Origin of the sequence: Leptolyngbya sp. AS-A5, assembly GCF_039962495.1 — a bacterium.
Classification (GTDB): Bacteria; Cyanobacteriota; Cyanobacteriia; order Leptolyngbyales; family Leptolyngbyaceae; genus Leptolyngbya.
Genome location: NZ_JAMPLL010000005.1, coordinates 173,015 through 229,496, shown reverse-complemented (window position 1 = coordinate 229,496; position 56,482 = coordinate 173,015). Strand labels below are relative to the sequence as shown.

Sequence of the window (56,482 nt, the reverse complement as noted above, 5' to 3'; positions counted from 1 at the left end):
CGATCTCACCGGATCTAAAAAGCCAATTTCAACCCATTTCTGAGCGCGATCGTTGTATTTAATCGCATTGCTGATCAAGTTCGTAAACACTTCCCCCATCTGAACCTGATCGCACAGGACTATTGGCAACGATCGAGGAATCCGAATATCAACATCAGTTTGCTCTAAACTAATCCGCAGCACATCTAGAACCGTATGTACCAGTTCGTTTAAGTCCGTTTGCTTCAGCTCAAGCCCAACTCGTCCCAGACGCGAGAAATGCAGCAAGGAATTGATTAAATCTTCCATTCGCTGCGTCAATCTGACCAGTGTGTGCAGCTTTGAGACTCCATCTTCATTCAAGACATCTCCATAGTCTTCGATCAGAAAGCTGGAATAGTTGTGAATTCCCCGGAGTGGCTCTTTTAAGTCGTGTGAGGCAATGTAAGCAAACGAGTCGAGTTCACTGTTGCTGCGCTCTAGCTCAATGTTAATTTTGGCAAGTTCGTCTGCTTGGCGTAGAACAATGCCGACGATCGCGCTTCTGAGGTCTAATACCGCTTCAATTTCGCAGGATTTCCAAGGCAAAGACTGTCCGCGCACCGTTTCCTGCCATAGCGCAAAAGACTGACGCGGAGACAAGCGCACTTCTCCACTCTCAGAGATTTCCACGGGTTTATTAGGGTTTCCGCCCCAGTTTACGGTTTGCACCACTTCAGATCGAAACCATAAGATGTAGTTGCGATTGACGCGAGAAATGGCTAACGCTAACAGCCCTGAAGCAATATCTCGAAAGGCTTCAGCGGCTGGATAGACTTTAGAGAGTGCTGCTGTGGAAAATACATTGCTTTCAAACTGCGTTTCTATCCGAGTCAACAAATCTCTGAGCTGATCTGAGGAGGGAGTCTGACCGATCGAATAAAATTGCTCATTCCAGCAAATCACTACACTCTGAGCATTAACGAGTTCTAAAAGATTCGATTCATTGCTCACCAAACCATCTAGCATATTCTTATGCTGCGGAATGACTTCGACAAAGTTCGACTGAATCTCCTTGAGCTTCATTTTGTAATCCAAGTCTTCATTCTCTTCTTTCGCTATCAGTTCTAGCGACATCACTTGCCCCAAAAACTCACAGGCAGTCCGCACTTCATAGGTGAGATAGTTCGCAGAGGCATGATGACAGGCAATCAATCCCCATAGTTTTTTGTTCTTGATCAGCGAAATGGACATCGAAGCACCAACGCTCATGTTCTGCAAATATTCGATGTGCAGAGGTGAAACACTCCTCAACACAGATAGACTTAAATCTGTCACTTGATGGGTGATCGGATTGATAGTTGGAATCAATGCTGCGGGCTGATAACTAACATCTGGAATGATTCGCAACCTGTTAAGCGTATAAAGTTGCTTGGCTTGCTTGGGGATATCACTAGGAGGATAGTGCAATCCTAGATAAGGGGTAAGCGCATCGCGTTTGTCTTCAGCAATGACTTGTCCTGCGCCCTCCTCATTAAACCGATAGACCATCACACGATCGAAGTCGGTCAACTGCCGCACTTCCTTGACGATCAAATTGCACATTTCACTCAGGCTATGAGCATTTTGCAGCTTGTGAATCGTGCCTTTGACGAGATGATAAAACCCGAAAAAGTCGGCTCTTTTTTCACTGCGCGAGGGTTCTAGCTCCAAAATTAGCAATTCTGCCCTGCGATGAATGATGCCATCAAAAGCAAGAGTTTCTTGTGGAGTTGTGATCAACAGATGCAGCGGATTCACGCTCTCAAAATCTTCGTTCAAGCAGTCTGAAATGAATTGAATCTGCTTGGAATCGAGTAAGCAACTTAAAGGCTGATTCAGTAATTCTTCTGGAGATCGTTTCAATAAAGACGTACTGTTGCTGACTTGTATGATCGTTAAGTCTGGCTCACTCAAAACTAACAACACACCGTGCGGCTGAATTTTGCCGGGGATATGGATTGGTTCGCGATCGCAGTTTGTGAGATTGATTTCTTCAGGGGCAATGTTTTCAGCTTGATTCGGTTGCCGCTCACTTGATTGGGACGCAGAACTAACACGATGAGCTGGCAATTGCATTGAGGATCGGGGGCAGAACGTCCTTTGTATTCTACCGAGTTCTCTTATCTACAGCCGAGCTAATTCTAGTAATTAGGCTGCTTCTCAGCAATATGTTTGCCTGAAAACCCGTCTTCGGGTAGATGCAATTCATAAAATCTTCTAAATCAGGTCATATAATCTGATTTTAGTCTACTAAACAATATCAGCCTTTGAATCTAAAGCGAGTGTTAGCCAATGGGAGAACAGAGTGCCATCCTGTTAGTTGTGGAAGATAGTGATGAAGATTTTGAAGCACTGCAACGAACAATTCGCCAAACTTCGATCGCCTGTCAGATTCAACGCTGTTCCGAGGGAGACGAAGCGTTAACTTTTCTCTTTTCTAGAGACTCACGGGAAACACTGTTTCCCCTGTCTGCTTTTCCGCCCTCGCTGATTCTGCTGGATCTGAACCTGCCCGGTATGGATGGACGAGATATCTTAGCGCGGTTAAAGCAAGATGAGGTTCTAAAGATGATTCCTGTGGTGGTACTATCTACCTCCAATAATCCTAAAGATATTCGAGGGTGCTACAGTCTTGGCGCAAACGCTTACCTAATTAAGCCGATCGATGCGGTTAAATTTAAGCGAACAGTCCAACTATTTGTGGAGCATTGGTTTGAAGCTGTTACCCTGCCGAACGCGGTCGATCGTGCCTGAGTACCTTGTTTTTCTTGTCGTAGACAGGAATCCTTGTCCACATCAACACCTTAATAATTTCTTAATGCTGCCTATACCTAAAGAGCGATTTGTCAGGAAATTCTAACGTCCTAAGCTATGAGTAGCACCGGCAATTAGGGCGATTTATCTCATTATGGACGCTTCAAATCATTGCTTTATCTGTTCACATACATTGCTTTTACATATCCAACATCAAGAGAAATATTGGTACTGTAGCCATTGCCGTGAAAAGTTTTCAACTGATTTTCAACAGCGCACAAAGATTACAAATAGTGGATGGGTTTCTCCTAGTCAGCCTGAACGCCTAAGACCTCGCCCAATTCCTCATTTTGGTAGAACAACGACCCTCCCTCAGATGGAGAAGAGCGATCGTTATGCAGCGATATCAAGCTATGTATAAATCTGCTGCTTGAACGATAATCTGCTGTTTAAAGAAACACAGCTTTAGTATGCTCCAAACTGTTTTACGCAGAAGGCAATGGAAGCAACCCATTTCAAGAGAGATAAGCTGATTCATCACCGCTGCTTAAAAGGATTGCTTTGATCGTGATGGAAGCATCACGATCAAAGCAGTAACTTTATGTTTGTTGTTCTTCAAGCTGTGTTCCTTGCAAGTTAGCTCCTTCCAACAGAGCATCTGTTAAGTCAGCATTGGCAAAATTTGCGTCTGTCAGATCAGTGTGATCGAGTTCTGCATTGCTCAGATTTGCTGCTTGAAAGTTGACCGAATCCAATTCAGCGCGGCTTAAGTCTGCTGATTGTAAATTCGCTTCACTCAAATCTGCATCACTTAAATCCGCATCTTCTAGATCTGCTTTGATCAAACTTGCTGCAATCAGATCTGCTTCTTCTAAGATAGCGGCTTCTAGATTTGCGCCTTCTAAATTCGCGTGATTGAGCATGGCATCGCGTAGATCTGCACCTGTTAAATCCGCTCCACTTAAGTCTGCATAGTTCAGTGCAGCTCCGCTGAGATCTGTTCGGCTTAGGTTTGCTCCACGCAAGTTTGCTCCATCCAAGATGGCACCATGCAGTATGCTTTCATGCAGATCAATGCCTTCTAGTGATGCTTCTCGCAAATCTGCCACGCTGAAATCTCTTTCTCCTGCGGCATAACGCTCTAGTAGTTCTTGCTTATCCATTGCTGGCTCCGTTCTAGGCTGAATCACTATGCTTGATGATAGAAAAGTTACGCAAGCTCTTACGCCTTCCTATTGGTACACCTCTAGTAAAGAACGAAGAAGCAATGCTTTCTCGATTCGATGAACTAGAAAGCGTAGCGAATCTTGCAGTAAGGCAGACGATCGCTCAATAACTCAGTCAAACCTTCGATCAATGTTCCTTTGAAGCCGCGTCGATACCGCACATTCTTACCGCCTGTCTGAGAATATTTAGTCTCCTGAATGTCCGGTCGCCATAGAAGTGCTTCTCCCTGCGGAAGCCAACCGAGATTCACTTCATGCAGCTTGTCATTGTGCGTGAGGAAGATAATTTCAGCTTGAAGCTGTGCTTTGGTTCGATCGCTCAGCACATTATCTAATTGCTCAAATAGCTCAGAATAGTCTTCAAGCCAATGATCGTCGTAAATCACAGGAGCAAAGTTCACATGCACCTCATAGCCTGCATCCACAAAGTCATTGATGGCAGCAATGCGATCGGCGATCGGAGATGTGCGAATATCTACAATCTGTGCTTTCGCCTGTGGCATCAAACTAAAGCGAATCCGGGTCTTGCCTTGCGGGTCGTAATTCAATAATTCGCGATTGACTCGCTTCGTGGCAAAGGTTGCCTTAGCATTCAGCAGCGTGCGGAACAATGCAATCAAATCCTTAACATTGTCGCAAACGGCAGCATCGACCGAACAGTCGCTATTCTCACCAATCTCATACACCCAATACTGTGGATCAACCTGATTCGACTCTAGCTTCATGCCTTGCTTGGTACTGTGGCGCTTGAGATATTGCTGAATGCGATCGATGTTCACAAATGTCGTAATCGGATTCGCAAAACCTTTGCGACGAGCCACATAGCAATACGAGCAAGCCATCGCGCAACCATTGGCATGAGAAGGCGCGACAAAATCAGAGCTACGACAATTCGGACGGGCAGAAAGCGACTTCTTCACACCCAGAACTAAGACTGATCGCTTAATCCGATTCCACTCTCCCACAGAATCCTCGTTTCCGTGGAGGTCTGGAATCTGCCAGTGAGACTCAACCTCGGTGCGATCGGCATTGGGATACTGTGCAAATATCTCGTGAGCGCGGGGATAGTCGAGAACAGCAGGTTCAAAATAAATCTGTTGAATGTTGAGAAGCCGAGTAATATCTTCGCTCAATGCGGTGGAATGCTGAAGTGATGAAGTCAAAAGACAGATCTCATACTCGTCAATTTCACTGTAGCGTTGCGGCGTAAATGGCTCAGTGAGGTGATCCGATGCGGAGTGTAGGGATCTTTCCCGTCTAAAGAGTGAGGGCATTGAGAGGTGCTTTGATCACGATTAAGCGATCGTTTCTTCAAGTAAATTGCTATGGCAGTTAGTTCTGATCCATTAGTCGATAAGGTTGTCCCTACCGAGTACCCGATCGAATCCATTCTCCAAAATCGTTGGAGTCCGCTTGCTTTTGCCGATTGTCCTGTTGAACCGGAAAAGCTTGCTAGTGTTCTCGAAGCGGCGCGATGGGCAGCCTCTTCCTTCAATGAGCAACCCTGGAGTTTTATTGTTGCAGCGAAAGACAACCCAGCGGAATTCGAGCGATTGCTTGGCTGTTTAGCAGAAGGAAATCAGGAATGGGCAAAGAGCGCTCCGATACTGATGATTTCAGTGGCTAAGCTCAATTTTGAAAAGAATGGCAATGAAAATCGTCATGCCTTTCATGATGTGGGAGCAGCAGAAGCAAATCTAGCCGCTCAAGCGACCGCGTTAGGTCTTCATGTTCACCAAATGGCGGGCTTTGATGTTGCCAAGGCAAAAGAATTGTATGGCATTCCTCAAGGGTATGAACCTGTTGATGCGATCGCGCTAGGGTATCTCGGTGATCCTCATCAGTTATCGGAGCGATTGCAGCAAAGGCTATCGGCTCCACGATCGCGTAAACCGATTCAGGATTTTGTCTTTACCGGACGCTGGCAGCAATCCTCAAACTTGATTTAATGGCTTTGGTGCGAACACGCAAAGTGGACTCGCACCTAACTGCACTTCTGAATAAAATCAATCACTTCGTGCATAAATCCCGGTTTGGTCACCATCAGGACCGTAGAATCTGGTGCTAAAATCGTGCTGCCGTTGGGAATCTCCAGATCCATCTGGGAGTGAGGTTGATAGCCAATAATCAAAGAGCCACGCGGAAATCGAGGATCTTGCGCCACCTCTGCCACACTGCGACCGACTACGTTGCAATTCGGCGAAATCGACAGCTTAAACACTTCAATCTGACCCTGCTCAAAGTGCATCATCGATTCCACTTCCGGGTACTCGATCAAATTCACCATTGTCGAAACCGCAAGCTCGATCGCATTGATCACATGAGTTGCCCCGGCAAATCGATACGGCTCAGCAAAATCCTTGTGCCGCATTCTGACCATAATCATCGGCACACCATAATGCTTTGCCAGCGTCACCATTGCTAAATTCAAAGCATCATCCCGCAGCACCGCCGCGATCGCATCTGCCTTACGAATTCCAGCTTCGATCAGCACTTCGGTACTTACCGCACTGCCCTCGAATGCCATCACCCCTAACTGTTCCCGCGCATACCGACAAGCCGCAGGATTCACATCAATCACTGCAACCGTATGCCCCAGAGCAATGAGACGCTGAGCCAGATTTAGACCGATCAGACCCGCGCCTCCAATTAAAACGTACATAGACCTTCTGACTCACGATGATGCTTCTAGCCTAAAGCATGAGCAATCAAAAACCGGATCTCTTAGTCAAGCTTGAGCGAATTAACCGGAACTTCGTCCCAAGATTTAACGAGACGCATCCGGGCAACCCAACCTTCTGCTTTTTGTTTGTCGGTGAGATTTGCTTCAAAGGATTCGTGGCATTCTTGCGCTTGAGATTCGTTGCAGCAGGCGATACACGCGTACATCAGCCCCGATGGATCAACTTGTTCGTTTACCCAAATTGCCATAATTGTGTCCTCCAAGACCCTACAGAGAATTTTGCCATATTTACGAGGAGCTTGTTGCCATGTGCGTTAGTGCTTCTCCCGTCACTCGACAGATTCGCCAGTCTGGAAGCACCGTTGCCCCCATGCGTTTGTAAAATCCGATCGCGCTTTCGTTCCAGTCCAAGACGCTCCACTCTAAACGCCCACAGCCGCGAGCTACTGCGATCCCAGCCAATTCTGTTAGCAGTGCTTTACCGATCCCCCATCCTCGATAGTCGGGTAGAACAAAGAGGTCTTCTAGGTATATTCCCGGCTTTGTCAAAAAAGTTGAATAGTTGTGTAGAAATAGTGCAAAGCCGATCGCTTTATTTTCAACAGTGGCGACAAGTGCCTCTACGTAAGGCTTTTCGCCAAAAAGGTGATTGTGGAGATGATCGATCGATCCCGTAACTTGATGGGACAATTTTTCATATTCCGCGAGTGCCTGAATCAAGGCGAAAATCTCAGGCGCATCAGCAGGAGTCGCAGGACGAATTTCAAACATAAAATTATGAGTTTCAAGTTGCAGCAACTCAAAACTCATAACTCATATTTCCGGGATTGACTAGCCTAACCAGCCCTTTAACCGCTCTGCAATTTGAGGTCTTCTCAATTTCCGCATCGCTTTACTTTGAATTTGGCGCACCCGTTCTCGCGATAGGTTGAACATTCCGCCCACTTCTTCAAGCGTACAAGGCTTGCTGGTGGTCAGACCATAGCGCAATGAGATAATGTCTTTCTCACGCTCGGTCAGAACATTGCCCAACACATCCCAAATCTCTTGGCGCAACATAGTTTCACTCATTTGGGACTCTGGCGATTGTGTATCTCCATCTTCGAGCAAATCCATCAGTTCTGTATCTTCACCTTTACCGACTCGGTGATTTAACGAAAGCGATTGACGGCGAACCTGTTGAAGATGCTGTAATTGCTCTACGGTTAATTCGAGCGATTGAGCCATTTCTGCTTCAGTTGGATTGCGTCCCAGTTCGCGCTTGAGTTCGCGATGCGCTTTTTTCAGTTTGTTGAGCTTCTCAACAATATGAATGGGTAAGCGAATTGTACGAGCATCATTCGCGATCGTTCGCGTGATCCCCTGCCGAATCCACCAGTACGCATAGGTTGAAAACTTATAGCCTTTGTCGGGATCAAACTTTTCGGTTGCCCGATTTAATCCTAAAGCCCCTTCTTGAATTAAATCTAAGAATGGAACACCGCGATTGAGATATCGTTTCGCAATCGAGACGACTAAGCGGAGATTCGATCGAATCATCTTCCGCTTTGCCACACGACTACGGTGTAATCGGTGTTCTAATTGCCTTTCGGTCAAGCCCATACGTTCTGCCAACTCGGCTTTGGTGGGCATATGACCTAATTCGCTATAAAGCTTACGTTGTACCTCATCCACTTCTACAAGATACTGTACTCGCCGAGCTAATTCGACTTCTTCATCGGCTTTAAGGAGCGGGTAACGCGCCATTTCTTTAAAGAATGCGCCAACCGCATCATCCGCAACGGTTTTGTTATATCCAGACGATCGAGCCGATGCCATCTGATCAATTTCAGATTCACCGGAATCGGTTGAGTCTTCTAAATCAGCGGCAACCGAAGTCAGTTCGAGTAAATCAGGTTCAATTTCGATCGGAGTGCTGTCTGCGAAATCGGCTTCTAATTGCAAAGAGTCCACTGAATCTAACTCAGCAACGTCCATTGCAAAGTCCAAATCACTAGAGAGGGCTTCTGTGTGAGAACTGTTGCTTTGTTCGTTCATAGTGATGTGATATTGAGGTAGTTTTACGCGATCAAGTTAATGAGAGAGTTACCAGTTAAGTGATCAATTTAGGCTGAAGATTTAAGCCAGTATTGAGTCGTTTTATCTTGAATGTTTTCTAATTAAATTTGAATCATGTAGCCTTAGAACTCCTCCTGAACCTATGACGAATTTGTAAGTCTGGTGAGAAACTTTTTGGAAACGTTTAGTTTATGAGCAGGATAGAAAGTCTGCTCGGAACCGCCGTCTCTGAATCGGGAGGAATCCTGGAGATGCGTTTTCAGCTTCGGCACGTTTCCGATTCGCTGGAGTAGCGAATTGCACTTGAATCGAGTTAGAAATTTTGCCCATAAGACAAGATCTCGAACCGTCCGGTTGCTATAACAGACTCTCATACCCGTTCCGATTTTCATCTCTACCAATGGTTGGAAAAGCCAAAGCCAGGGGTTTCAATCTATCTTTAGACAAGTCCTCAGCCATTGGGGCGATCGATCCGGTACACTCAGTCTCACGTTAAAATTAATCAATAGTTCATCCGCACTGCATTACTTTCGATTTCTTGGTAATTTCATACCGTAGTTTTTCTTCCTTACAGGACTTCTTAAGTTTTTCTCTTCATTTGCTGATATGTCTGAGTTGCAATCTGTGGCGGAATCGAGGGCAGAGTATTTGACTGCGCCAATGTGGGTTGAGGTATTAGTGGATTGTCCGGGGGCGCAGGGAGTGTTCACCTATTCTGTGCCGTCTGGATTGCGGGTGCAGCCTGGGGACATTCTCAGTGTTCCGTTTGGGGCACAGCAAGTAGGGGGAATTGCAGTTCGGGTACTGAATGATCTGCCGAAGTTAGAGCAGATTCGATCGATTGATTCGATTGTGAGTGCAGGCTTTTTCCCAGCATCGTATTGGGCATTGCTCGATCGCGTGGCACGTTATTATCAGACTTCGCTGATGCAGGTGGTGCGAGTGGCTTTACCGCCGGGATTGTTAGCGCGATCGCAAAGACGCATTCGATTGATTAATCCCGAAACGAATGAAGTCTTTCTCAATCCTGCCGCGCAACAAATTCTCAAGCTGCTAAAAGCGAGTAAAACTAAAGGCTATTCCTGGCAATTCATTCAGCGACAGGTCAAAGGGGCGTATCGGGGACTTCAGGACTTACTGAAGCTCAATTATGTCGAAAGCTATCTAGAGCCGCCTGCAACGATTCGACCGCAACTGCGACAAGCTGTGATCCTGGTTTCGATGCAGGCAGAGTTGCGAGAACGTCAGCGCGAGATTTTAGAAGTTCTGAAGCGCAACGGAGGTGAGATGTGGTTGACTGACTTGCTGCAGCATTGCCGCACGACTTCTGCGACGGTGAAGCGGCTGCAAGAGCAAGGCTGTGTGATTCTTCAAGGTCGGGAAGTTCTGCGGAGTGAACACAGTCCACAAGTTAATCATGATGCTGCTAAATCACTCACCCCGGATCAAGCTCAAGCACTAGAGCGAATTCAAGCGGTAACGGGATTTGAACAGATCTTGCTGCATGGTGTGACCGGATCAGGAAAGACTGAAGTTTACTTGCAAGCGATCGCCCCAATTCTAGAGCGCGGTCAATCTGCCTTAGTGTTAGTGCCTGAGATTGGATTAACGCCACAGTTAACCGATCGCTTTCGGGCGAGATTTGGTGATCAAGTCTGTGTGTATCACAGTGCGCTCTCTGATGGCGAACGCTTTGATACTTGGAGACAGATGCTCACAGGTTCGCCACAAGTTGCGATCGGGACACGATCGGCAATTTTCGCGCCGCTCCCCAATCTAGGATTAATTGTGCTAGATGAGGAGCATGATTCAAGCTTTAAGCAGGATCAGCCTGCTCCTTGTTATCATGCGCGATCGGTGGCGCAATGGCGTGCTGAACTAGAAGATTGTCCATTAATTCTCGGATCTGCAACGCCTTCGCTAGAGTCTTGGTTAACGGCGCAATCTTCCCTCTATGTATCGTTACCGAAGCGTATCTTAGATCGACCTTTACCGCAGATTGATGTGATTGATATGCGGCGGGAACTGCACGATCGCAATAGCTCGATTTTGAGTCGATCGTTGCAATCTAAACTGAAGAAACTCAAAGAAAACAATCAAAAAGGACTGTTATTCATTCATCGTCGCGGACACAGTACCTTTGTGTCTTGTCGCAGTTGTGGCTATGTGATGGACTGTCCGAACTGTGATGTTTCGCTCTCCTATCATCATGTTCACGAAAATGCTCAACCGCTTTTAAGATGCCACTACTGTAATCACACTCAGAGTCAACCAGAGCGCTGTCCCGCTTGTGGTTCATCGTATTTCAAAAACTTTGGCAGCGGCACTCAACGAGTCGTTCAAGAACTCGCTAAGCTATTTCCTGACTTAACAACAATTCGATTCGACAGTGATACGACTCGTGCTAAAGGAGCGCATCGAGCATTGTTAAGCCAATTTGCTCACGGTGACGCAGATTTATTAGTGGGAACACAAATGCTTACCAAGGGGATTGATCTCCCTCAAGTCACCCTAGTCGGAATCATCTCAGCCGATGGCTTACTCAACTTGGCAGACTTTCGAGCGAGTGAAAGAGCCTTTCAAACGTTGGTACAAGTGGCAGGACGCGCCGGACGAGGCACTGAACCGGGACGAGTGATTCTACAAACCTATGCTCCCGAAAATCCGGTGATCCAAGCGGTCAAACGCCAGCAGTATGAACCTTTTGTCGCCAGCGAACTCGAACAACGATCGCTGCTCAACTATCCCCCTTACGGACGCTTAGTGTTGCTGCGATTTAGCGGTCTCAATGCCAGCACTGTTCAGTCCACCGCAGAAACGATCGCTGACCTCTTACTTAAATCCAACGAAGATTATCAAGTTTTAGGTCCTGCACCCGCAACCATTGTCAGAATCGCTCAGCGCTACCGATGGCAAATCTTACTCAAGCTGACTGACGATCGCATTCCTGATGTGATGGAACTGCGATCGCACTGTCCCTCGACGGTGAGTTTAACGATCGATGTTGATCCGATGAACCTAATGTAATCGCGCTTCCGGCAGAATTAGCATCGCATCACCAAAAGAATAGAACCGATATTTGTTCTCGATCGCATCCTGGTACAGCTTTAACAACCGCTCACGTCCAATCAAGGCGCTGACTAACATCAATAAACTGGACTTTGGTAAGTGAAAATTTGTAATCAAACCGTTAACGGTGCGCCACTCATAGCCCGGATAGATAAATAAATTTGTCTTGCCGCAGTAAGGTTTAATCTGACCCGACTGCGATGCCCCTTCGAGCGATCGCACTACAGTTGTCCCCACCGCAAACACTCGTCCCCCTCTCGCTTGCGTTTCTCGAATCTTCTCCACCGCTTTCGGAGAAACCTCGATCCATTCTCCGTGCATCTGATGTTGCGTGATATCTTCAACTTCGACCGGACGAAACGTCCCTACCCCAACGTGCAGCGTAATAAAAGTCTTTTCGATGCCCTTTTGCTCTAAACGTTCTAGAAGCTCGGGCGTGAAGTGGAGTCCTGCGGTCGGTGCGGCAACCGCTCCCCTGCGATCGGCGTACACAGTTTGATACCGATTGGGTTCTGCTTCAGTTTCGTGGATATATGGGGGTAGAGGCACTTCGCCGAACTGGTCAATCACTTCAAGCAGCGATCGACCGTCTGAAGCCTGAAATTGCAGGATCCGCCCGCGTGTCTCTGGATCACTCGCTAAAATCGATGCCGTCAACTCAACCTCGGTCTCCGTCTGCGGCTTAAACACAATTTGATTTCCAGGCTTCAAACGCCTTCCGGGTTTGACCAATGCTAACCACTGATTTTGCTGATGTTCTTCGAGCAGCAGAATCTCCACTTCAGTCCCCGTCGTTTTGTGCCCGTGCAGTCGCGCCGGAATGACCTGCGTGTTATTCAACACCAGCAAATCCCCAGGACGCAGAATCTCATCTAGCTCCCGAAAAATCCGATGACAGTGCTGAGTTTGACTTTCAATCACGAGCAACCGCGCACTATCCCTTGGAGTGGCGGGATTCTGAGCAATACGCTCTTCAGGTAAATGATAGTCATAAGCCGAAAGGAGTTGGTCAGCTTCCACGGTCATAATTAGGGGCGATCGTTACAGGTGAGTGGTTAGTATTTTCGGATAATTTTGATCCGGATCACTCAATAATTTACAAAATGGGTGAGATTCCCCAGGCGATATCGGGGGCTTCTCCCCTATTGCAATCGTGGGTGCTACCGCACAATAGAAATGTAAGCCGCATTTGCTAGGTGTCAATTCTATGGAGTACCTCTACTACCTCGCGAATGCCAGTCTAACCCTGAGAATTGTGGAACACTTGCATCACTCGAAGCAACTCCCGCTCAGCTTCTTGACTGTCATTCACCAAATCGATGGTTGGGTTGTCAGGGTTAAGCTATCTCAGGCGATCGATGCCCAGACCGAAGGCGATTTTAGAGCGTTTCTAAATGAGTTAGGCATTCCTTATTGTCCAAACATTCGCATTCAAATGGTATTGTGGGGACTCGAAACAGGACAATCCCCGATCGATGTGATGCAGCGCTATCAAGTGGCAGTGGTTTCGCATGGTAGCCCCGAACGCGAGGAAATCGAAGAGTTCCGCAAGCAGTTTGTTCAAGGGTTGGGATATTGCCCCGAAACGCTGGCTTAACTAAATGGTTTAACTAAACGCATCGCGGATATAGTTTTGTATTGAGAATTGATTTTTGGTGAGGTGGGGGGAAGTCGCTGCAGAAGGCTGATTTCCCCTTTTTCGTGTCTGAGCTTGATATCGGACGAGGGCAACATCAAAGCGACAAGGGAATTCTGACAGGTGTGGATGCGTGAGCAAAAAGAACTTTGCTGTGGTGAGGAGTTTTGTTTGCTTGGCTGGCGTGATTGATAGAACCCCATCGCTGTCCCAATTGCCTCGACTGCGGGTTTTGACTTCGACAAAGGCAACGATGCTCGCACCGCGCTCCGCGATCGCATCGCTGGTTTTGACCACCAGATCGAGTTCACCCGATCGACAAGTCCATTGGCGCGCCAAGATTAGCGCTCCCTGTGACTGAAGCCAGTCCGCAACGAAGTTTTCGCCGGAGGTTCCGAGATTAGATGTCGAATTCGGCTGATCCACAGGTAGGATTTTTAAAGTGTTCTGCTTAAAACATTCCCTAATTTTGCCAATGCGTTCTAATTGCTTAAAAAGTTTCGTTTGCGCGGTCGTGGCTCTATTCGCGTCTTGGATGCTCTTCGCTGCACCCGTTTTTGCGCTGGACTACACCAAAGAAATCCTAATCGGGGCTGATTTTTCAGGGCAGGATTTAACCGATTCGGAGTTTACCAAAGCGAATTTGCGCGACGGTAATTTGAGCCATACGAACTTGAAAGGCGTGAGGTTTTTTGCGACGAACCTAGACCGAGCGAACTTAGAAGGGGCAGATTTGCGCGACTGTGTGCTGGATTCAGCCCGATTAACCCGCGCCAACTTGACCAATGCCAATTTAGAAGGCGCATTTGCCGCAAATGCAAAATTTGAGGGCGCGATCATCGATGGAGCCGACTTTACCGATGTTCTGCTCAGACCCGATGCCCAAAAGATTCTGTGCTCTGTGGCAAAGGGAACGAATCCGACAACCGGACGCGACACCCGCGAAACGCTTTACTGTGACTGATTTTCTTTCGCTTGTCTCGCGGCAAGCCGCACTTGCCAAGCTCGAATTGCCATCGCTGTTCTCATCATTGGCGAGACGAATTCGTGATTTGCTGCGGTAGGTTCAGTCTGAGAGAGCGGATGATGGCTTAAACAAGGGCGCAAACTATCTAAATGCGCTTCGAGTTCTAGCGCCCGAAATACCTCATCGGCGGACTTGAAGCGATCGCACGTCGAGGCTTGCAGCATTTTGTCGAGAATACGCCCAAAATAATCGCTGACTCTCACCAGTTTTCGCCACTGCAATTCCCCCGTATAAGCATCGTAGTCTTGTTCGGTGGGAACCCGTCCCCCCAACAGATACAAGCAGGTAATTCCGAGCGCATAAATATCACTCGAATATACCGGACGCATGGCAACTTGTTCGGGCGGTGCAAATCCGATCGTCCCTACAAATCGGGTGACAAGCGATCGAGAAGTCGGCTCAGATAATGAGATGCGCTCTTTTACCGCTCCAAAATCGATCAGCGCCCAACGTCCATCTTCTCGACAGCGCACGATATTTGAGGGCTTGATATCTCGGTGAATCACCCGCTGAGCGTGAACGTACTGCAACAACGGCAGAAACTCTTTCAGAAACTGTTTGACGGCTGCTTCTGTCCATACACCGAATTTCTGCACATCTTGAGCGAGCGTCCGTCCCCGAATGAATTCTTGAGCGAGATAAAAGATGCCCTCGATCTCGAAATAATCCAGCAGTTGTGGAATTTGTGAATGGCTCCCCAACCGCGCTAGCGTTTTCGCCTCTTGTTCAAATCGCTGACGGGCTTTTTTCAGAGCGGCGGGGTCGCGGACTTTGGGGCAAAGCTGCTTGATCACACAGTGAGGATGTCCCGGCAAGCGGGTATCCCGCGCCAGGTACGTTACACCAAAGCCACCTCGACCCAGCATCCGATCGATCAAATACCGATCGCGTAATAACCGATCGGACTGACTCAAATCGATCCGCTGCTGTGAAGAATCCGCGCCAAAGCTCATGTCGCACTACACCATCATGCAAACGCACAACTTGTTCCAGTTTAGAAGCGCTATTTTGTATCCAATAAAATCTTCACACTAAAAATCGGTTATCGGTTTTATCCTGCCAAAAATCGGTGACATCATATCCAAGCGCTGACAGCATTTGACACAATAAAGGCAGACTTAAGCCGATGACGTTGGTATGACAGCCCTCGATTTTTTCTACAAACAGCCCACCGCGACCCTCTAGCGCAAAACACCCTGCACAACTGAGCGGCTCTTTCGTCTCGACATAAGCCTCGATTTGCCGATCGCTAATGTCAGCAAAATACACCCGCGTCATCTGGGTTCGTACCAAGGGCGGATAAGGCATCAACGCGCCCTGAACGGTTGTGTAAGGCTGCAAAAACGCATGACCTGTAAACAGCCCACCCACATTGCCGCGCATCTTTTTCCATCGAGCGATCGCTTCGTCTGGATCTTTGGGCTTGCCGTGAATCTCGCCATCGATCGCCAAAATCGAATCACAGCCGAGAATGAGTCCGGGTGTGGTTGAAAAAAATCCAGACGGCAGTTCAGACTGCCTGGAAAAGAGCGACTGCATCGTCGATCGGGCTTTCCCTTCGGCAAGAACCTGCACCAATTTAGCCGGATCAGTAATCTGAATCTGTGACTCGTCAAAGTCACTTGGGTACACCATCACAGAAATTCCTGCCATCGCCAAGAGCCGACGACGAGCCGGAGATGCCGAAGCTAACACGAAGGGAACCACCATCGATCTAATCCACCATAAACGACTTCACAGACTTCGTGAGAATCGGAGCCATCTTCTCCCAGCGCTCCTCTGAGGTCGAAGCATTCAGCGTGTACAACTTGCTGCGATAGACGATCGCGTTGGCTAAGTTATGCCGCTTCTCCTGATTTGGCAAGGTGACTAGATATTCCAGCAGGTAATAGGTTCGATCGGCAATCTCGCGCGACTCGGCACTGATTAGCTCCGCTGTGCGACCGGAATCGGGGGGCGCGATCGCGCTTTTACCCAACTGATACCCCACCTCGCTTGGTGTTCCCAATTCCGCTAGCTTTTTCTTACCCGGAACCGGATTAATCACCATACTGATATTTTCGGTTTGCACGATGATGTCATGAAACACCACATCTGGCCCGTTTGTCACTTTCACAGGTAGCCAGCCATTTGGATATAAAAATCGATAGCCATCGGTACTATCAATAAAGCTTTTCAGTCCACCCACGCCAGACACACAACCTTGTAGCCCTAGCGCCAGAACAACGAGCATCACCGCAATGATTCGTTTGAGCATCAAACCACTTCTCCACAAAACGTCTTACTCTGTCAAACCACGCACAAACGACGCGCTATCGGGCAGACAACATTTCTTATTCTCCCATTTTCGGGAGCGCGATCGTGCCGAGAAATTCAGAGGGAGTTGGAGAGAGTGAAGAAAACGCACCACCCCTCTTCCCCTACTCCCCCTCCCCCCTCCAACTCCCGATCAAATTTGGCAGAATGAATCAGCATCCAAAATGTCCGCTAAACTGTAAAACTGTTTGGGCAGAGCGTCTCTAGAATTGCAACTTCCCGCAAGTCTACGGAGGCACGAATTTAACTTCGGCTTCACAATTTGCTTGGCTCAGCAGATCATCCACAGATTTGTCGTGAGATTTCGGTAAAATGCTGGAACTTCGTAATTTGGGATACGCAATTCGTAGTGAGTGAAAGGAACTGTATATCAGTCGGAAGCGATCAAATTTAGAGGATTTCCACCTTCAGTCAGGTTGCTTCAATCAAACCCCCATTACGAATAAATTAATAAGGAATGAGTGCCTCCGTGAATGTAATGCAGTTGAATAGCCCACCTGCTCCGCTACCGCCCCCCACGCCGATTATTCTCGATAGTCTGCCCGATCCGCCTGTTGCCGAGGGTGTATGTCCGCGTCGCACCCGGATGCAGATCGATTTGCTGCTGTTGGCGATCGAAGCGCTGGATTTAGCAGGATCAGAAGCAATTTTGGCGGTTGCCTCGGAGTTTGAACTGCGCGGAGTGCTGAAAAATCGGGTTACTCTGTGGCGGATGCGATCGACGAACCCATTCCGCCGCTACGCCCAACGCCGACCCTTGACGCTAGTGGAAGCGAAAGCATTAGTGGTGGTGACGTGCTACTTAGCCCGCCGCTTAACGGTGCTAATTCGGCAATTATTGCTGGCGTATCAGCAACTCAGCGAAAAGAATTTATCGATCGATCATCATTTTCGCTTATCAGAATATTTAGAGAGATTTCGCGCTCACTACCGCAGCCGCATGAATCCTCGACGCGCAGGCGTAATGGCTTACAGTTCCGATGAGAAGCTAAACGAACTGGCGCTGGATTTGTTAGAGCAGCTTTTATTCTGTACGGGGACTTCTGGAGTCCAACGATTGTGGATTAGTTTGTTTGACGGAGAAGTGCAATGACGAACGCGATGACGCTGCAACGCCAGTACAGTTTGCCAAATTGCACATTAATTTTAGAAGGCTTGTCGGATACAACCGGATTTGCACAACCGGAAATTCGCCCGGTGATGTCGCTGCTGATTAATGCAGAATGTCATTTACCCGGACAAGACAAGCCACTTGTCGGCGGGCGCGAATTTTTTGAAAGTCTGGTGACTGCTGTGAGTTTGTACGCTCAAGAATTTTTGAGCGGTGTTCATTTACCCCGGCATACTTATAGCGATCGTCCCTCATTTATTCGCTTGGAGCGGATCGATCGTGCTCATCATCGCTTGATTGTCGAAAAAGATCCGAACAATCCCAACAGTGAAGAACGAGCGGTCGATTTAACGACCGTGCAGTTGTTTGATTTGGTTGAGGCGATCGATCAATTCGTCGCCGATACTCAAACGTTGCCGTATTGGTCGCTGAATCTTTCGCCCGTTCCGAAGCGGTATGCGCGATCGGGTGAACCGCTCGCTAAACAAGTCGTTCCCGCCTCGATCGGCGTATCGGGGCTGGCATTGGCGGCAATCGCGTTCTTCTCGTTGCCCACGATGCGGGTGAAAACGCCAGAATGCTTAACTCCTGGGGCATCCGATTGTCCGGGTGTCGTTGCAAATCCCCAAAGTCCGGGCGCAAGCCCGATCCCTAGCCCCGTTGCTTCTCCGACTGCTGCGGCATCTCCTAGCCCAACGGCATCTCCTAGCGCTGTGACAGCTCCGAGCCCAACAGCTTCTCCGGATCTAGCACAACTTGAAACTGCGCTGAATGCGGCTCCTCCGATCACCGATTCTCAGGAATTAAGATCGCTGAGCGATCGCTTGTCGGCTCAAATTCGGGACAGATGGAAAACGCAATCGGCTGTAACCGAGGAGTTAGCTTATCGCGTTGGCGTGGCTCGCACCGGAGATGTCGTTGGGTTTAAAGCCGAAAGCCCTGCAGCATTAGATAATGCCCGACGTACGCCGCTGCTCGATTTGCTGTATTTACCTGCAGGTGGCAGTCCTCCATCATCAGAGCCTCTGGCGCAATATCGCGTGGTCTTCAAGCCGCAAGGAAACTTTGAAGTCACGCCGATCGCGTCGCCCACTTCCGCCACGCCTCCGAGTCCTGCGGCAAGTCCGACGACCAATACGACGATCGTTCCGAATCCAGCTTCAAGTCCCGCCGTTGCTGCAAATCCCGCGACGACTCAGACAGAACTGACCGACGAATCGACCCTCGATAACTTGCAGCCCAAACTCTACGATACGATCAATCAAAATTGGAAAGGCAGACCTCCGTTTAATCAAGATCTCGTGTTTCGAGTTCGGATTAAACCGGACGGGACGATCGCTGGGTATGAACCCGACAACTCAGTAGCAGGTCAGTACGCCAAAGACACGCCGCTCCCACAGTTAGGGAAACAGATTGATCCGAATGCCCCTGCTGAACCTGCAGCATCGTTCAAGGTGGTGTTTAAGCCGAGTGGAGTTTTGCAAATTAACCCCTGGTACGGATCGAGATAAGCAAACTCTAATCCTGTTCAAAAGCTAAACTCGCTCCGGGTCGGGACGCGAGTGCGATACCATCGAATAACTCTGAGTTTGCTAAAGCACATTTTCATGGAGCAACAACTACTTCCCACAGAGGTTATTCTGAACCATCCTCGTAAATCTCTGGGCAGTGTGCAACTCGACTGGTCGCCACAGCCTGGAGCCTATTTCGATTTGGAAGGTCAGACCTACGCTGTTCTGGAGCGTCGTCACCGCTATGAACTGAAGTCAGGGCGCTATCGCTTACACAAAGTGGCGCTGTATGTTCAAACCGCACAACGTCCGATCGAGCGATCGCTCGTTGAAGGGCGCTGGGTGCTGGGTGATGCCACTTGCGAATATAATGCGCGATCGGAGATTATGCGCTGTGCGGTTAATCCTGATGGTCTCTGTGCAGGCTGTCGTCACTACCGCCCGCAGGATTAAGCGGTTCTCCGATCGCAATTCTGGTTCCGTTGGCAAAGTCCCAGCCGGATTGAGGTCGCTTACCTGCTAGTTGGACTTGCCGCAGCAGCAATGCGCCATTTCCGGTTTGAATCACTGCCCCCCAGTTTTTCACAACACTCACCACTTCACCGGGAGAGCGTGGCTCAAATGTAATCGTCTTTAACTCTTCAAACTCGCCCAAAAATTCTGGTTCAAGCGGAATCGTTTGCAGCACTTTCAGCGCAGAATCCCGGAATGAAGTTGTACAGCTTGGATAAAATCCGCGAATTTGATTGTGAAGCTCGATCGCGCTGCGCGACCAATCCAACTCGTGATCGGGTTTCTTGATTAACGGTGCGTATGTTGCTTGATCGTTGTCTTGCGGAATCGGATTGATCTTGCCTTTGACCAGCTTCGGCAGGGTTTCAACAAGTAAATCTGCGCCGATCGTACTCAATCGAATGGCTAAATCCTGCGCGGAATCGAAGGGTGCGATCGGGGTCGTCGCTTTCAACAGCATCGCGCCCGTATCCATTCCCGCATCCATTAGCATTGTCGTAATTCCTGTTTCCGTTTCGCCGTGATACAGACACCACTGAATTGGAGCCGCACCCCGATATTTCGGCAAGATTGACCCGTGAACATTCACACAGCCGTATTTCGGCATATCGAGAATTTCCTGCGACAAAATTTGCCCGTAGGCGACGACAACGAAAACATCGGCGTTGAGCGATCGCAAATTTTCCAGGGTTTCGGCATCTTTCTTCACGCTTTTGGGTTGCCAAACGGGAATCTGATGCGTCTGCGCCACGGATTTCACCGGACTTGGAGATAATTCATTGCCGCGCCCGCGTCGTTTATCTGGTTGTGTAACTACAGCAACGACCTCGAACTCTGCCACTTTTAACAGCGCTTCCAACATCGGCACAGCAAACTGAGGGGTTCCAAAAAATACAATTTTCATCAATCTAACTCTCGCTCCTGGCAGACGTTCTACACTTATTCAAGCTGATATTTTGAACCTATGAAGCCGAGATTTGCAACGATCGAAACCTGGCAGCAGGCAGAACTCTTGATGCAGCCTGCCTTCATTCGCCTGATTGACAATTTACGCAAACAACTCGATACCTCAACTTGGCGAGGGCAATACCGCGATGTCCAAGTGTGGGCAGACGACATCCCCGACGAAACCAAACAGACGGTACTTCAGCTTCAGCAGCAACTCGAAACTGCTCTCCCAGAACAAGCTGCAGAAATTCAGGAAACATTAGTGCATTTGCCCTCGCCGTATCCGGGGTATGAACTGTGTTTAGAGAAGGACGATCGACAAGTCAATATTGATCTGTGGGCGTTATGCTATCGAATTTGCTTTCGATCGGAGAACGGCGAATGGCGGGATGATTTTCCGGTTGAAATCGATATGACTCTGTTTGATCCGACAGGCGAAGTGGATTGGAATCTTTTAGAAGACAAAACGAAGCGAATTGTTGAGCAGGTGTTTGAGAATCTACCGCAGGAGTAGTGCTCTACAGCTTTTTAACCGCGATCGGACTTCACAATTAGCTGGTTACTGTCTCATCTTTCGCTCGATCTCCGTAGAATCCGGGGTTTCTTGCGCCGCACTGCGCCGTCCAAAAAATCGTCGAGTATAATCCCAAACACGCATAGCGGTAGGACTCTCAGATCTTGATTTGAGGCTCGATCGCCCCATGCGTAATGCAAGGCTAACTTTTGTTCACTTTATTTTGATCCTTCTGTTGGATGTCTAGCAATTCTTATACTTGACAAGCCTTTGAATCCAAAGCTATGCCTCAAACCATCAGCGGCGCTCAAAACCAATCCTCACAGGCGACTTCCGCACAGCCTTCAACGAATTCTCATGGGCTGATGCCAGCACCTGTCCAGGTCGATACCTACGCCGATCGATTAATGGATGACTTGTTTGAGGATGTGGAAGACCTCTTATCGGGCAGCGTCCCTCCTCCTGAATCGTCCAAAGCAAGACCCAAGCCCGCGCTCGACCTTCCGCGTCCCGTTGTGGCATCTCTGGCACCGCTCGTTGCCCAGCCACAACTCCCACAATGGACTTCTCCTGCCGTTGTGCCAAAAGCTGGCAATCAAATTGCCGAGAAAGCCATCAGGCGTAACTCCCGCTTTCCCAAGTTCGTTGCGATCGTCTTTGGACTGTCGGCACTTTCTGCGGCTTCTGCGTGGCTGATTCAGCGTGGAACCATGCAGCGACTTTTTGCCGTGGCAACGCGAGAACCAGCGGTAGTCGCGTCTGTACCGAAAGCGATGTCGATCGATGCGAACGCTCGGTTTGCCCAATACATGAAACGGTCACTGGAAAACATCGATCGCAAAGCCAACCTTAAGACTCCAACCGCGATTCCAGTCGCTTTAAATAGCAGCTTACCGACGACTTCGATGCCTGGAACCGCACGATCGAATGCTGAATCAAATAAGCTGCCAGTCGTGGTGAATGTTCCTCCGCTCCCTTCGCCGATGCCCGTTGCAACCGCTCTGAGTAAGAGTCCGCAAGAGCTGAATCAAGTGCTCACGCGCTTAACTTCGGTCTTGGAGCGATTGTCGATCAATCCGGCTCCTCGGTCTGCCATGTCTGCGGCTCCGATCGCGATCCAGCCTGCTCAGGCAGTGTCTAGCGAACCGCAACGGATCTTGCGCGGCATTGCGATCGCGTCTGATCCGAGCCAATCTGCGATTCTGTTTGAAATGAATGGCGTGACTCAGCGCTATTACATCGGAGAAAGCGTCGGGTCGAGTGGTTGGAGCGTGGTGGATATTTCGAGTAATTATGTGAGTGTGCGGCGTAACGGTGAGGTTCGATCGATCTCCATGGGTCAAAAACTCTAGAATAAAGAGCAAGGATGAAGAGCGTTCTTCATCCTTCAGCCTTTCTTGGAGTTGCTTATGGGATTGTTCGACGATTTAGGACGCTTTCTAGAAACGCGGATTGACGAATTTTTGAAGGACAATCCGCAGCTTGAACTTCAGGCATTAGAAGAAAAGCTGTATCAGCAAGAACAAGAAACGCGCCGACTGCTAGCAGATCTGCGCCTGCGAGAAAAGCAGGTGGAATCTGAGATTTTAACCACGGCTCAAGAGATTCAGCGCTGGCACGTTCGGATTGAGAAGGCGCGCTCGGCAGGACGAAAGGATTTAGCGGAACCTGCTGAATCACATGAAGCTTCTCTGCTGCGCGAGGGCAACCAGAAATGGGGACAAATGCAGGTGCTCAAGGAAAGAATTCAGCAAACCGAAGAACTCCAGCGCAAAATTCAGATTCGCCGTCAGGAAGTGCAATCGGAATTGCGGCAGGTGAAATCGGCTCAAGCGGCTCAAGTAGAACAACGCTGGGCGGTTGATGGCTGGAATCAAAGCTTTACTGAAACTGAGAAATCGACTGATCCACTAGAGCAAAAATTCCGGCAGTGGGAGACTCAAGAAGAACTCAACGAAATGAAGCGCAATATGGGCAAATAAAAGATTTCTGCACAGTCGGATTAATTCCGTGAAATGCCTGTACAGTGATGCTGCTACTGCTTCATGTACAGGATTTTTTCTATGACGTATTGCCTTGGAATTCTGACCCAAACAGGTTTAGTCATGGCAGCAGACTCGCGCACTAATGCGGGAGTGGACTATATTTCGACCTATCGGAAACTGTTTGATTTTTCGATCGAAGGCGATCGCGCATTGTTCTTCTGCACGTCTGGAAATCTTTCTGTCACTCAGTCAGTTCTGGCTCTAATGCGGCAGGCGATCGCTGCCAAGTCAGACATTAACCTACACACGCTGCCGAGCTTGTATGAGATTGCCCGTTATGTGGGTGGAATCATGCGACAAGTGCAAGATGAGAATCGTCCGTGGCTAGAAAAAGACGGCATTGATTATCAATCAACCATTTTGCTCGGTGGTCAAATTCGCGGGACTGCACCTGAACTGTTTATGATTTACAGCCAAGGCAATTTCATCCAAGCCTCTAAAGAAAAGCCCTTTTTGCAGATTGGTGAAGCGAAATATGGCAAACCGATTCTCGATCGCGTGTTGTCCTTTCACACTCCGATCGAGGCTGCGGCGAAGTGTGCGCTGTTGTCGATCGATTCCACGATGATCTCTAACATCTCGGTAGGCCCGCCAATTAACTTAGTGATGTACGAAGCAGATAGTTTCAAAGTTCGACATCAGCTTTGTTTGAACATTGATGCGCCTTATTTGACTCAAATTCGCAAACAGTGGGAACGGTGTTTGAACGAAGCATTTGAGCAGATGCCGAACATTGATTGGGAGCATTATTTGAGCCGTGGATCAGAGCCGCTGAATTTGTAAGGTATAGTTCATTGTTGTTTGTACTCCTCCCGATCGTGTGACTTTGCCGACAATCGGAGCCGCATACTCAGGAAGGGCACTGGCTGCGAGTGCGATGTGTCGATCACTCACCACTAATCCGTGTGTCGGATCATATCCGCGCCACCCTGCACCCGGAAGATACACTTCTGCCCAAGCGTGAAGATGTCGATCGGGATGTTCGGGATCACCTTCTTGATAGCCGCTCACAAATCGTGCTGCCAGTCCAATCGATCGACAGACTTCCATGAATAACACGGTTAAATCTCGACAAGATCCCTGTTTCTGCGTCCAAGTGAGTCCAGCAGGATAAGGATTGCCTGTTTCCCGAGTCCTATACTGACAGCTTGTATAAATCCTCTGATTTAGTTCATTCAGAAACTGAGTCACACTGTTTCCTGAAGCTTCTGCTATTTCGTAAGCGAGTTGAAGTGCAACACTATCTGTTGAACCCACATAAGGTTGAAGTTGTTTCAATAGTGAAGTGGGATAGTCGATCGGAAGCGCGATCGCCCAAGGTTCCAGCAGGTAGTTAAACGGGTTTGATTGCTGGGTCAGAGTTTGCGAGAGAACTTGAACATTGAGCGAGGTGGTTAGTTCAGGAGAAAACCAGACTTTGATGAATGTGTTGCCGTCGAGATCGGTGAGTTCGGATTGTGCGATCGGGATCGGTGTAACTTGCAGCGAGAACATTGTAAGCGTTTGCCAGCTATCCGATCGGGGTCGCAATCGAATCAAATGCGGTTGCAAAGTTACAGGGTCGCTGTAAGTGTAAGTTGTGGCATGAGAGATTTGATACAGCACTATCTGTGTTCCGCTAACCAATGTTCTAAATCAGACAGATTTGTGAAACCCAACAGCGTTTCGCTAAGTTCTTCTAAATTCAGTCCCAACATTGCCCGAATCTCCAATTGACTTAAGTTTGTGAACTTGTACATCATTATAGAGGTGACGATATCAATGAGGTTTGCTTTTTCTTTGGCGATCGCGTGTAAAATCGGGCGATCGATGTGAATTCTAACAGTAGTGATTTGGACAAAGGTGATGAATCCGAACAAAGGCAAGGTACTGCTTGCACTATCGTTAGTGGTTTCAGGGTTGATGGGAGTAGGGCTTGCTCTGAAACAATCACCGCAGCATATGGCTTTGTTTGAAGCGCCACCGACAAAGATAGAGCCGATCGCAAAACCTATTCAGAAGACACCAGCACAAAGTCGATCTCAAGACATCACCAGTCAATTAGAGCAATCGAATGCGGCTCAACTGCTCAAACAGCTTTCTAAGGAAGCAGATACTAAAGTGCAAGACTCAAAAAGTACGATCGGAGACTTCATCCAGCAGAAGACCATAGAACAGCGTGATCATCTGAAGCAGAGTGTGGTTGGCGCGCTCCGCGAAGCCATTACAGGAGAAGTGACTCAGCGAGCGAACGTGCTTTCGGATGAGTTCAAAGGCATTAAGCTATCTGCTGATCAAGCCGCTCAACTTGAGAAAGCACATCGCCAGATGCAGACCGAAATCGTTCAACAATTGAAAAATGATCCTCAGTTAGTCAATCAACTCAAAGCAGACTTACAAGCAGGACGATTGAATCAAACGCTCTCACAATCTTTGAGTAACTACAAAGATGCAGTTGCACAAGTCCTCACACCGGAACAACAACAGAAATGGCAAAAAAACTTTGATCTAAGCAAGATTCTTAAGTAGGACGATGACTTAATCAGTAAAGAAAGCTCGAATCGCGGATAAATTCGCTCGAATCCTCACTCGCGTTCCGATTTCTAGGGCAGGTTTGATGGCGCTTAACGCTTGCAAACAGTTTCCAGAACTAAATTGAATGCAGTAGCGATGCTCCCGTCCTAAAAACTGTCGATCGACCACGACGATCGCACCGTTCGCATCAGGTTCTAAACGAATATCTTCCTGCCGAATCATCAAATCTGCTTGATCTGAGAGCGGATCACTTAGATGGTTAAGAACGATTGTTCCGATCTCAGTTTTCCAGCCTTTGCTATCAAAAGTTGCAGGTAAAAAATTCCCCTGCGTGACAAACTCAGCAACATATCGCGTAGCAGGCTCACTATAAAGCGCTTCAGGAGTAGCTAACTGCTCAATCCGCCCTTGGTTCATCACGGCAACACGATCGGAAATTGATAATGCTTCTTCTTGATCGTGGGTAACAAAAATTGCAGTTGTTCCCACTGTTTTGATAATTGAGCGGATTTCTTGACGAAGGTGCGATCTCACTTGCACATCTAAATTGCTCAAAGGCTCATCGAGCAAAATTAGAGCGGGCTGAGGCGCTAACGCTCTCGCAAGGGCGACTCGCTGCTGCTGTCCTCCAGAAAGCTCATGCGGATAGCGCTTTTCTAAGCCAGATAGTCCAACTTGAGCGATCGCGTCGGCAATCAGCTTTTTGGCTTCCTTAGAAGGATAGCTCGATCTCTTTCGACGAGATTTTTTTAACCCAAAGCCCACATTCTCTGCCACGGTCAGATGCGGAAACAGCGCATAGTCCTGAAACACCATCCCAATATCGCGCTGTTCGGGGGGGAGCCATCGCTTTGCGCCTGCGACTTCCTGCCCTGCAAGCTCGATACTGCCGGATTGAGGACGCTCAAACCCGGCAATTAATCGCAATAACGTTGTTTTCCCACAGCCAGAAGCACCCAAGAGGCTCAATAGCTCTCCCTGCCGCAGTTTCAGAGATACTGCATCAACCACAGGAGTATCAGAAAACCGTTTTGAAACGTTGTCAAGTTGCAGGAGAATGGATTCAAGCATTTTTGATGATGTCGAGCTTATTGAGACTTATCATCAACAATTTTGGAACCACAGTAAAGTAGTTTGAAGAATTTGTTCAAAACGTATGCAGATTTCATCGGAGAAAAAGACGGGGCTGAGTGGCTGGACAATGTTGGTGATGGTGATCGCTTTATTAATCGCACTTCCAATTATTTCAGTTTTAAGTGGATTGTTTGCAGATGCGCGATCGGTTTGGCAACATCTAGCCGAAACGGTGTTGTCAACTTATGTGATCAATTCCTTGTTGTTAATGGTTTGGGTTGCACTCGGAGTCGGTGTAATCGGAACTGGAACCGCTTGGCTGGTGACGATGTGCCGTTTTCCGGGAAGTCGGATTTTAACGTGGGCGTTGTTGATCCCGTTAGCTGCTCCAGCGTACATCTTGGCGTACACCTATACCGATCTGCTTGATTATTACGGAATTGTGCAGATGAGTTTGCGATCGTGGTTCGGTTGGAAAACAATGCAGGATTATTGGTTTCCGAATGTGCGATCGCTCTGGGGTGCTGCATTGATGCTCGTTCTGGTGCTATATCCGTATGTGTATTTGTTGGCGCGATCGGCATTTCTTTCACAGTCGGTTTGTACGATCGAAGCAAGTCGGAGTCTCGGTTGTAGCCCTTGGCAAAGCTTTAGAAAAGTAGCATTACCGTTAGCGCGTCCCGCGATCGTAGCGGGATTGTCGCTTGCATTGATGGAAACGCTGAATGACTATGCAACCGTACAGTTTTTTGAGGTGAGTACCTTTACAACTGGAATTTATCGTACTTGGTTTGGCATGGGTGAAAGACTGGCTGCGACTCAGTTATCTGCGTTTTTGTTGATGTTTATTTTTGCTCTGATTCTGTTAGAACAGCTCTCACGCGGACGGGGAAAATACTATCAGTCGAGTGGATCACAGTCGATTCAGAAATACCAGCTTCGAGGCTTGAGGGCGATCGCAGCTTTGCTGTTCTGTTTAGTGCCCTTATTGCTAGGCTTCTTTGTTCCTGGAGGATTTCTATTAAAAATGACTTTGGACAATTGGGAGCAAGCCTTTGATCAGCGATTTTGGGACTTTGCTAGCAATAGTTTAATTGTCTCAGGGTTAGCGGCAGGAGTTGCAATCGTCATCGGCATCATTCTGGCGTATGGATTGCGCTTGAATCGATCGATCACGATGCGGATTGCAGCTTACGTTGCTTCAATGGGCTATGCGGTGCCAGGATCAGTGATTGCGGTTGGAGTTTTAGTGCCGTTTGGATTGTTCGATAATGCGATCGATAGCTGGATGCGATCGACCTTCAACATTTCAACCGGATTATTACTCAGTGGAACTATCTTTGCACTCATCTTTGCTTATTTGGTGAGATTCCTAGCCTTGTCCTTTAATAGCATCGAAGCAAGTTTGACGAACATTAAACCGAGCCTAGATGATGCGTCTCGGAGTTTAGGATTTGGAGCAACGAATACACTGTTCCGCATTCATATCCCGCTATTGTGGAAAGGTGTTCTGGCGGCTGCAATTTTAGTGTTTGTCGATGTCATGAAGGAGCTTTCTGCAACCTTGATCATTCGACCGTTTAACTTTGATACATTAGCGGTTCACGTCTACAACCTCGCCTCCGATGAACGATTGGCAGAAGCTTCTGGATCAGCACTGGCGATCGTGCTAGTTGGTTTAATTCCGGTGATGCTGCTGAGTTGGCAAATGGAGAAAAGGTAAGATAATGCGAGTTCGACGGGAAGGATTCGCTTCGATGCTGTATCTGGGTCGTCTCCTAAATTCCCCATGAGTGCAGGGCAGATCGGCAGTCCTACATTTGATTAGACTTCTGATTAGGCTTCTCTACTTCCCTATTAAGCAATGATGCAACCCTCTGAAAACCAACGTTCCTACACAGCAAATTTATTCACCTATTGTCTGATTGCTTTCGGCTGGTCTTGGCTCTGTTGGCTCTGTGCGAATCTTTGTGCGAATCTTGTTTTACCCTTTGCAGGGGTTGCCGCAGCGGTCTTAGGGATTTTAGCCAGTTTTGGGCCTTCTCTAGCCGCGATCGTGTTATCTGCTTTGGGATCATCGAGAATTCGTGCATTTTTAACGCAGTCCTGCCATTGGCGCGTCAGTTGGATTTGGTACGGCATTGCATTCTTGCTCCCCGCAGCAATTATGGGGATTGTGGTTGGACTGCACCTAGCTTTTGGAGGAACCTTACCACCTTCCTCAGTTTCGGGTCGCTGGTTACTTGCGGTCTTGAATTTTATCTTGGTATTGCTAATTGGAGGCCCACTGGGTGAAGAATTCGGTTGGCGAGGATATCTGTTGCCTCGCTTGCAAAGACGATTTAATGCTTTGTGGGCAAGCCTCATCTTGGGCATCATTTGGTCAACATGGCACTTGCCTTTGTTCTTTACGCCCGGAACAGTGCAGCAGCAATTACCGATCGTACTATTTTTTCTCAATACGACCGCGCTATCGATTTTGTTTACTTGGCTATTCAACCGGACTGACGGAAGTGTTGTAATTGCGATCGTCCTACATACTGCTGTTAACGGCTGGGCGTGGGTTTTTCCCATCTTTCCAAAGGTTGCGAATAGCTTGCGCCCCTATAGTATTGCCACAGTTCTCTTATGGAGCATGGCTATTGTCCTCTCGCTGGTTTCACTGCGCCAGTCCTCTCAAATCGAGTAATATATCTTACTGGCTCGAAGTTGGATACCAAGATTGATACCACTGTTGCATCTGATTGATCTCATCTGTTTGAGTTTTAATCACTGATGTAGCTAAATCCCGAAGTTCAGGATGCTGGGGATTTGACAGTAACATTTGTGCCATCATGACTGCCATTTGATGATGCGGAATCATCTCTTCTAGAAAAGCTCGATCGAAGTCTTTTGCAGATTGTAGCGCTGCAAGATCGCTTCGCATCCTCATCATTCCTTGGTGTCTCATACCAGAATTATGAACACCAGACTGCCATGCAGGAACCTCCGTTCCGTACCACTGCTTGTACCAGGTTCTCATCCGATCAATTTCGCGGGTTTGAGTGGTTTGAATGGTGCTTGCTAACGTTTTAAGCTCAGGATGTGTTGCGCGCTATAGGGCTAACTTAGACATCTCTACAGCATCTTCATGATGCGGAATCATCATTACAATAAAGTGCTGATCAGCTTGTCCGTGTCTTCTGAGTTCTAAGGAAGTAGGTGTCGAACGATCGGGAGTTGCTGAATTCAAGTCAGCCTGAGAGGGCTGACTGCTAGAAAAAGTTGGAGCCGTTGGCTTAGCGGTCAGCAGAATCAAGGCGGCAATAATGCCTCCGGCTAGAACACCAGCAAGACTATAAAAAATAATCGGTTGGCAATGAATCATAATTCCTCCTCTATTAGGAGATGGAAGCGATTTTTAGAGTGCGGGCACTGAGGAATTGTGAAGCGAAAGTATTCCCCGATGCTTTACTCTTAGTTTAACTTGATTGCTCAGGGTCAAGTCTTGAAAGGAGCGATCGATTTTTCCTTGAGGTGCCTTACTAAATGACGTACTCTCAGGAAAGATAAACAGCAGATTACCCCTGAAGCGGCATCTCTCATGATAGCTAAGCGCATTTTGATGATCGACGATGATTCCTTAATTCGAGAAGTGACCCAAATTTGTCTAGAAACGGTTGCAGGCTGGGAAGTGACAACTGCTGGCTCCGGACAAGAAGGATTAGCCAAGGCTGAGACAACGCAGCCAGACGCGATTTTACTCGACGTGATGATGCCTGACATGGATGGAATTTCAACCTTTCAGAAATTACAGTCCAACCCTATAACTCAGTCTATTCCAGTAATTTTGCTCACCGCAAAAGTCCTACCAGACGAGCGTTCCTCTTACGAAAAGATGGGATTTAAGGCTGTAATCGTCAAGCCCTTCGAGCCAGTCCACTTATCAGCCGAAATTGCTCAAGTGCTAGGCTGGGACACTCCAAGAGTTTGAGGGCGTTAGAGTGGCTTCACAGACAGGCTCTGATTCAAGCTCTGATTATAGACAAAAGCTTGACTATCCTCACAACTTCCTCAGATTGCTTAATTAAGATGAGCACATTGCAAATGGGTGAAAACAATGTTTCAAAAAATTCTCGCTGTTCTCGACCCTACTCAATCCTGTCATTGTGTTCTGACTACGGCTCTTAGTTACGCCAGAGCAAATCAAGCTCAGATCCGTCTGATAACTTCATCCGAAGATAAACTTCTAATCGAAGCTGGGAGTGATGCTTACATCGACATCGCTCAGCTTGTAGAACAAACAGATCAAGCCTTAGTTGAAGCAGCTCAGCTTTGGAATGCGGATCTTATTGTTACGGCTCGCGCTTTGAATCCAGAGTTGCAGCGAACATTGCCTTGCTCGGTTTTGATCGTGCGGCAAGACGATCAAACGATTTCAATCACCATGCAGTTAAAACCGCTAGCTCCCAACTTAGAAGCACGCAGCCATCTAGAAAGACTCCTCGCTCTCACTCCCAGTTTGTAACTTGAACTGACGCAATCTCTTTGTCGATTTGTAACTGTTCCACACCAGGAGAATGCGAACCTTTTAAACTTGGCAATGAGGAATAATACAGTCGAGAAGATGTTCTATGAGAATTCTAGTCATCGAAGACGACAGGTTGACCGCAGAGACGCTCGCGACCATTCTCACTGCTCATCACTACGCGATCGAAGTTGCAACAACCGGAAAAGCAGGACTTGCCCTGCTTAATAGCTTTGAATATGACTTACTAATTCTAGATATAGGACTACCTGATCTCGACGGCATCGAAGTTTGTCGGCGTATCCGCTCAATTCCAGCCCAACTCCCGATTCTGCTCCTAACTGCTTATCAGGGCTATCACGATCGAGCGCTTGGGCTTGATGCAGGCGCGGATGATTACTTGGTCAAGCCCTTCGATGAGGAGGAGCTAATGGCACGAATTCGCGCCCTGCTTAGACGAGGGAATGCTGCATCCTCACCGCTCCTAGAATGGAACGACCTTCAACTCGATCCGAGTACCTGTGAAGTTCAGTATCGATCGCATCCCCTCATCCTTACGCCTAAAGAATATGCACTGCTTGAACTCTTTCTGCGTAACGGACGGCGCGTTTTTAGCTGCGGTAGTATCATCGAACACTTATGGGCATTTGAAGATGCACCCAGTGAAGAAGCGGTCAGAACACACATTAAAGGATTGCGGCAAAAGCTTAAGTCCGCAGGTGCACCCCCTGATTTTATCGAAACAGTATATGGAATAGGCTACCGATTGAAGCCAATCAGTTCAGTTCCTACTGATGCTCGATCGGTAAAACAGGAGCTTCGATCGAAACTGAGTACAATCTGGCACCATCACAAAGATCAAGTCACTCAGCAAATTGCCATCATTGAGAAGTCGGTGCATCAGGCAAATGCAAGAGTACAGTCGCAAGCGATTCAGCAAGCTCATTCACTCATAGGATCACTCGGATCACTGGGTTTTCCAGAAGGATCGCAAATTGCACGCCAGATTGAATCGATTCTAGCGAAACCATCCCTGAACGCCAAAAGCTTAAAGCAATTGAAGGAGCTGATCTCAACTTTACGCCGAGTGATTGATCTTCCTGCTTCCACAACTGATCAAACCTGCGCGGAATCGCGTACAGAAGAATCGCGTACAGATCTACCTAAATCGACCATACCCCAGTCCCTAATCTTGATCGTCTCGCGTGATCCTAGTTTTATTAACCCAATTGAAAGGGAGATGTGCGTTTGGAACTATCAAAACGCGATCATATCAACTCCTAAATCCGTCATTAAGCTTTGTGAGAATGAATCCCCCAGCCTTGTCCTGCTTGATCTCGAATGCTTTGACTTGTTAAACACTGGACTAGAATTGCTTTCATCCTTTCAGCACCATTCCCCTGTAATTCCGGCGATCGTATTTACGGCTCGAAATGACTTTACTGAGCGTTTAGAAGTGGTTCGACGAGGCGGACGACTTCTGCTTCCACGATCAATCACAGGATCACAAACTCTAGAAGCAATTCATCAAGTCATTCCAAAAACTCCACACCCTTCAGCAAGGATTTTAATAGTAGACGATGATATTGCTCTATTAGAGGCCTTAGTTAAACGATTAAGCCTATCGGGCTTAAATGTATTCACTTTGAATAATCCCTACTGCCTTTGTGAAGCCCTAGAAACCATTGCACCAGATGTGTTAATACTCAATCTTGAGTTCTCGGATGTGAATGGAATTGAGCTATGTCAGGTCGTTCGTAATGACTGGCGCTGGCTTCATCTCCCTATAATCATACTGGCAACACAGTCGTGCTCTGATGCAATCGCGCCAGCCTTTACTGCTGGAGCCGATGATTTCGTTAGCAAGCCAATCCTTGAATCAGAGTTAGTAGCACGTCTATTCAACCAATTAGAACGAGTAAAATTGTTGCGACAGCTCACAGAAACTGATTGGCTTACAGGCGCTGCAAACCGACAAAAATCGACACAAAGCCTAGAGGCATTTTTACGGTCGTCAGACTGTAATAACCAACCGACTGCGCTTGCAGTAATTGACATCGATCGCTTACGAGATGTGAATGCTCAATACGGTCATACAGCAGGAGATTCCGTACTGCGGCAATTTGCTATTTTGCTCCAACAATCTTTCTGCGACGAGGATATTGTTGCTCGCTGGGGCGGCGAAGAATTTGTCATTGGGATGTATGGCACGACGCGAGAAAACGGTGTACAGCGCTTGATTCGAGTGCTAGAACGCATCAATCAGCAAGCAATGCTAACTGATGCTGGGGAAGCCTTGCAAGTGACCTTCAGTGCAGGAGTTGCACAGTATCCCGCTGACGGCAAAGACTTAAGGACTCTGTATCGTGTTGCAAATTTGGCACTCCGTCAAGCAAAACAATTGCAGCAAGAAGCGCATCCCTATAGTTCAATTCTCCCCGCAGAATCCGAACTTTTGCTGAAATCCTGATCGCTTTGTACTTCTGTCGAGTTTCTTATTGCTTTTTCATCCTGGTAGTGGTCTAGACCTGGAGATGCCTCTCGTTGTAATGCTGATTGCTGATAGGTTCTGTTAACTTGCTCCACGGGTCTAGCCCATTACCGAAAGATGACTGGTTCTCGTTAGAGGGTGTTATTGCCTTGAATCAGACGTATTCATTAGACATACGTATCCATTAACTTGGACGGAGCTTCTCAATCTCAGATCTCAGCTTGGTTAGATCGGTAAAGCGATCGCACACATTAATCAAGCTCTCACTCACCATTGTCGGTAAGCTGACAACTTCAACTTGAACACCCCTATACGACACGTGATTCACTGCATAAGTTAAATCTCCAGTGCCACTCAGTAATACGATCGTGTCGCAGTGTTCGGAAAGCGTCAGCATATCAACCGCCATTTCAATGTTGAGATCTGCTTTTTTAGAGCCATCGGGATATTGAATTAAGTCTTTAGCGATAACTCGATAGCCGTTATGGCGCATCCAGAGCAGAAAGCGCTGCTGTTTCTCATTCGCTCGATCGACTCCAGTATAGAAATAGGCGCGAATCAGCGATCGACCTTTGGTTAAACAGTGCAACAGTCGCGTATAGTCAATCTCGACCCCAAGCTGCATCGCTGCATAAAACAAGTTGGCACCATCGATAAAAACAACGATTCGTTCAGATGGAGCGGTTCCAGGTTGGTTAACGCTTGGAAGCGGTGAACTGGCTTGCGTAGAGGCTTGAGTCGATCGTGAAACTAATTGCATCGGAACCACTCCTAGAACATAGAGAGCTAGTCAATCAGCATCAAGAACATAAAACTCTGCCTCGGTCTTCCAAAGCTGAGAGCGTCTACAAGCCCAAGAGAGTAGCGCAGTCTTGCAGGCGGCTTAATTCTTTTTATATTCCTTAACACTTTCCTTAGATTTAACCCGATTTCTCTTGAAGGGGCTAAAGCAGTTTAGAAAATTATACAAAACTTAGTTTTCGGTAGGAAAAATAAGAGCGATCGCATACTCAACAGCGAAAGTATACGAATTTATCGTCAAAATTATTCCTGTTGAAGCTCGATTCAACCCTGAATCAACCTAGATCTGAAGCTGCAACCCAGTGCGAGTAGATTGCAGAAGCAGATGATCGCAAACAAAATCAGCCTCGATCTCAGCCTGTTTCTCAGGGCAGAAGCAATTGAATTTTAGATAACAGTAGAATTTGCACCACTATTGCTGAGGATAAGACGGTGCCGCAAAATCTTGAACTTTTACAAGTCCCTGCCATCACGCTCGAAACTGTAGAGATTGAGGTCGTGATTCGACCCGATTTAGGCGCACGAATCGATCGCTTACTCGACAAACGCACCGGGCACGATTGGATCTGGCACCCGCCGCACTATGACTCTACGCAAACTAGAACGATCGCGATTGGCGAATCCTTTGATCGGCATTGGACAGGGGGCTGGGATGAAATCTTCCCAAACGATGCAGCAGGAGAGTTTCAAGGACGGCAATTGGTGGATCACGGAGAGTTTTGGTCAGGGTCTTGGACTGTCTTAGAACACAAGCCAGACTGCCTCACGCTCGGCTTAACTTGTCATACAGTTCCGGTTCAAGTTCAAAAAACGATCCGTGTCGAAAAGGCTGAGATTCAACTAGGCTACGAATTCAAGAATCTTTCGGATCAGCCCGTTTCATTTTTGTTCAAACAACATGCAGCGATCGCGATCGAGGCAGGCGACGAAATTATCTTGCCCGATTGCGATATCGAGCCCGTCGTGCTCGACTTTAGCCGCATTATTGGACAGTCCGGAAAAACAAGATTTCCCACTGCGCTCGATAAAAACGGTGAAGTGGTTTATCTTCATCAAGCTCCGGCGCGATCGTCGCAGCTCCAGGAGTTTTACTACAGTTCTGGATTATCGATCGGGCAATGTGGCGTGAGAAATCCGCAATCGCGCTCCAGTCTGATGATGAATTTTAGTTTGAATGATTTTCCTTATGTTTGGATGTTCCAAAGCTACGGCGGCTGGAATGATTATTACGTACTCGTGATGGAACCTTGTACAACGATGCCGTATGACCTAGAAATTGCAGAACGCAATGGCACGATCGCAACTTTAGAACCCTATCAAATCCAATATCGTCAACTGAAAGTGAAACTCGAGCGCGATTAAAAAGAAAATCGGGAATGACAAACGAACCCATTCCCGACTCCCCATTCCTTATTCAATATCGTCGTGAGCAAAGCGGTTGTAAAGGAAGTCTAGCGCTTGGTTCCGCAAATCGTAGTAGAGCGGATCTTCCATCACTTGAGCACGATCGCGAGGACGAGCAAACGGAATCGTGAGGATTTCTCCGATCGTTGCTTCGGGGCCATTCGTCATCATTACTAGACGATCCGCGAGGAACAACGCTTCATCGATATCGTGCGTCACCATCAGCACGGTACAACCATGATCCAAACAGATTTTTGCAAGTTCTTCTTGTAATTCCTCTTTGGTAATCGCATCCAGCGCACCAAACGGTTCATCGAGAACCAGAACTTCAGGACGGAGCGACAAGGCACGAGCGATCGCCACCCGTTGTCTCATCCCACCCGACATCTGAGGTGGCTTTTTCTGTGCAGCTTCTGCCAAACCGACCATCGCTAAATGCTCATTCACGATCGCGGCTTTCTCAGAGTTCGATTTTTGCGGGAAAACGGAATCGATCGCCAAATAAACGTTCTCAAACGCAGTCAACCAGGGAAGCAGCGCATAGTTTTGGAACACCATCATGCGATCAGGACCTGGCTTTTCAACCAGTTTCCCTTTCAGTCTCACTTCGCCTTCAGTCGGAGTCACAAACCCAGAAACCGTGTTCAGCATCGTGGACTTACCGCAGCCAGAGTGACCGATCACACAGATAAACTCACCCTGCTTCACGTCAAGATGAATATCTTTAATGATCGTTTGAGGTCCAGTACGAGTGTTATAGACCTTAACGACATTCTTTAAAGTAAGAAACGGTTGGGTCAACGATGAGTGAACAGAAGTAATGGTACCTGATGCTGTTGTGTTCATTGCAATGGGGAGATTCATAGAGATGAAGCTGTGAGGTTATGAATGTGGACATTGACGAGAATCAGGGGCATTCGCAATGCCCCAATTCAACCTAAGCAGTGGCTCTTGCGGGTTGCAGAGCAATCTCTGCCATTGTGTAGTCCCGCCTGATCGCTAAGCTGTTGAGGTAAGCGATCGGGTCTTCCGCATTGAAGGGAACGCCATCAAACAATTCGATTTTGTTGCGGGCGTAGCTCAGTTCTGCCAGACCCAGCTCCCGCGCTGCTGTACTAAACACATCGACGCGGCAGGTTTTTTCCAATACTTCCACCCAGTTGCGCGGCAGAGGAATGTCACCCCATCGTGCCATCTGCGTCATGATCCAGAGATGCTCAGTCCGGCTCGGACGGTTCGCGCCTTCGCCGAAGAAGAGATGATGAGCTGGATCAGAAGTTCCTAACCCTAGCTGAATATACTCTACCTGAGTTGCAACATATTCTTTACCTGACAGGATTTGACGAATCTCGGTCGTGTTTTCTGGATTGGCACAGTAGCGGCAGGCTTCGAGTAACGCTTTCACTAGGGCAATGTGCGTATTCGGGTATTTTGCTGCCCATTCTTCACGCACACCGAGAACTTTACCGACGTGACCGCGCCAGATATCGATATCCGACGCGATCGTGGTACCAACGCCTTCGCGCTCTGCCCTGAGATTCCACGGGTCGCCAACGCAGAATCCATCGATCGTGCCTGCTTTTAAGTCCACTACCATTTGCGCGGGGGGAATGATTTGCAGATGCACTTGGTGATCGGGGTCGATTCCGGCAGAAGCTAACCAGTAGCGGAGCAGCAGATTGTGCATCGAGGAGGGGTGAACCACACCGAAGCGGTGCGGATTTTCGGGAGAGCGCTCAACCATTGCCTTGAAGCTTTCCAAGGAATCCACGCCTTGTTCTTGGAAGCGGCGATCAAGGGTGATGCCATTCCCATTACGGGTCATTGTTAATGACGTAACTACCGTGGGGTTATCATTGCGCTCATTGCCACCGAGTGTAATCCACAGAGGCATTCCAGCAGGCATCTGAGCCGCATCTAAGTAGCCAGCAGTCATACCGTCTACAATGCCGCGCCAGCTTGTTTCCCGAGCCAACGACACTTCATCGAGACCATGCTTTGTAAAGAAGCCTTTCTCTTTTGCAACCGCTAGCGGAGCGCAAGCGGTGAGCGGCACAAAGCCGATTTCGAGGTTGACTTTCTCTAAGCCATGTCGCGCAACCGTTGCAACTTTCTGCGCCCGGATTTTCTTCACGCGCTTTTGCTGGTTCAAAAAGTAGATCAGTTCGCTCCGCAAGCTGTAGTAGCTGGGGTGCTTCACCACTTCCATCCGTTTACGCGGACGCGGAATATCGACATCGAGAATGTTGCCAATCTTAGAACCTGGCCCGTTGGTCAGCATCACGATGCGATCGCTGAGCAACACTGCCTCATCCACATCGTGCGTCACCATGACGGCGGTGACTTGGTTCTCTTCACAGATCTTGATCAATTGCTCCTGTAGGTTGCCTCTGGTCAAAGCATCCAAGGCACCGAACGGCTCATCGAGCAACAGCAGCTTGGGCTGAATTGCCAGACCCCGAGCGATCGAAACCCGTTGCTTCATCCCGCCGGAAATTTCGTGCGGATACTTGTCGATCGCGTGTCCGAGTCCGACTAATCTGATGTACTTCTCGGTCAGTTCTACACGCTCTTGGGGCGATTTCTCAGTCAGCACTTCATCCACTGCCAATCCCACATTCTCGCGTACCGTTAACCACGGTAAAAGCGAGTAGTTTTGGAACACAACCATACGATCGGGGCCGGGTTGCTTTACTGCCAATCCTTCTAGGGTGACAATGCCACCGGTTGGGTTATCCAGGCCTGCAATCATATTCAGCAGCGTGGACTTACCGCAACCAGAGTGACCGATCAGCGAAATGAATTCGCCCTTTCTAATCTGTAAATCGATGCCTTTGAGTGCTATATACTCTTGTCCACCCGGAAGCGGAAACGACTTGTCAACCTGTTCAACAGAAACAAAACTGCTCATGTGCTTATTCTCCCTCTAGAAATTACTGTTTAACAATGAGGGACTGAATCCAGCCCACGAAGCGATCGAGCAACAATCCAACTGCACCGATATAGACCAACGCCAGAATCACTTCACTGATGTAGTTGTTCTGATACGCTTCCCAGATAAAGAAACCGATTCCCACAATCCCGGACATCACGATTTCTGCCGCGATAATTGCCAGCCATGCAAGACCGATCGAGATTCTCATGCCAGTAAAGATGTAAGGCAGCGCAGACGGCAGCAAAATCTTGAAGAAGTATTTTTTCGGCGAGATTTGCAGCACTTTTGCAACGTTGTTGTAGTCCTGAGGGATTTCTTTGACACCAACTGCGGTGTTAATCAAAATGGGCCAAATGGCAGTAATGAAAATCACGAACAATGCAGCAGGCTCGTTCTTTTGCAGTGCAGCCAGCGAAATTGGCACCCATGCCAACGGCGGAACGGTACGCAGGAACATAAAGAGCGGATCGAGGGCTTTTGAGATCAGAGGCTTTGTGCCTACGAGAATTCCGATCGCAACTCCCACAATCGCAGCCGCAGTGTAGCTAAATGCAACCCGTTGCAGACTCGCGAAGGTTTGCCAGAAAATCCCTTTATCGGTGCCACCGCGATCGAAGAACGGATATAACAGCAGTTCTCGTGTCCGCTCTTCTGTCCACAGGCTTGATGGCGGCGGCAGAAGAATTACTTTCGCCGCCGAAAGCAATTCCCAAACGATTAAGAAGATTGCGATCGCAATCAAAGGCGGCAAAATTTCTTTGCCGATCTTCGCAAAATTAATTCCGCCCAATCCTGCTCTACTCTTCCCCAACGTAGCTGTCATGTCGATTCTCCTTACTGCAAGTGAGTGCAAACATCTTTCGTCCTAGTCGCAACTAGGCTTTCAAACTCTTGAACTTCAAACTGTCAAGATACGCCTGCGGTTTTGTTGGATCAAATTCCGCGCCATCAAAAAACTTTTCAACTCCACGCGATGACTCTTGTGGAATTTCTGCTTGTGCCACTCCCATTTCCCGAGCGGCTTCTTTCCAAAACTTCTCGCCGTTGACTTCGTTCACAATGCGATCGGCTTCTCCGAGTGCGCCCTGCGGCAGGAATCCCCAGCGTACACTTTCAGTGAGGAACCACAGATCGTGGCTCTTATAGGGATAAGACACGCTGCCTCTGCCGTCCTTCCAGTATTTGACCGCGAGTTCTGGGTTGTTCTCGGTTTTCTGGGTGTCGCCTAACTGATACTGTCCCGCATAAGGCCCACGTAGGAAGTCGGGCGGAACATTGAAGAACTTACGCTGCGCTAAGATCCGAGAGAGTTCTTCTTTGTTTTCTGGCTTGTCGCACCACATCTGAGCTTCCATCACCGCTTTGAGGACAGCTTTGGTTGCTTTCGGGTGTTTCTCGATCCATTCTTTGCGAACTGCGAGGTATTCTTCAGGGTGATATTGCCAAACTTGTGCCGTTAAGACAGCGAGGAAGCCGACACGATCGCGCACGATCCGATAGGGCCAAGGGTCACCTGTGCTAAAGGCATCCATTGTTCCCGTTTTCATGTTGGCAACCGTCTGTGCGGATGGAACTGCCATCAAATTGATTTCAGTGTTTGGGTCAATACCGTTTGCTGCCATCCAGTACCGAATCCAAAAGTCCTGGTTCACCTTGGGAAACGTATAAGCGGCTCTAAAGGGTGTCCCTGCCTTTTTCAGCTCGCGAATGTAATCTGCTCCACCAGATTTTGCCAGGTTTAACTCGAAGCCTTTGCCAATGTGAGTGTTTGCAACTGCAACTCCGTTGCCATGCGTGCAAAGCTGCGATAGAACAACCATTGGAATCTTACGGTTTCCTTTGGTGATCAATCCTTCACTCAACAGATGGGGGATTGGCATTTGCCATTGTCCACCGTCGATACCGCCATTGGCTGAGCCGAGTTCAGCATTATCGCGAGCTGCTCCCCACGACGGCTGTTTAGAAAGTTCTACATTCGCCATGCCATACCGAGCGAAGAATCCTTTTTCTTGAGCAATAATCAAGGGAGCAGATTCAACGATCGCGATATAGCCCAGTTTGAGCCGGGTGGTTTCGGGCATTTCGGTGGGCGAAAGGGAAAGCGCTTGGGCTTTCGGGGACATATCGGATGGCGAAGGCGGCGTTAAGGTACACCCTTTCAGCGCAACGGCTCCGGCTGCTGCACTAGCCGTCCATAAAAACTTTCGGCGAGTCAAGAAGTCGAATTCGGTCATGGTCGAGTCTCCAAGGATAGCAAGGCTTCTCCCACGACAAATCAGACGCGATCCGCGGGGAGGTTCACAAGCAGCAATGGCTCGTTGCAGACTGACTCAAACTCAATCGTTCAGCGTTCAACTTAGTCAAGTTGGCAAGTTTGAAGTTGCTAAATTGGATTGAAATGGATCGTCAGAAAGGACGAATTATGCTTGCGTATTTTTACGAGGAAATAGCTGTTTTGAATGCGATAGAAACGATTGATTTAAATCAATCGTTTCTATTTGTCTTTCTACTTGTCCCAGTAACCATTCAATTGAATGTATTAAGTTCAATGTTTGGATTGAAATAAGATTATCGTCTTTGTGGACGTGCGTCTAGTGAAAAAACAGTTGGAACTAAAGAAATTCTAAATTCAAACAATAAGAAATTTAACTTCATTCAAACTGTACCTCTGATTAGTATCGAGATGAATAGATAGTTGAGCGATTTTGCGTCATTTCTTGGCGGATTTTCTAATCGTTGAATCGATCGAATTAAAGTATAGAAATCTTCCTTTGTTTGTTTAGAACTAAATCAATTGCTGCGATCGCAAGCCCTACCCAGCTAAAGGATTTGTGAGCGAGACAAGGCGCTAGGGATTGAATACGCTGCTTTCGGCATCAGGGTAATAAAAACGCGGCGTAACGTTTGTTTCTAAAACTCTGCTAATTGCTAAGTTAAATCACGGGCTTGAAATATTTTATAACTCGTCTTTTAACGGAAGAAATTTCTGGCGACAGCATGGGTAGGAGTGAAATGGCTCACTTGTTGACGCTTGTGAAATGAACGATGAAAAAGATAATTCAAATGATGAGAACACTGCTAGCTACGATCGCGCTGTCTATCTTGTTTTTATTGGCAACTGTGAATCGCTCTGTTCTAGCCGCAGATGATACGACGGGCGCGAAGGTTTTTGCTCAAACTGTGCCGCTTGCCATGCAGGTGGTAAGCGGATTTAGGAATTCAGCACTGTATAAAGGTTAAGGTAGAGATCTTGTCTGACTTTTCTGAATTCCCAAATCTGTAGTTATGTGGCGTAAATCAATCTTAGAGTGGCTGAAACATCGTCCTTGGCTATTCGTGCCGTTTCTGGCATTGATTCCTCTAGCTGGGCTGTACTTAAATCAACACACTCAAACCGAGGCAAAATCTGTACCGACTCCGGCTGCTGCGTCGCCAAGTCCTACACCGATTGCGCTCTCCTCGCCTCTGCCACAGCCAAGCCTTAAACCTTCTTCAAAATCAACCTTAACGCCGATCGACCCGAAGAAATATACAAAAGAACAAGCTGCTATTAATGAGCGATCGAAAGCCGCATTTGCCGCATCTGTTGGAACCGTGGATTCGCTGATTGAGATGCAGGTAGCGATCGCAATGGGGCAGCCCACGATTTCGATTACTGCCTCTCAAGGGGCGACAATTTCAGGTGCAGAGGGTCGATCTCTAAGTCAGCTTGCGGCAGGAAGTCCTTATACTATTCAGGCAGCAGGCGACCAGATCAGTTTTGGCAATGGACAGTTGCCGGGAATGGTAATGATTCAGCCTGCACCGAATGGAGTGCTGTATTTGGGTGACAAGCCGTATCGAGGGCGCTTTTTGTTAGCAGCGCAGGGTGGGCGAATTTGGGTCGTGAACTATATTGATCTACGTCACTATCTCTATAGCGTGGTTGCGAGTGAAGTGTCGCCCAGTTGGAACAAAGAAGCCCTGAAAGCACAGGCGGTTGCGGCACGATCGTATGCGCTGACTTATTATTTTCGACGGGCGCAACCGCTCTATCACATGGGGTCGGACGAGTATTTTCAGGTCTATAGCGGAATATCGCGGGAATCAGAACGCACGAATCAAGCCGTGGATCAGACTGCGGGTGAATTCATTAGCTACAGGGGCGGGATTGTCGAGTCGCTGTATGCTGCCTCAGATGACATTGTTGCGGAGGCGTTTCGCGGTCGAGGAATGAGCCAGCTTGGTGCATTGGAACTCGCAGAAAACGGACATACCTATCAGCAAATTTTAGCGCGGTACTATCCGAAAACCGGAATTGCGAGGATTGAGCAAGACCACGAATGAGGGACAGTGCGATCGCTCATCTTCCGGTGATCGCACTGGAAACCGTCTACTTGTCTCGGTGCGATCGCCCTTTGTACCATCCGATCACATATCCAATCACGCCTGCCCCGATCGCAGCTTGAGTCGCAAATAGGAGGCTTTCAATTTCGGGGCTTGCAGGCTCGAATAAAGGCTTAAGCCAGGGTTGGTAGGTGGGATGACTGTTTTGAATCGCGGCTTCTGCTTGACCGTCTGAACCGCTAAACTCACCCCGGACAAACACTAACGGGAAAGCTGCGAGACTGACAACGGTGATCGCAAGTAGCCAATTTTGTCGAGCTAAAGAGCGTTTCATTGCTTAATCAGGTTTAAGGTTTCTAATTCACTGCGGTTGTAGGTTTGTAGCCAGTTCCAAACTAATACCGTTAACAGTCCTTCGCTAATGGCTAATGGAATCTGCGTGAAGGCAAAAATTCCGGCAAACTTGAGAAATGCTGCCCAAACGCCACCGGATGCGGCGGGAAATGCTAATGCCAGTTGAAAGGAAGTTGTGACATACGTAAGTAAATTCTCTAAAGCGGAAGCAAGGAAAATCGCTGCTTTTTGATGACCTGTCTTTAAAATCAGATGATAGACCGCATAAGCAATGAAAGGGCCAACGATCGCCATCGAAAACAAATTTGCTCCAAGGGTTGTGATTCCTCCGTGTGCCAGTAAAACTGCCTGAAACAGCAGCACCAATCCACCGAGTACGGTCATCACCGAAGGGCCAAACAAAATTGCGCCGAGTCCGGTTCCGGTCGGATGTGAACAGCTTCCGGTGACGGATGGAATCTTAAGTGCGGACAGAACAAACGCGAATGCTCCTGCCAGCGCTAAAAGCAACTTCAATTCTGGAGTTTGGCGGGTGATACGGGTGAGCGATCGTAACCCGAATAAAAAGAACGGCAGCGAAATTGCCCACCACAAAGCCGCCCACTGAACAGGCAGAAATCCTTCTGCAATATGCATTGCCTGGGCAGGAGCGGCAGCACCAATCACTAAATAAAAACTTAACCCCGCCATTGCAGCAAGGCTGATCCATTTTCGAGTCTTCATTCTGTACCTCGCAGAACTTTGAGAACGAAAAAGCTGGCGGGCATTCTGACTGGAGATAATTCTCTTCACAGTTGCGGGACAGCGGCAGATTTGCACTGCTCTTTCCCCGTTTCCTCGATCGACTGATCCTCAGATCGAACCAACTTTTATCCGTGCCTTACTGTATCACTCTCAATTGAGATATTCCGATTTTGATTCACGCAATTCTGTATTTCGTAGAGTTACGATTTATATCTCATGAGGTAAATGGGGGTGCGATCGGACTGGTAAGGTACAAACGCAGCGCTTAAAATCGATATGCTTCAGACCTCGACTTTAATAACACCGTTAACCACTGAATTGTCTTTTGCACCTGCTTCTGTACTGTCGGATTTCTCAACATTAGGACGAGCAAGCGGAACACTCACATTTAACAACGGACAACTAAGGAGCAATTTTAGAACCCTGACGGGAGAGACAAGCAATACGATTGCGATCGCACCGTTTACGAATGATGTTTCTAGATCACTTCAGCAGCTTCAAGGAACACTCAGCTTTGATCAAGGTACTGTGATCAGCGATCTCACAACGCCAAGTGGAGACTTAACCGGGACGATTCCATTTGCTGAAACAGTAAGCAATTTTGTAGAGAATGCGGTTAAAAGTATTTCGGGGAGTATTCCATTTTCGGATGGTCGGTTGGTGATTGATGTGCCATCTTTGGCGAATGGCACGATCGAGTTTGGTAACGGCGCATTAGTGACAAATCTAAGTACGCCGATCGGAAACTATTTCTCATCGATCGACTTAGAAGAACAAGTTAAGTTCAATGCTGGCAGTATTCCAGGGGTTGTGAATTTCGATGATGGCTTGGTGATTCTGGATTTACAGCCGCAAATTCAAGATGAAGACATTGCAATTCCGATTAATGCCATCAGTGGAACTGTAGCGTTCAACAATGGACAAGCAACTTTGAACATTCCGACCCCATTTGGGACGTTAGCGACAAACTTTGATCTATCAGCGCTTGTAACTGAAGCAGTGACAGATGCCTTGAATGGTTCTGGAACGGTGACGTTTAACAACGGTATTGCGACGATCGACACAACAGGAGGTTTAGGCATCGTGAGAACTACACTAAACCTCCCGCAACTCGCTCAAGATTTCGGCTCAAGTTTGGCAAACACACAAGGCACGATCAGCTTTGATCAGGGCATTGTGACTAGCAATCTCACGACACCGAACATTGTAGGTGCGATCGATTTATCCGCCTTGTTGGGTTGAGGTGCGTTTTGCAGTCATGTTTAAGGTTTCGGTTGAATTGCCGCTTAACACTTCAGCCGTTCCTTGCAAAGTATCTTGCACCACTTGAGCATTCACCCGGACTCGGACATCTTGCCCATTGAGCTTTTGCCGATGCTCAAAAGACAAGCGATCGCCCGCTAATTTAATGTTCGGTAGGCTGATCGTTGTGCCTGCAACTTGCGCCATTGCGCTTGCATTCTGAAACGATTGTTTCATTTGCAGGGTGTAAGGAATCGATTGTCCCGATTGGGTCGAAAGTGTTCCTGTCCAGGTGCCTTCGACTTGGGCGGGAATAATCCACAGATAGGCAGTGCGATCGTCGATGGTGGTTCGCTGGTCGGGTTGCCAATCTCCCATTGAGAAGGCATGAGAAACAACGCGGCTTCCGGGTTTGAGTTCGCTCAGGAGCTTCGGACGCAGTTCAAGATTAATTCGAGGGAGCAGATACAGCGTTACAACCGTTGCATCGCGGAAATTTGCCCGAAATAGATCTTGCTGAAGGAATTGAACGCGATCGCTGACTCCCGCTTGTCGGGCATTTTCATTACTCTTATTGACCAATCCCGGATTAATTTCGATTCCGACTCCTCGCTTTGCGCCGAACTTTTGCGCCGCAGTAATCACTAATCTGCCATCGCCTGAACCCAAATCGTAAACAATATCGTCGCGTCCCACCTTTGCCAGTTTTAACATTCCCATCACCACATTTTCAGGTGTGGGAACATAAGGAACCGCAGGAGTCGCCAACCCCGAACTGGGTTGATCAGCCGCGTGAGTTTTCGGAATGTCGGCGGCAACGATCGACATCGCAACCAGGACTCCAAGAAATTTAAGCGATCGACGCACAGCTACCTCCTCGAAAAAACTGTTGCAGATTTAGCGCGATCGTCTGGTTCAGAGCATCTACCCGAATATAGAAAAACGAGCAGGACTGGGGTTGTCCTACTCGTTTGAACCTAATTTAGGAGTCGACCGCTACCTCTATTAGTGTCTCTGGCTCTGGTGTTGGCTCATTCAGTGAGATCGTAAACGTCTTCGAGGTGGTGTCACTACCGCCGTTTGCCGTGCCGCCATTGTCCTTCAGCGTGACCGTCACCGTTGCGGTTCCTGCCTTTCCTGCCGGAGTGTAGCTGAGCGCTCCAGTTTCCGGGTCGATCGTCGGCTGTCCATTCGTCGTAAACAATCCAGCGTTATCGACTGTAACCTCATAAGTCAAGGTTTCGTTCGACTCATTCGGTGCCCCTTTGGTGACGTTAGTGAGGAAACCATTCACCGCTTGAGTGCCTGCGCTCACGTCAACCGATTGGTTTTCTCCAAGCGTGAAGGTTGGTGCTTGGTTCACGGACAGGACGGTGGTGCCGATCTATTTGGTTGTGCCTGCGATCGCGCTTGTTCCACCATTTCGGGTCACATCTGGTCTAACGAATGCAATAGTCGTAGTTGGCATAGGTGGCATCACAATGTTATACCGAATTAAACATAGAATGCGACAGATCATACTCAAAGTCCCCCATTCTGGGGGATTTAGGGGGCGAGAATCTGTCGCATCCACAAATCAATCTGGTATTACCTACCATGTAGCCGCCACTGAAGGTTGTGGTTACTGTGGAGAAGCTTCCGGTGTAGGTGTTGTCGATCGCCCGAATGGTCAAGCTGTCTGGGGTGCCGTTATAGAATGCGGCAGGCACAAATCGTAATTTCGTCGTCGCACTCAGCACCAGGGCGCTAGTCTCGGATGCTCCACCCACAACTGCCCAATTGCTACCGTCGGGTGAATACTGCCAACTGCCTTGACTGCTTGGAGCGGTATTCCCGACGATCGCAATGCCTTTCAGGCTGGAATTGGTATCTGGGTCGCTGAACTGATTTTCCAAAAGGGTGGAGATTGCTTCTCCAGCAGTCACCGCATTCTCCAAAATCGAACCGAGAGATACATCTGCACCAAGTGAAGGAGCCGTGTTAAATGACAACTTCAGCGTCGTGGTCACGGCTGCACTGTCTGTGAAACTGTCAGCCACCACAACCGAGAAGACGCGATCGCTCTTGTCCGGGTTGAGTGCGGTATTGCTGTATGAAATGCGTTTCAGTGCGGCTTCGTAATCTGCAAATGAACCGTTCCGCTGAGGGTGAGAACTCCAGTTGTGGCATTGTAGCTTCCGCTAATCAAGGAATTCCCTTGATCGTAAGTGAGCTTTTCATCGGCTCCATCCTTAAGATTGGTGATGCTTACCCTTACAAACGCTAACTGTGTAGAATCGGGGTCTGAGATCGAGGGTGTACCAGTGATCACTGGAGCGCTGCCTTGCGACTGCTCATAGGTGCTAATGGTTGTGCTCGATAAGGTGAACTGTGGCGCAATGTTCGCAAACAGATTGATCTTCGCCGTTATGGTTGTCAGGTTTGTGTTGGTCACTTGGAAATAGTATTTGCCGGAAGCCAGCGGCTGAGACGGTTCAAGCATGAACTCCTTGCCTTCCGCATTCAGCACCTTCGTCTCCAGATTTGGAGCCTCTAAGTTATAGAGGAGGGCTTGCGGCTCATTGACGGTGAAAGTATAGAAGTTTGAGCTACCAGGCAGAATCGAATCAGTGAAGCTCGCATCTTTACTCGGCACACCAATATTGAACGCAGTGCCGATCGACTCGCCGCCCAACGGCATCAACATTGGTTCAGCATACTGAGAAGCTACGCTAACAATTTGCTACTCACCGCCTACCTTGGGTGTATCAATGAATGTGCCAAACAGAAACTTTGTGCCATCAAAGAACCATGCTGCCATCTCCTTGGTTGCACTGTTGCGCCAGATGAAATGCGGATCATTGCCTACTTAAGCAACTTCTGTCAGTTCCCATTCTCCACCCACTTTGGGTGCATCAAAGAATCCACGATCCACGGCAGAGCCACCCGCATCGATCGTCCAGTACGCCGTTTCGCTGCTGGCTGCATTGCGCCAGACTAGCTGTGTTTTGTCTCCCAGAATCAGTTCATCAAGCAGCTTCCAATCCGAATTGCTGCCGAGAGCTGTCGTGTTGGTAAAGAAGCCACCGCCCGCCATCGCCAAATCGTTGCTGACCGTCCAGTAGGCAGTCTGATCTCCTACCGCATCACGCCACAGCAATCTCAAATCGTTGTCAACGACGTTGGCATCGATCAGTTGCCAGTTCGAGTTGCTACCCAGCTTCGGTGCATCTTGGATGAACCCGCCGCCTATAAATTGTTGTTTACGTCTCCAGATAGCTGTTTTATCTGTTCCACCATTGCGCCATACCAAGACGCGATCGCCACTGTTGTCTGGCGTGTTGACCGCGCCAATTAGTTTCCAGTCGGAAACGACAAATCGTAGCTACCTGCATCTGAGGTCGAGACGGTTAGCGTGTAAGTGCCTGGATCAGGAATGCGGGTAATGCCATCGGTAATCTTACCTGGATTGTTTGAGGTGATTTCCAGATCGCTGCCAGTCTTCGTGAGTCTGAGATTCGCATCGCCGTCTAAACTCGATAAGATTGCGTTGAAACTACTTCGTCCTCTAACCTCGAAGTTGTAGGTCTCAGTAGATAACGGAACGGGTCTTTGAAATACTTTGAAGTATCGAGAACGCCAAGATTGTTAATGCTTTCCGGGGTTCGCATTTTTTCAGATTGAGAAATACACGTGCCCATGGTAGGTGATACAACCTACAGCGCCCTCCCGGTTCATACTGGGTTCTGTATGAATCTTCTCTTGAGGCGGTTGAAGTTCGTAGAATTACGTAATACATAAAACTCTTCTGAGCAGGAAATAAGTTTAACTGCATTGCTTATGATAGAATGTAGCGCTTTTCGCGATTGGCGCAGGTCGCCCTAAACTTCCTCTTGCTTAATCCACTTATCCACATTCTGCGGCTGGTAGGCAGACAAACGATCGAGCAATACCTCTGGCTCTGTTGCCTCAATCACTAAAGCGCGATGAATCGGACGCACCAGCTTCTCTGCCACCGCTTGATCAAAGAACTGCAACAGCGAATTGTAGTACCCTGCAACATTCAGCAATCCTTGCGGCTTCTGATGCAAGCCCAATTGTGCCCAAGTCAGCACCTCGCAAAACTCTTCTAACGTGCCGTAACCTCCCGGCAGCGCGATGAACGCATCTGAAAGCTCTACCATTCTGGCTTTGCGATCGTGCATCGACTCTACCGTTTCCAATCGGGTCAATCCCTGATGCGCGAGTTCCTTAGATGCCAAAAACTCTGGAATGATGCCGAAGACTTCTCCTCCTGCGGCAAGTGCGGCATCTGCAACAGCGCCCATTAATCCTAGATGGCTACCTCCGTAAACGAGATTGATACCGCGATCGCCGATCGCAGTCCCTAACTCTACTGCTGCTTTCTCGTAGTCGGGATTTTGCCCCATACTCGACCCACAAAATACACAAATCGATCGCACAGGAACTCCCTCAAAACTTGAGTGCAAACTTTACCACAAAAGTCAGTCTCGCTTTTGATACGCCAGATAAACTGCTTCTAGAAAAAGATCCGGTGTCATTTGAAACGGTAGCTCCTGCATTCCGATCAAGTCTCTCGCTTGTCGCGCTAGCTTCAAACTTAAATCAGTCCTTGCTGTAGGAGCTAACATCGATCGTCGCTGCAAATACTCCCGAATCACTGCAAAATCATTGGGAAGGAGTGCATTCAAATTTTGAGTTGCCAGCAATTGATCTGCCAAGGATTCCGCTTCAGTAGAGATGGCGAACGTGGAAGCCGCGATCGGGCGTTCTTCTTGAATCACCAATGTTCCTGCAATCAAATCGCCCAATCGTTTCTCGCGCTTAGTCAGAATGATCAACAGCATTCCGATAAAAAAAGTGTCGTCGATCGGACGGATCAAAGCCCGAAGAATCGCTTGCGTGGCTCCCACAGGTTGCCCATCATCGCGAATCACACGAATCTTGCTGTATCGCTTTCCTGGGGTTTGTCCCTGCCATAAGGTTTCAAAAAAAACAAAATACCCCGTGTACACCACAAACGAAATCAGAATCGCGATCGCAGTCAGCCAGAGTTCAATATTGTCAAGCGTGGGAAAATATCGCTGAAGCTGAAACGACAAGACACCCCAAAAAATCAGCACCCCAATCAGCACCGCACCCCAGATTAGATAATCCACCACGAGCGCGATCGTGCGATTGCCAATTCCCGCCAGCGTAAACTCTAATTCGACGCTTTCAGGAGTTCGGATTTTGATGCGATTAAACAAGCTCATAGCGGTGCAATTAGTTCGAGGAATGTCTCAGCCATGCCCAATTTAGCCGCGATCGCGCAACTCTAAGCCCAAGCCTTCTCTACGCGATCGTAAGTCATAATAAATCACAGCTTTAATCACCTGCCAAAACGGTGTGATCAGCGCACTTGATGCCAAACTCACCACGACAAACAGCAAGAGCGCGATCGCTGCCACACCCGGATCAACAGTATCGCCTGTAGGCATTGCTGCCCCGGCAATTTGGCTTGGTATATTGACGATTAACGTCAGCAGAAACGCGACGATGACAATCCACTGAATTCGACCGATTGAACCCTTGGTTAGATTCCAACTTCGACTTAGAGAAGTTGTTGCATCGACATTCTCTTCAACCGCTAAAGGTACTTCATAGATTAACAATCGTGAGAATACTCGAATGAATACGAAGATCGCTGCAATCACCAATGCTGCCATCAACAGTCCACCAATTAAACCTAATACCGGATTTGCTGCTACAAATACTGCGGTTAGACCGATTAGGATGAGAAATGCGATCGCGAATGCCATGTACAGCCCGGTATAAATCAGACCCAGCAGCAAAGCAGCCCCAAAAAAGTTCCAAAGTTGCGGTTTCGTTTTTTGCTCTGCTTCTGTCAGTGTTTCGGGTTGGTTAATCAACTCCTGATAAGCAAGGCGAGAAATGCGTCCAGAAATTTCAGCAGATTTTGCCCATCCATAAATTGGAACAAAGATCCAGAGGTAGGATCTCAAGACTAAAATCAAATAGCGTTTGAGGTTAGAGCGATAAATGCGAACACCCGCGCTAACGACATCCCCAACGCTGAGCGGTTGAATTGGGTTAGTTGGATTGAGATTAGACATAAGCTCAACGTGAATGAATCACCAGAAAGGTTGAGGCTATCTTAGGCGAGGTTGGTAAAAACGCTCCCCTCTTTTTCACAAAACTATGAATGTAAAACGCTGGATTGCTCGACGCGAGCCAAACTGGAAACGGCTAGACGAATTGCTAACGCGCATTGAAAAACGCGGACTACGATCGCTCTCAACCGAAGAGATCAAAGCGCTTGCAAGTCTATATCGATCGGTTTCGGCTGATCTTGCTAGAGCGCGGACTCATCAAACGCTGGTTGGTCATACGATCGTGCAAGATCTCCAGCGTTTGACTTCTCGCGGGTATAGCCAGGTGTATCAGGGATCGCGTAAACAAGAGTGGAAAAGTGCGATCGACTTTTACAAATGGGGCTTACCGGAAGTCATACAGCAAACGAGTGCGTATACGGCGATCGCAACCGGATTGTTTCTCTTGGGTGGATTAATTGCGTGGTGGTTTTCGTGGCGAGACCCGCAATTTCTTGCATTGGTCGTGCCTGATCATCTGATTCGGACAGTCCGCGACGAAGGCAAACTCTGGATGGGTTCGATTTTAGGCAGTGAGCCGACCGCAGCCAGCCAGATTATGACGAATAATTTGGGCGTGACGTTCAAAGCGGTTGCTGGAGGGATGACGATCGGGGTTTTTACGATGTTTATCCTGTTTATGAATGGCTTGCTAATCGGTGGCGTAGGAACACTGGTGGCTCAGAACAATCTCGCGTTTCCATTTTGGGCATTTGTTTTTCCGCATGGATCGCTAGAACTTCCAGCCATCTTCTTCTCTGGGGGCGCAGGATTACTAATTGCACGCGGCATTCTGTTTCCAGGACAATACCGCCGTATTGATGCCATTAAGGTCTATAGCGTGAAAGCCGCACAGTTAATGTTTGGTGTAATTCCACTGTTGATCGTAGCGGGGGTAATTGAAGGTTTTTTCTCACCGAGTCCAATTGTTCCTGATCCATTAAAGTATCTGGTTGGAATCGGCTTATTTATTGCCCTTGTGCGCTATTGCAGCCGCAGACGATCGACTCAATCCGCCTGAAAAACTGCTGAACTCTGCTGACAAGAATCTGTAGGCTCGAAAAAGATCACATCACAATAGATCACAGTTGAACAGTTTCTAAAAAAAACATCAGCTTTGCTCCTAAACCAGACGGAAAGCTGATGTTTTGAGTTAATGCAGATCAAGTTGAGCTTACAGTGCAATTGAGCCTAACAAAATAACCGCTCTACACCCGAACTATTTGATTAATCCTGCCCGCAATGCTCGGACTGCGATTTGAGTCCGATCGTTCACACACAGCTTGTTCAGAATGTTACGAACGTGCGTTTTCACAGTTCCGATCGTAATGTAAAGCCGCTCCGCAATCTCAGCGTTACTACGCCCGTCTACAATCAGTTCCAGCACATCGAGTTCGCGGGTCGTCAGCGGATAATCTGAGATCATGCCGCTGTCTTCGGAGGAAAGCCGATTGATCGTGACGGTTGTAGCAGCAGCAGGCTGTCCAACTTTCACTTGGGAGAGAACGATTCGAGCGATCGCTGGATCGATCCAAGCATTTCCTTCTGCGGTCGTTTGAATGGCTTCTGCCAAACGGCTACCAGTGATATCCTTCATGCAGTATGAGTCTGCGCCTGCGGCAAACGCTGCCAACACCATCTCCTCATCATCGTGCATCGTCATGATCAAGACTTTGGTGGTCGGTGACTCGGCTTCGGCTCTAAACTGCTGGGTCAGCTCAATTCCTGTCATATCGGGTAAGCCAATATCTACGATGGCAATATCCGGCTGAACCGAGCGAATCAGGTTTAATCCCGATCGAGCATCACGCGCTTCTCCGACCAGTTCGATTCCTTGCTCTTTCAGGAGCGCACGAATACCAAACCGAGTCAGATCATGATCTTCAATCAGTACAACTCGAATCTTATCCATCTTGGCTACTCCAATAGAAATATAATCTTTACGCTCAATTGCAGATTTATTTTGCTGAAACAATTCTAGACTGAGTTGCTGCAATTCTCGGTCTACCCGCAGTCAGAGGTTTACAAGGAAAAAAATCAGTTCAGAACTCTATCTAAGGGCTGGTTTTTGTTAAGTTTTAATACAGAATTATGCTGAACTCCGCTACTTCTACAGAGAGTCATCAACCTGTGCAGATTAGATTATTTTGAATTATCACAGTCTATGGATTTGCTGCGCGATCGCCAAACTGGGTGACAGTCCTGAGTTATTGTGATCAATAGCGATCAAATTCAATCTTTCAAAAATGACCCTGGTTCCTCATAAAAAAGCAAAAGCGCTCAAACCTTCGAGTCGCCGTCCTGCGAAAGAACTGTGTAGTGAATGTGGACTCTGTGATACCTACTATATTCATTATGTGAAGGAAGCTTGTGCGTTCATCAATCAACAAATTCCTTCCCTAGAAGAACAGACCCACGGGCGCAGTCGAGATCTAGAGAATGCGGACGATCTGTATTTTGGGGTGCATCAAGAGATGATGGCAGCCCGCAAAACTGAGCCGATTGCGGGGGCACAGTGGACAGGAATTGTGAGCACGATCGCCATTGAGATGCTGACCCGCGGACTTGTAGAAGGCGTAGTCTGTGTGCAAAACACGAAGGACGATCGCTTTCAGCCGCACCCGATTATTGCAACAACTCCTGAAGAAATTCTGGCAGCACGAGTCAACAAGCCGACGCTTTCGCCGAATCTTTCGGTTTTGGAGCAAATCGAACAGTCAGGAATGAAACGGCTTCTAGTGATTGGAGTCGGATGTCAAATTCAGGCTCTGCGGGCAGTTGAGAAAGAGTTAGGGCTAGAAAAGCTGTATGTATTAGGAACGCCCTGTACCGATAATGTCACCCGCGAAGGCTTACAGAAATTTCTGGATACCACCAGCCGATCGCCTGAAACGGTCGTGTATTACGAATTCATGCAGGATTTCCAAGTCCACTTCAAGCACGAGGATGGCTCAACCGAATTAGTACCGTTCTTCGGCTTGAAAACCAACCAACTCAAAGATGTGTTTGCGCCCTCGTGTTTAAGCTGCTTTGACTATGTGAATTCACTCGCGGATTTGGTTGTGGGATATATGGGTGCGCCATTCGGCTGGCAATGGATTGTGGTCAGAAACGATCGGGGTCAAGAAATGCTTGATTTAGTTCAAGATCAAATTCAAACTCAGCCGGTGATGTCAAAGGGCGATCGCCGTCAAGCGGTTCAGCAGAGTATTCCTGCATACGATAAAGGCGTGACGTTACCCATGTGGGCAGCAAAGCTGATGGGTGTTGTGATCGAGAAAATTGGCCCGAAAGGATTAGAGTACGCTCGATTCTCGATCGATTCGCATTTCACTCGCAACTATCTATATGTGAAACGCAATCATCCTGAAAAGCTAGAACAGCACGTTCCCGGTTATGCCAAAAAGATTGTGAGCCAATATAAGCTGCCTGAGTGACTGAAGGAGAGTTTGCTACACCTGCATAGCAAACTCTCCCACCTTTTCTACACCTCTACTTTTTCCTTTTCCAACACGCCTAAAACAGAAGTCTCTTCAGCCACTCGCTTGCCCTCGTTCATCAGGTAATCGTAAAACGCCTTCGCGATCGCAGAAAGCTGTTTGCCAGAAGGATGCACCACATACCAATACCGCTCGATCGGGAAGCCTTCAACATCCAAAATGGCAAGCTGATTGTTAACTCCTTCCAGCGCTAACGTATGCTTCGACAACACCGACAAACCCATCCCGCCTGCGATCGCTTGTTTAATCGCTTCATTGCTTCCTAAGTCTAATTTGACTTTCATCGGCAGACCTTGAGCATCAAACAGCTTTTGAACGGCTTTGCGCGTTCCAGACCCTGGTTCCCGCATAATAAACGGCTCCTCAGAAATCCGAGACAGTGGGATATTCTTCTCTTTAGTGAGCGGATGGTTTCTCGGTGCAAGCACAACCAGCGGATTTTCCATGAAGGGTTCACAGTGCGCCTCTGAATCGTCCGGAAGCTGACTGAGAATGTACAAGTCATCCCGGTTATCCGCCAAACTATCAAGGACGTACTGATGATTCGTCACCGTCAGCGAAACATCAATTCCGGGATAGCGCTGGCAGAACGGACCTAAAATACGCGGAATCACATATTTCGCGGTTGTAACTACAGCAAGGCGAAGCGTCCCTTGTTTAAGGCCTTTGAGATCAGCGATCGCAATCTGAAACTGCTCTAAACGCTCAAATACATCGCGACAGGTCGAATAAAGTTCTTTTCCGGCTGCTGTCAAATACAAGCGTTTACCGACCTGCTCGAACAAGGGCAAACCAACTGTTTTCGATAGCTGTTTTACCTGCATCGAAACCGTGGGCTGAGTCAAAAATAGTTCTTCAGCAGCGCGGGTAAAACTGCTATGGCGGGCAACCGCTTCAAAAACCTTTAACTGGTGCAATGTAGCATTCTGCAAAATAAACTCTCCTGATTTGAGAAACGATCGCAACAAACGGTCAAAACTTGCATTTATTCGAGGTAACAAAATCGCTGTATAGAATCAGTTCTATG

At 48.1% G+C, this 56,482-nt stretch carries 57 protein-coding genes, 2 pseudogenes and 1 riboswitch (1 of these 60 only partly in view); of the genes and pseudogenes, 24 read left to right on the top strand and 35 right to left on the bottom strand.

Annotation, left to right across the window (positions count from 1 at the left end):
• Positions 1-2,076, bottom strand: the 5' portion of a protein-coding gene (locus NC980_RS09365) for an ATP-binding protein (RefSeq protein WP_190375582.1). It extends 279 nt beyond the left edge of the window; the window shows 2,076 of its 2,355 coding nt (coding positions 1-2,076); it begins with the start codon at positions 2,074-2,076; its stop codon lies beyond the left edge, outside the window.
• 216 nt (positions 2,077-2,292) lie between these two features.
• Here NC980_RS09365 and NC980_RS09360 point away from each other — a divergent pair, with 216 nt between their 5' ends.
• On the top strand, positions 2,293-2,754 hold the full coding sequence (locus tag NC980_RS09360) for a response regulator (RefSeq protein WP_190375581.1): 462 nt from the start codon (positions 2,293-2,295) through the stop codon (positions 2,752-2,754).
• Between the two features lie 599 nt (positions 2,755-3,353).
• On the opposite strand, the gene NC980_RS09355 is transcribed toward NC980_RS09360, so the two are convergent.
• Positions 3,354-3,917 (bottom strand): pentapeptide repeat-containing protein, encoded by a 564-nt coding sequence (locus NC980_RS09355; RefSeq protein WP_190375580.1) that lies wholly within the window; start codon positions 3,915-3,917, stop codon positions 3,354-3,356.
• Positions 3,918-4,042: 125 nt separating this feature from the next.
• Entirely contained in the window at positions 4,043-5,254 is a 1,212-nt protein-coding gene (locus tag NC980_RS09350) for a spore photoproduct lyase family protein (RefSeq protein WP_190375579.1), read from the bottom strand.
• Between the two features lie 51 nt (positions 5,255-5,305).
• Between NC980_RS09350 and NC980_RS09345 the strand changes: the two genes are divergently transcribed.
• The gene (locus NC980_RS09345; protein WP_190375578.1) at positions 5,306-5,929 is read left to right on the top strand and encodes a nitroreductase family protein; all 624 of its coding nucleotides are present in this window, start codon (positions 5,306-5,308) and stop codon (positions 5,927-5,929) included.
• Between the two features lie 35 nt (positions 5,930-5,964).
• On the opposite strand, the gene NC980_RS09340 is transcribed toward NC980_RS09345, so the two are convergent.
• The 4 genes from NC980_RS09340 to NC980_RS09325 all read right to left on the bottom strand — a co-directional run bounded on the left by NC980_RS09340 (position 5,965) and on the right by NC980_RS09325 (position 8,640).
• Positions 5,965-6,642, bottom strand: coding sequence for a TrkA family potassium uptake protein (locus NC980_RS09340; RefSeq protein ID WP_190375577.1), 678 nt, complete (start codon positions 6,640-6,642; stop codon positions 5,965-5,967).
• A 62-nt stretch (positions 6,643-6,704) separates the two neighbouring features.
• A complete protein-coding gene (locus tag NC980_RS09335) occupies positions 6,705-6,911 on the bottom strand; it encodes a glycogen debranching protein (protein ID WP_190375576.1) in 207 nt (68 codons plus the stop codon).
• 40 nt (positions 6,912-6,951) lie between these two features.
• Positions 6,952-7,473, bottom strand: a complete 522-nt coding sequence (locus NC980_RS09330) for a GNAT family N-acetyltransferase (RefSeq protein WP_242026545.1) — start codon at positions 7,471-7,473, stop codon at positions 6,952-6,954.
• A 21-nt stretch (positions 7,474-7,494) separates the two neighbouring features.
• Positions 7,495-8,640: an RNA polymerase sigma factor, RpoD/SigA family gene (locus NC980_RS09325; RefSeq protein ID WP_190375637.1), complete on the bottom strand. Its 1,146-nt coding sequence runs from the start codon at positions 8,638-8,640 to the stop codon at positions 7,495-7,497.
• A gap of 687 nt (positions 8,641-9,327) precedes the next feature.
• On the opposite strand from NC980_RS09325, the gene priA reads away from it, so the two are divergent.
• Positions 9,328-11,748, top strand: coding sequence for a primosomal protein N' (gene priA / locus NC980_RS09320; RefSeq protein WP_190375575.1), 2,421 nt, complete (start codon positions 9,328-9,330; stop codon positions 11,746-11,748).
• Here priA and queA read toward each other — a convergent pair.
• A complete protein-coding gene (gene queA / locus NC980_RS09315) occupies positions 11,740-12,816 on the bottom strand; it encodes a tRNA preQ1(34) S-adenosylmethionine ribosyltransferase-isomerase QueA (RefSeq protein WP_190375574.1) in 1,077 nt (358 codons plus the stop codon). The genes priA and queA overlap by 9 nt on opposite strands.
• 181 nt (positions 12,817-12,997) lie before the next feature.
• Here queA and NC980_RS09310 point away from each other — a divergent pair, with 181 nt between their 5' ends.
• Positions 12,998-13,387 (top strand): hypothetical protein, encoded by a 390-nt coding sequence (locus tag NC980_RS09310; RefSeq protein ID WP_190375573.1) that lies wholly within the window; start codon positions 12,998-13,000, stop codon positions 13,385-13,387.
• 9 nt (positions 13,388-13,396) lie between these two features.
• On the opposite strand, the gene NC980_RS09305 is transcribed toward NC980_RS09310, so the two are convergent.
• Entirely contained in the window at positions 13,397-13,852 is a 456-nt protein-coding gene (locus tag NC980_RS09305; RefSeq protein WP_190375572.1) for a YraN family protein, read from the bottom strand.
• Between the two features lie 109 nt (positions 13,853-13,961).
• On the opposite strand from NC980_RS09305, the gene NC980_RS09300 reads away from it, so the two are divergent.
• Entirely contained in the window at positions 13,962-14,390 is a 429-nt protein-coding gene (locus NC980_RS09300; RefSeq protein WP_347272567.1) for a pentapeptide repeat-containing protein, read from the top strand.
• Here NC980_RS09300 and NC980_RS09295 read toward each other — a convergent pair.
• The 3 genes from NC980_RS09295 to psbP all read right to left on the bottom strand — a co-directional run bounded on the left by NC980_RS09295 (position 14,378) and on the right by psbP (position 16,710).
• The gene (locus NC980_RS09295; RefSeq protein ID WP_190375570.1) at positions 14,378-15,406 is read right to left on the bottom strand and encodes a serine/threonine-protein kinase; all 1,029 of its coding nucleotides are present in this window, start codon (positions 15,404-15,406) and stop codon (positions 14,378-14,380) included. The two genes, NC980_RS09300 and NC980_RS09295, sit on opposite strands and share 13 nt — an antisense overlap.
• A 73-nt stretch (positions 15,407-15,479) precedes the next feature.
• Positions 15,480-16,163 carry a nucleoside triphosphate pyrophosphatase gene (locus NC980_RS09290; RefSeq protein WP_190375569.1) on the bottom strand — a complete coding sequence of 228 codons (684 nt, stop codon included), beginning with the start codon at positions 16,161-16,163 and terminating at the stop codon, positions 15,480-15,482.
• Positions 16,164-16,167: 4 nt separating this feature from the next.
• Positions 16,168-16,710: a photosystem II reaction center PsbP gene (gene psbP / locus NC980_RS09285; protein ID WP_190375568.1), complete on the bottom strand. Its 543-nt coding sequence runs from the start codon at positions 16,708-16,710 to the stop codon at positions 16,168-16,170.
• Positions 16,711-17,226: 516 nt separating this feature from the next.
• Here psbP and NC980_RS09280 point away from each other — a divergent pair.
• The 3 genes from NC980_RS09280 (at position 17,227) to NC980_RS09270 (ending at position 19,844) form a co-directional block, all read left to right on the top strand.
• Positions 17,227-17,862: a DUF3038 domain-containing protein gene (locus NC980_RS09280; protein ID WP_190375567.1), complete on the top strand. Its 636-nt coding sequence runs from the start codon at positions 17,227-17,229 to the stop codon at positions 17,860-17,862.
• Complete coding sequence (locus NC980_RS09275; protein ID WP_190375566.1) at positions 17,859-19,391, top strand: DUF4335 domain-containing protein; 1,533 nt, start codon at positions 17,859-17,861, stop codon at positions 19,389-19,391. The genes NC980_RS09280 and NC980_RS09275 overlap by 4 nt, the downstream gene beginning before the upstream one ends.
• 96 nt (positions 19,392-19,487) lie before the next feature.
• Positions 19,488-19,844 carry a DUF6464 family protein gene (locus NC980_RS09270; protein ID WP_190375565.1) on the top strand — a complete coding sequence of 119 codons (357 nt, stop codon included), beginning with the start codon at positions 19,488-19,490 and terminating at the stop codon, positions 19,842-19,844.
• Here the strand turns inward: NC980_RS09270 and fmt are convergent.
• A complete protein-coding gene (fmt, locus tag NC980_RS09265; protein ID WP_190375564.1) occupies positions 19,792-20,808 on the bottom strand; it encodes a methionyl-tRNA formyltransferase in 1,017 nt (338 codons plus the stop codon). The genes NC980_RS09270 and fmt overlap by 53 nt on opposite strands.
• 60 nt (positions 20,809-20,868) lie before the next feature.
• On the opposite strand from fmt, the gene NC980_RS09260 reads away from it, so the two are divergent.
• The 4 genes from NC980_RS09260 to NC980_RS09245 all read left to right on the top strand — a co-directional run bounded on the left by NC980_RS09260 (position 20,869) and on the right by NC980_RS09245 (position 24,194).
• The gene (locus NC980_RS09260) at positions 20,869-21,366 is read left to right on the top strand and encodes a hypothetical protein (protein WP_190375563.1); all 498 of its coding nucleotides are present in this window, start codon (positions 20,869-20,871) and stop codon (positions 21,364-21,366) included.
• A 284-nt stretch (positions 21,367-21,650) separates the two neighbouring features.
• On the top strand, positions 21,651-22,718 hold the full coding sequence (locus NC980_RS09255) for a hypothetical protein (RefSeq protein WP_190375562.1): 1,068 nt from the start codon (positions 21,651-21,653) through the stop codon (positions 22,716-22,718).
• Positions 22,719-22,775: 57 nt separating this feature from the next.
• A complete protein-coding gene (locus NC980_RS09250; protein ID WP_190375561.1) occupies positions 22,776-23,348 on the top strand; it encodes a TIGR04376 family protein in 573 nt (190 codons plus the stop codon).
• An 81-nt stretch (positions 23,349-23,429) separates the two neighbouring features.
• Complete coding sequence (locus NC980_RS09245; RefSeq protein ID WP_190375560.1) at positions 23,430-24,194, top strand: proteasome-type protease; 765 nt, start codon at positions 23,430-23,432, stop codon at positions 24,192-24,194.
• On the opposite strand, the gene NC980_RS09240 is transcribed toward NC980_RS09245, so the two are convergent.
• Positions 24,174-25,016, bottom strand: a complete 843-nt coding sequence (locus NC980_RS09240; protein ID WP_190375559.1) for a transglutaminase family protein — start codon at positions 25,014-25,016, stop codon at positions 24,174-24,176. The genes NC980_RS09245 and NC980_RS09240 overlap by 21 nt on opposite strands.
• The gene (locus tag NC980_RS09235; protein ID WP_242026544.1) at positions 25,016-25,270 is read right to left on the bottom strand and encodes a DUF4351 domain-containing protein; all 255 of its coding nucleotides are present in this window, start codon (positions 25,268-25,270) and stop codon (positions 25,016-25,018) included. The genes NC980_RS09240 and NC980_RS09235 overlap by 1 nt, the downstream gene beginning before the upstream one ends.
• Between NC980_RS09235 and NC980_RS09230 the strand changes: the two genes are divergently transcribed.
• Entirely contained in the window at positions 25,257-25,919 is a 663-nt protein-coding gene (locus NC980_RS09230; RefSeq protein ID WP_190375558.1) for a hypothetical protein, read from the top strand. The genes NC980_RS09235 and NC980_RS09230 overlap by 14 nt on opposite strands.
• Before the next feature lie 9 nt (positions 25,920-25,928).
• Here NC980_RS09230 and NC980_RS09225 read toward each other — a convergent pair whose 3' ends face one another.
• Positions 25,929-26,996 carry an ABC transporter ATP-binding protein gene (locus NC980_RS09225; RefSeq protein WP_190375557.1) on the bottom strand — a complete coding sequence of 356 codons (1,068 nt, stop codon included), beginning with the start codon at positions 26,994-26,996 and terminating at the stop codon, positions 25,929-25,931.
• 85 nt (positions 26,997-27,081) lie between these two features.
• On the opposite strand from NC980_RS09225, the gene NC980_RS09220 reads away from it, so the two are divergent.
• Both NC980_RS09220 and NC980_RS09215 read left to right on the top strand, forming a co-directional pair.
• Entirely contained in the window at positions 27,082-28,722 is a 1,641-nt protein-coding gene (locus tag NC980_RS09220) for an iron ABC transporter permease (protein ID WP_190375556.1), read from the top strand.
• 141 nt (positions 28,723-28,863) lie between these two features.
• A complete protein-coding gene (locus NC980_RS09215) occupies positions 28,864-29,688 on the top strand; it encodes a type II CAAX endopeptidase family protein (protein ID WP_190375555.1) in 825 nt (274 codons plus the stop codon).
• Positions 29,689-29,694: 6 nt separating this feature from the next.
• Here NC980_RS09215 and NC980_RS09210 read toward each other — a convergent pair.
• Positions 29,695-30,081: pseudogene (locus tag NC980_RS09210) on the bottom strand (DUF305 domain-containing protein); the annotation flags it as partial.
• Between the two features lie 12 nt (positions 30,082-30,093).
• Complete coding sequence (locus tag NC980_RS09205) at positions 30,094-30,366, bottom strand: DUF305 domain-containing protein (protein WP_242026543.1); 273 nt, start codon at positions 30,364-30,366, stop codon at positions 30,094-30,096.
• A gap of 216 nt (positions 30,367-30,582) precedes the next feature.
• Between NC980_RS09205 and NC980_RS09200 the strand changes: the two genes are divergently transcribed.
• The 3 genes from NC980_RS09200 to NC980_RS09190 all read left to right on the top strand — a co-directional run bounded on the left by NC980_RS09200 (position 30,583) and on the right by NC980_RS09190 (position 33,976).
• Positions 30,583-30,972, top strand: a complete 390-nt coding sequence (locus NC980_RS09200; RefSeq protein WP_190375554.1) for a response regulator — start codon at positions 30,583-30,585, stop codon at positions 30,970-30,972.
• Positions 30,973-31,098: 126 nt separating this feature from the next.
• The gene (locus tag NC980_RS09195; protein ID WP_190375553.1) at positions 31,099-31,506 is read left to right on the top strand and encodes a universal stress protein; all 408 of its coding nucleotides are present in this window, start codon (positions 31,099-31,101) and stop codon (positions 31,504-31,506) included.
• A gap of 106 nt (positions 31,507-31,612) precedes the next feature.
• A complete protein-coding gene (locus NC980_RS09190) occupies positions 31,613-33,976 on the top strand; it encodes a response regulator (protein ID WP_190375552.1) in 2,364 nt (787 codons plus the stop codon).
• 205 nt (positions 33,977-34,181) lie between these two features.
• Here the strand turns inward: NC980_RS09190 and NC980_RS09185 are convergent, their stop codons facing one another.
• Positions 34,182-34,757: an NYN domain-containing protein gene (locus NC980_RS09185; RefSeq protein WP_190375551.1), complete on the bottom strand. Its 576-nt coding sequence runs from the start codon at positions 34,755-34,757 to the stop codon at positions 34,182-34,184.
• 473 nt (positions 34,758-35,230) lie between these two features.
• Here NC980_RS09185 and NC980_RS09180 point away from each other — a divergent pair, with 473 nt between their 5' ends.
• Positions 35,231-36,160 (top strand): DUF4432 family protein, encoded by a 930-nt coding sequence (locus NC980_RS09180; RefSeq protein ID WP_190375550.1) that lies wholly within the window; start codon positions 35,231-35,233, stop codon positions 36,158-36,160.
• A gap of 48 nt (positions 36,161-36,208) precedes the next feature.
• Here the strand turns inward: NC980_RS09180 and NC980_RS09175 are convergent, their stop codons facing one another.
• From NC980_RS09175 to NC980_RS09160, 4 genes are all read right to left on the bottom strand, one after another.
• Positions 36,209-37,048 carry a nitrate ABC transporter ATP-binding protein gene (locus tag NC980_RS09175; RefSeq protein WP_190375549.1) on the bottom strand — a complete coding sequence of 280 codons (840 nt, stop codon included), beginning with the start codon at positions 37,046-37,048 and terminating at the stop codon, positions 36,209-36,211.
• A 91-nt stretch (positions 37,049-37,139) separates the two neighbouring features.
• On the bottom strand, positions 37,140-39,113 hold the full coding sequence (locus NC980_RS09170; protein WP_190375548.1) for a nitrate ABC transporter ATP-binding protein: 1,974 nt from the start codon (positions 39,111-39,113) through the stop codon (positions 37,140-37,142).
• A 22-nt stretch (positions 39,114-39,135) separates the two neighbouring features.
• On the bottom strand, positions 39,136-39,960 hold the full coding sequence (ntrB, locus tag NC980_RS09165; RefSeq protein WP_190375547.1) for a nitrate ABC transporter permease: 825 nt from the start codon (positions 39,958-39,960) through the stop codon (positions 39,136-39,138).
• Between the two features lie 52 nt (positions 39,961-40,012).
• Positions 40,013-41,371, bottom strand: a complete 1,359-nt coding sequence (locus tag NC980_RS09160) for a CmpA/NrtA family ABC transporter substrate-binding protein (RefSeq protein ID WP_190375546.1) — start codon at positions 41,369-41,371, stop codon at positions 40,013-40,015.
• An 829-nt stretch (positions 41,372-42,200) separates the two neighbouring features.
• Here NC980_RS09160 and NC980_RS09155 point away from each other — a divergent pair.
• Positions 42,201-42,377, top strand: a complete 177-nt coding sequence (locus NC980_RS09155) for a hypothetical protein (RefSeq protein ID WP_348253918.1) — start codon at positions 42,201-42,203, stop codon at positions 42,375-42,377.
• 45 nt (positions 42,378-42,422) lie between these two features.
• Positions 42,423-43,463, top strand: coding sequence for a SpoIID/LytB domain-containing protein (locus NC980_RS09150; RefSeq protein WP_190375544.1), 1,041 nt, complete (start codon positions 42,423-42,425; stop codon positions 43,461-43,463).
• 46 nt (positions 43,464-43,509) lie between these two features.
• Here NC980_RS09150 and NC980_RS09145 read toward each other — a convergent pair whose 3' ends face one another.
• Together NC980_RS09145 and NC980_RS09140 are read right to left on the bottom strand one after the other, a co-directional pair.
• Positions 43,510-43,797 (bottom strand): energy-coupling factor ABC transporter substrate-binding protein, encoded by a 288-nt coding sequence (locus NC980_RS09145; protein WP_190375543.1) that lies wholly within the window; start codon positions 43,795-43,797, stop codon positions 43,510-43,512.
• Entirely contained in the window at positions 43,794-44,540 is a 747-nt protein-coding gene (locus tag NC980_RS09140; protein ID WP_190375542.1) for an energy-coupling factor ABC transporter permease, read from the bottom strand. Before NC980_RS09140 ends, NC980_RS09145 begins: the two co-directional genes overlap by 4 nt.
• 17 nt (positions 44,541-44,557) lie before the next feature.
• Positions 44,558-44,699, bottom strand: a riboswitch (cobalamin riboswitch).
• A 138-nt stretch (positions 44,700-44,837) separates the two neighbouring features.
• Between NC980_RS09140 and NC980_RS09135 the strand changes: the two genes are divergently transcribed.
• A complete protein-coding gene (locus tag NC980_RS09135) occupies positions 44,838-45,803 on the top strand; it encodes a hypothetical protein (protein WP_190375541.1) in 966 nt (321 codons plus the stop codon).
• 300 nt (positions 45,804-46,103) lie between these two features.
• Here the strand turns inward: NC980_RS09135 and NC980_RS09130 are convergent.
• The 8 genes and pseudogenes from NC980_RS09130 to NC980_RS09095 all read right to left on the bottom strand — a co-directional run.
• Positions 46,104-46,556 (bottom strand): annotated as a pseudogene (locus NC980_RS09130) (class I SAM-dependent methyltransferase); the annotation flags it as partial.
• A 229-nt stretch (positions 46,557-46,785) separates the two neighbouring features.
• Positions 46,786-47,166, bottom strand: coding sequence for a hypothetical protein (locus NC980_RS09125; RefSeq protein WP_190375540.1), 381 nt, complete (start codon positions 47,164-47,166; stop codon positions 46,786-46,788).
• A gap of 121 nt (positions 47,167-47,287) precedes the next feature.
• Positions 47,288-47,842, bottom strand: a complete 555-nt coding sequence (locus NC980_RS09120) for a hypothetical protein (protein WP_190375539.1) — start codon at positions 47,840-47,842, stop codon at positions 47,288-47,290.
• A gap of 65 nt (positions 47,843-47,907) precedes the next feature.
• Positions 47,908-48,489 carry a hypothetical protein gene (locus tag NC980_RS09115; protein WP_190375538.1) on the bottom strand — a complete coding sequence of 194 codons (582 nt, stop codon included), beginning with the start codon at positions 48,487-48,489 and terminating at the stop codon, positions 47,908-47,910.
• A gap of 162 nt (positions 48,490-48,651) precedes the next feature.
• Positions 48,652-49,095: a hypothetical protein gene (locus NC980_RS09110; protein WP_190375537.1), complete on the bottom strand. Its 444-nt coding sequence runs from the start codon at positions 49,093-49,095 to the stop codon at positions 48,652-48,654.
• Positions 49,096-49,663: 568 nt separating this feature from the next.
• Positions 49,664-50,245, bottom strand: coding sequence for a TIGR00730 family Rossman fold protein (locus tag NC980_RS09105; protein WP_190375536.1), 582 nt, complete (start codon positions 50,243-50,245; stop codon positions 49,664-49,666).
• Positions 50,246-50,287: 42 nt separating this feature from the next.
• Positions 50,288-51,058: an RDD family protein gene (locus NC980_RS09100; protein ID WP_190375535.1), complete on the bottom strand. Its 771-nt coding sequence runs from the start codon at positions 51,056-51,058 to the stop codon at positions 50,288-50,290.
• Between the two features lie 42 nt (positions 51,059-51,100).
• Positions 51,101-51,919, bottom strand: a complete 819-nt coding sequence (locus tag NC980_RS09095) for a DUF975 domain-containing protein (protein WP_190375534.1) — start codon at positions 51,917-51,919, stop codon at positions 51,101-51,103.
• A gap of 85 nt (positions 51,920-52,004) precedes the next feature.
• Between NC980_RS09095 and NC980_RS09090 the strand changes: the two genes are divergently transcribed.
• Positions 52,005-52,976 (top strand): stage II sporulation protein M, encoded by a 972-nt coding sequence (locus NC980_RS09090; protein ID WP_190375533.1) that lies wholly within the window; start codon positions 52,005-52,007, stop codon positions 52,974-52,976.
• A gap of 198 nt (positions 52,977-53,174) precedes the next feature.
• On the opposite strand, the gene NC980_RS09085 is transcribed toward NC980_RS09090, so the two are convergent.
• Positions 53,175-53,867, bottom strand: coding sequence for a response regulator transcription factor (locus NC980_RS09085; protein ID WP_190375532.1), 693 nt, complete (start codon positions 53,865-53,867; stop codon positions 53,175-53,177).
• Between the two features lie 334 nt (positions 53,868-54,201).
• Here NC980_RS09085 and NC980_RS09080 point away from each other — a divergent pair, with 334 nt between their 5' ends.
• The gene (locus tag NC980_RS09080) at positions 54,202-55,392 is read left to right on the top strand and encodes a Coenzyme F420 hydrogenase/dehydrogenase, beta subunit C-terminal domain (protein ID WP_190375531.1); all 1,191 of its coding nucleotides are present in this window, start codon (positions 54,202-54,204) and stop codon (positions 55,390-55,392) included.
• A gap of 47 nt (positions 55,393-55,439) precedes the next feature.
• Here NC980_RS09080 and NC980_RS09075 read toward each other — a convergent pair whose 3' ends face one another.
• A complete protein-coding gene (locus NC980_RS09075; protein ID WP_190375530.1) occupies positions 55,440-56,387 on the bottom strand; it encodes a LysR family transcriptional regulator in 948 nt (315 codons plus the stop codon).
• Between the last annotated feature and the right edge of the window lie 95 nt (positions 56,388-56,482).

Coding starts and splice junctions, on each gene's coding strand:
- NC980_RS09340 (WP_190375577.1), bottom strand. CDS start 6,642: ATGTACGTTTTAATTGGAGGCGCGGGTCTGATCGGTCTAAATCTGGCT.
- NC980_RS09295 (WP_190375570.1), bottom strand. CDS start 15,406: ATGAGCTTTGGCGCGGATTCTTCACAGCAGCGGATCGATTTGAGTCAG.
- fmt (WP_190375564.1), bottom strand. CDS start 20,808: ATGAAAATTGTATTTTTTGGAACCCCTCAGTTTGCTGTGCCGATGTTG.
- ntrB (WP_190375547.1), bottom strand. CDS start 39,960: ATGACAGCTACGTTGGGGAAGAGTAGAGCAGGATTGGGCGGAATTAAT.
- NC980_RS09300 (WP_347272567.1), top strand. CDS start 13,962: ATGCTCTTCGCTGCACCCGTTTTTGCGCTGGACTACACCAAAGAAATC.
- NC980_RS09350 (WP_190375579.1), bottom strand. CDS start 5,254: ATGCCCTCACTCTTTAGACGGGAAAGATCCCTACACTCCGCATCGGAT.
- NC980_RS09135 (WP_190375541.1), top strand. CDS start 44,838: ATGCTTCAGACCTCGACTTTAATAACACCGTTAACCACTGAATTGTCT.
- NC980_RS09335 (WP_190375576.1), bottom strand. CDS start 6,911: ATGGCAATTTGGGTAAACGAACAAGTTGATCCATCGGGGCTGATGTAC.
- NC980_RS09080 (WP_190375531.1), top strand. CDS start 54,202: ATGACCCTGGTTCCTCATAAAAAAGCAAAAGCGCTCAAACCTTCGAGT.
- NC980_RS09155 (WP_348253918.1), top strand. CDS start 42,201: ATGATGAGAACACTGCTAGCTACGATCGCGCTGTCTATCTTGTTTTTA.
- NC980_RS09115 (WP_190375538.1), bottom strand. CDS start 48,489: ATGTTGATGCCGTTGGGCGGCGAGTCGATCGGCACTGCGTTCAATATT.
- NC980_RS09100 (WP_190375535.1), bottom strand. CDS start 51,058: ATGAGCTTGTTTAATCGCATCAAAATCCGAACTCCTGAAAGCGTCGAA.
- NC980_RS09360 (WP_190375581.1), top strand. CDS start 2,293: ATGGGAGAACAGAGTGCCATCCTGTTAGTTGTGGAAGATAGTGATGAA.
- NC980_RS09290 (WP_190375569.1), bottom strand. CDS start 16,163: ATGGTGGTTCCCTTCGTGTTAGCTTCGGCATCTCCGGCTCGTCGTCGG.
- NC980_RS09140 (WP_190375542.1), bottom strand. CDS start 44,540: ATGAAGACTCGAAAATGGATCAGCCTTGCTGCAATGGCGGGGTTAAGT.
- queA (WP_190375574.1), bottom strand. CDS start 12,816: ATGACCGTGGAAGCTGACCAACTCCTTTCGGCTTATGACTATCATTTA.
- NC980_RS09175 (WP_190375549.1), bottom strand. CDS start 37,048: ATGAACACAACAGCATCAGGTACCATTACTTCTGTTCACTCATCGTTG.
- NC980_RS09085 (WP_190375532.1), bottom strand. CDS start 53,867: ATGGATAAGATTCGAGTTGTACTGATTGAAGATCATGATCTGACTCGG.
- NC980_RS09255 (WP_190375562.1), top strand. CDS start 21,651: ATGCCTCAAACCATCAGCGGCGCTCAAAACCAATCCTCACAGGCGACT.
- NC980_RS09220 (WP_190375556.1), top strand. CDS start 27,082: ATGCAGATTTCATCGGAGAAAAAGACGGGGCTGAGTGGCTGGACAATG.
- NC980_RS09310 (WP_190375573.1), top strand. CDS start 12,998: ATGGAGTACCTCTACTACCTCGCGAATGCCAGTCTAACCCTGAGAATT.
- NC980_RS09185 (WP_190375551.1), bottom strand. CDS start 34,757: ATGCAATTAGTTTCACGATCGACTCAAGCCTCTACGCAAGCCAGTTCA.
- psbP (WP_190375568.1), bottom strand. CDS start 16,710: ATGCTCAAACGAATCATTGCGGTGATGCTCGTTGTTCTGGCGCTAGGG.
- NC980_RS09090 (WP_190375533.1), top strand. CDS start 52,005: ATGAATGTAAAACGCTGGATTGCTCGACGCGAGCCAAACTGGAAACGG.
- NC980_RS09345 (WP_190375578.1), top strand. CDS start 5,306: ATGGCAGTTAGTTCTGATCCATTAGTCGATAAGGTTGTCCCTACCGAG.
- NC980_RS09245 (WP_190375560.1), top strand. CDS start 23,430: ATGACGTATTGCCTTGGAATTCTGACCCAAACAGGTTTAGTCATGGCA.
- NC980_RS09270 (WP_190375565.1), top strand. CDS start 19,488: ATGGAGCAACAACTACTTCCCACAGAGGTTATTCTGAACCATCCTCGT.
- NC980_RS09250 (WP_190375561.1), top strand. CDS start 22,776: ATGGGATTGTTCGACGATTTAGGACGCTTTCTAGAAACGCGGATTGAC.
- priA (WP_190375575.1), top strand. CDS start 9,328: ATGTCTGAGTTGCAATCTGTGGCGGAATCGAGGGCAGAGTATTTGACT.
- NC980_RS09190 (WP_190375552.1), top strand. CDS start 31,613: ATGAGAATTCTAGTCATCGAAGACGACAGGTTGACCGCAGAGACGCTC.
- NC980_RS09195 (WP_190375553.1), top strand. CDS start 31,099: ATGTTTCAAAAAATTCTCGCTGTTCTCGACCCTACTCAATCCTGTCAT.
- NC980_RS09280 (WP_190375567.1), top strand. CDS start 17,227: ATGAGTGCCTCCGTGAATGTAATGCAGTTGAATAGCCCACCTGCTCCG.
- NC980_RS09230 (WP_190375558.1), top strand. CDS start 25,257: ATGAATCCGAACAAAGGCAAGGTACTGCTTGCACTATCGTTAGTGGTT.
- NC980_RS09355 (WP_190375580.1), bottom strand. CDS start 3,917: ATGGATAAGCAAGAACTACTAGAGCGTTATGCCGCAGGAGAAAGAGAT.
- NC980_RS09150 (WP_190375544.1), top strand. CDS start 42,423: ATGTGGCGTAAATCAATCTTAGAGTGGCTGAAACATCGTCCTTGGCTA.
- NC980_RS09200 (WP_190375554.1), top strand. CDS start 30,583: ATGATAGCTAAGCGCATTTTGATGATCGACGATGATTCCTTAATTCGA.
- NC980_RS09160 (WP_190375546.1), bottom strand. CDS start 41,371: ATGACCGAATTCGACTTCTTGACTCGCCGAAAGTTTTTATGGACGGCT.
- NC980_RS09145 (WP_190375543.1), bottom strand. CDS start 43,797: ATGAAACGCTCTTTAGCTCGACAAAATTGGCTACTTGCGATCACCGTT.
- NC980_RS09095 (WP_190375534.1), bottom strand. CDS start 51,919: ATGTCTAATCTCAATCCAACTAACCCAATTCAACCGCTCAGCGTTGGG.
- NC980_RS09260 (WP_190375563.1), top strand. CDS start 20,869: ATGAAGCCGAGATTTGCAACGATCGAAACCTGGCAGCAGGCAGAACTC.
- NC980_RS09225 (WP_190375557.1), bottom strand. CDS start 26,996: ATGCTTGAATCCATTCTCCTGCAACTTGACAACGTTTCAAAACGGTTT.
- NC980_RS09205 (WP_242026543.1), bottom strand. CDS start 30,366: ATGATTCATTGCCAACCGATTATTTTTTATAGTCTTGCTGGTGTTCTA.
- NC980_RS09215 (WP_190375555.1), top strand. CDS start 28,864: ATGATGCAACCCTCTGAAAACCAACGTTCCTACACAGCAAATTTATTC.
- NC980_RS09275 (WP_190375566.1), top strand. CDS start 17,859: ATGACGAACGCGATGACGCTGCAACGCCAGTACAGTTTGCCAAATTGC.
- NC980_RS09330 (WP_242026545.1), bottom strand. CDS start 7,473: ATGAGTTTTGAGTTGCTGCAACTTGAAACTCATAATTTTATGTTTGAA.
- NC980_RS09170 (WP_190375548.1), bottom strand. CDS start 39,113: ATGAGCAGTTTTGTTTCTGTTGAACAGGTTGACAAGTCGTTTCCGCTT.
- NC980_RS09325 (WP_190375637.1), bottom strand. CDS start 8,640: ATGGACGTTGCTGAGTTAGATTCAGTGGACTCTTTGCAATTAGAAGCC.